General features: G+C 42.9%; 40 protein-coding genes. 32 read left to right on the forward strand and 8 right to left on the reverse strand.

Features of this window, described 5'->3' with window-relative positions:
• Positions 1 to 130: 130 nt before the first annotated feature.
• The gene (locus VQ643_RS12630) at positions 131 to 1,189 is read left to right on the forward strand and encodes a DUF4241 domain-containing protein (RefSeq protein WP_414200161.1); all 1,059 of its coding nucleotides are present in this window, start codon (positions 131 to 133) and stop codon (positions 1,187 to 1,189) included.
• Between the two features lie 108 nt (positions 1,190 to 1,297).
• Here VQ643_RS12630 and hemL read toward each other — a convergent pair whose 3' ends face one another.
• The 7 genes from hemL to VQ643_RS12665 form a co-directional block, all read right to left on the reverse strand.
• Positions 1,298 to 2,584 (reverse strand): glutamate-1-semialdehyde 2,1-aminomutase, encoded by a 1,287-nt coding sequence (gene hemL / locus VQ643_RS12635; protein ID WP_414200162.1) that lies wholly within the window; start codon positions 2,582 to 2,584, stop codon positions 1,298 to 1,300.
• A gap of 26 nt (positions 2,585 to 2,610) precedes the next feature.
• Positions 2,611 to 3,243: a thiamine phosphate synthase gene (gene thiE, locus VQ643_RS12640; protein ID WP_414200163.1), complete on the reverse strand. Its 633-nt coding sequence runs from the start codon at positions 3,241 to 3,243 to the stop codon at positions 2,611 to 2,613.
• Complete coding sequence (locus VQ643_RS12645; protein ID WP_414200164.1) at positions 3,243 to 4,040, reverse strand: hydroxymethylpyrimidine/phosphomethylpyrimidine kinase; 798 nt, start codon at positions 4,038 to 4,040, stop codon at positions 3,243 to 3,245. The genes thiE and VQ643_RS12645 overlap by 1 nt, the downstream gene beginning before the upstream one ends.
• A gap of 21 nt (positions 4,041 to 4,061) precedes the next feature.
• A complete protein-coding gene (gene holA / locus VQ643_RS12650) occupies positions 4,062 to 5,090 on the reverse strand; it encodes a DNA polymerase III subunit delta (protein ID WP_414200166.1) in 1,029 nt (342 codons plus the stop codon).
• 40 nt (positions 5,091 to 5,130) lie between these two features.
• Positions 5,131 to 5,736 carry an LPS assembly lipoprotein LptE gene (gene lptE, locus VQ643_RS12655; RefSeq protein WP_414200167.1) on the reverse strand — a complete coding sequence of 202 codons (606 nt, stop codon included), beginning with the start codon at positions 5,734 to 5,736 and terminating at the stop codon, positions 5,131 to 5,133.
• Positions 5,737 to 5,788: 52 nt separating this feature from the next.
• A complete protein-coding gene (gene leuS, locus VQ643_RS12660; RefSeq protein WP_414200168.1) occupies positions 5,789 to 8,407 on the reverse strand; it encodes a leucine--tRNA ligase in 2,619 nt (872 codons plus the stop codon).
• Positions 8,408 to 8,527: 120 nt separating this feature from the next.
• Positions 8,528 to 9,310, reverse strand: a complete 783-nt coding sequence (locus VQ643_RS12665) for a YdcF family protein (RefSeq protein WP_414200169.1) — start codon at positions 9,308 to 9,310, stop codon at positions 8,528 to 8,530.
• A gap of 196 nt (positions 9,311 to 9,506) precedes the next feature.
• Here VQ643_RS12665 and VQ643_RS12670 point away from each other — a divergent pair, with 196 nt between their 5' ends.
• From VQ643_RS12670 to tsaB, 16 genes are all read left to right on the forward strand, one after another.
• Positions 9,507 to 10,781, forward strand: a complete 1,275-nt coding sequence (locus VQ643_RS12670; RefSeq protein WP_414200170.1) for a bifunctional O-acetylhomoserine aminocarboxypropyltransferase/cysteine synthase — start codon at positions 9,507 to 9,509, stop codon at positions 10,779 to 10,781.
• A gap of 67 nt (positions 10,782 to 10,848) precedes the next feature.
• Positions 10,849 to 11,631 (forward strand): universal stress protein, encoded by a 783-nt coding sequence (locus VQ643_RS12675; RefSeq protein ID WP_414200171.1) that lies wholly within the window; start codon positions 10,849 to 10,851, stop codon positions 11,629 to 11,631.
• A 71-nt stretch (positions 11,632 to 11,702) separates the two neighbouring features.
• On the forward strand, positions 11,703 to 12,545 hold the full coding sequence (locus VQ643_RS12680) for an energy transducer TonB (RefSeq protein WP_414200172.1): 843 nt from the start codon (positions 11,703 to 11,705) through the stop codon (positions 12,543 to 12,545).
• A 1-nt stretch (position 12,546) separates the two neighbouring features.
• Positions 12,547 to 12,999, forward strand: coding sequence for a ribosomal protein S18-alanine N-acetyltransferase (rimI, locus tag VQ643_RS12685; RefSeq protein ID WP_414200173.1), 453 nt, complete (start codon positions 12,547 to 12,549; stop codon positions 12,997 to 12,999).
• Positions 13,000 to 13,082: 83 nt separating this feature from the next.
• The gene (gene can, locus VQ643_RS12690; protein ID WP_414200174.1) at positions 13,083 to 13,730 is read left to right on the forward strand and encodes a carbonate dehydratase; all 648 of its coding nucleotides are present in this window, start codon (positions 13,083 to 13,085) and stop codon (positions 13,728 to 13,730) included.
• A 253-nt stretch (positions 13,731 to 13,983) separates the two neighbouring features.
• The gene (locus VQ643_RS12695) at positions 13,984 to 15,384 is read left to right on the forward strand and encodes an MBOAT family O-acyltransferase (protein ID WP_414200175.1); all 1,401 of its coding nucleotides are present in this window, start codon (positions 13,984 to 13,986) and stop codon (positions 15,382 to 15,384) included.
• Positions 15,385 to 15,394: 10 nt separating this feature from the next.
• On the forward strand, positions 15,395 to 16,543 hold the full coding sequence (locus tag VQ643_RS12700) for a DUF459 domain-containing protein (protein WP_414200176.1): 1,149 nt from the start codon (positions 15,395 to 15,397) through the stop codon (positions 16,541 to 16,543).
• Positions 16,533 to 17,792, forward strand: coding sequence for a GDSL-type esterase/lipase family protein (locus tag VQ643_RS12705; RefSeq protein WP_414200177.1), 1,260 nt, complete (start codon positions 16,533 to 16,535; stop codon positions 17,790 to 17,792). Before VQ643_RS12700 ends, VQ643_RS12705 begins: the two co-directional genes overlap by 11 nt.
• Positions 17,793 to 17,865: 73 nt before the next feature.
• Positions 17,866 to 18,411, forward strand: a complete 546-nt coding sequence (locus VQ643_RS12710) for a YaeQ family protein (RefSeq protein ID WP_414200178.1) — start codon at positions 17,866 to 17,868, stop codon at positions 18,409 to 18,411.
• Positions 18,411 to 20,129: a single-stranded-DNA-specific exonuclease RecJ gene (gene recJ, locus VQ643_RS12715; RefSeq protein WP_414200179.1), complete on the forward strand. Its 1,719-nt coding sequence runs from the start codon at positions 18,411 to 18,413 to the stop codon at positions 20,127 to 20,129. The genes VQ643_RS12710 and recJ overlap by 1 nt, the downstream gene beginning before the upstream one ends.
• 95 nt (positions 20,130 to 20,224) lie before the next feature.
• A protein-coding gene (gene prfB / locus VQ643_RS12720; protein ID WP_414200180.1) for a peptide chain release factor 2 occupies positions 20,225 to 21,320 on the forward strand; the annotation gives its coding sequence in 2 pieces (ribosomal slippage) (positions 20,225 to 20,296 and positions 20,298 to 21,320; 1,095 coding nt in all).
• A gap of 72 nt (positions 21,321 to 21,392) precedes the next feature.
• Positions 21,393 to 22,892, forward strand: a complete 1,500-nt coding sequence (lysS, locus tag VQ643_RS12725; RefSeq protein ID WP_414200181.1) for a lysine--tRNA ligase — start codon at positions 21,393 to 21,395, stop codon at positions 22,890 to 22,892.
• Positions 22,893 to 22,959: 67 nt separating this feature from the next.
• Complete coding sequence (locus tag VQ643_RS12730; protein WP_414200182.1) at positions 22,960 to 23,292, forward strand: hypothetical protein; 333 nt, start codon at positions 22,960 to 22,962, stop codon at positions 23,290 to 23,292.
• 80 nt (positions 23,293 to 23,372) lie between these two features.
• Positions 23,373 to 26,009 carry a phosphoenolpyruvate carboxylase gene (gene ppc, locus VQ643_RS12735; protein ID WP_414200183.1) on the forward strand — a complete coding sequence of 879 codons (2,637 nt, stop codon included), beginning with the start codon at positions 23,373 to 23,375 and terminating at the stop codon, positions 26,007 to 26,009.
• Positions 26,010 to 26,189: 180 nt separating this feature from the next.
• The gene (gene adk, locus VQ643_RS12740; protein ID WP_414200184.1) at positions 26,190 to 26,837 is read left to right on the forward strand and encodes an adenylate kinase; all 648 of its coding nucleotides are present in this window, start codon (positions 26,190 to 26,192) and stop codon (positions 26,835 to 26,837) included.
• A 107-nt stretch (positions 26,838 to 26,944) separates the two neighbouring features.
• The gene (gene tsaB, locus VQ643_RS12745; RefSeq protein WP_414200185.1) at positions 26,945 to 27,616 is read left to right on the forward strand and encodes a tRNA (adenosine(37)-N6)-threonylcarbamoyltransferase complex dimerization subunit type 1 TsaB; all 672 of its coding nucleotides are present in this window, start codon (positions 26,945 to 26,947) and stop codon (positions 27,614 to 27,616) included.
• Positions 27,617 to 27,623: 7 nt separating this feature from the next.
• Here the strand turns inward: tsaB and VQ643_RS12750 are convergent, their stop codons facing one another.
• Positions 27,624 to 27,926: a hypothetical protein gene (locus VQ643_RS12750; protein WP_414200186.1), complete on the reverse strand. Its 303-nt coding sequence runs from the start codon at positions 27,924 to 27,926 to the stop codon at positions 27,624 to 27,626.
• 262 nt (positions 27,927 to 28,188) lie between these two features.
• Here VQ643_RS12750 and VQ643_RS12755 point away from each other — a divergent pair, with 262 nt between their 5' ends.
• From VQ643_RS12755 to VQ643_RS12825, 15 genes are all read left to right on the forward strand, one after another.
• Positions 28,189 to 28,950, forward strand: a complete 762-nt coding sequence (locus tag VQ643_RS12755; protein WP_414200187.1) for a class I SAM-dependent methyltransferase — start codon at positions 28,189 to 28,191, stop codon at positions 28,948 to 28,950.
• Positions 28,951 to 29,244: 294 nt separating this feature from the next.
• Positions 29,245 to 30,354: an efflux RND transporter periplasmic adaptor subunit gene (locus VQ643_RS12760; RefSeq protein ID WP_414200188.1), complete on the forward strand. Its 1,110-nt coding sequence runs from the start codon at positions 29,245 to 29,247 to the stop codon at positions 30,352 to 30,354.
• Positions 30,355 to 30,359: 5 nt separating this feature from the next.
• Positions 30,360 to 33,455: an efflux RND transporter permease subunit gene (locus VQ643_RS12765; protein ID WP_414200189.1), complete on the forward strand. Its 3,096-nt coding sequence runs from the start codon at positions 30,360 to 30,362 to the stop codon at positions 33,453 to 33,455.
• Positions 33,456 to 33,546: 91 nt separating this feature from the next.
• Complete coding sequence (gene waaF / locus VQ643_RS12770; RefSeq protein WP_414200190.1) at positions 33,547 to 34,593, forward strand: lipopolysaccharide heptosyltransferase II; 1,047 nt, start codon at positions 33,547 to 33,549, stop codon at positions 34,591 to 34,593.
• Positions 34,593 to 35,591, forward strand: coding sequence for a lipopolysaccharide heptosyltransferase I (gene waaC, locus VQ643_RS12775; RefSeq protein WP_414200191.1), 999 nt, complete (start codon positions 34,593 to 34,595; stop codon positions 35,589 to 35,591). Before waaF ends, waaC begins: the two co-directional genes overlap by 1 nt.
• A gap of 1 nt (position 35,592) precedes the next feature.
• Complete coding sequence (locus VQ643_RS12780; RefSeq protein ID WP_414200192.1) at positions 35,593 to 36,714, forward strand: glycosyltransferase family 4 protein; 1,122 nt, start codon at positions 35,593 to 35,595, stop codon at positions 36,712 to 36,714.
• A complete protein-coding gene (rfaP, locus tag VQ643_RS12785; protein WP_414200193.1) occupies positions 36,711 to 37,517 on the forward strand; it encodes a lipopolysaccharide core heptose(I) kinase RfaP in 807 nt (268 codons plus the stop codon). Before VQ643_RS12780 ends, rfaP begins: the two co-directional genes overlap by 4 nt.
• A complete protein-coding gene (locus VQ643_RS12790) occupies positions 37,517 to 38,257 on the forward strand; it encodes a lipopolysaccharide kinase InaA family protein (RefSeq protein WP_414200194.1) in 741 nt (246 codons plus the stop codon). The genes rfaP and VQ643_RS12790 overlap by 1 nt, the downstream gene beginning before the upstream one ends.
• A gap of 46 nt (positions 38,258 to 38,303) precedes the next feature.
• Positions 38,304 to 39,755: a lipopolysaccharide kinase InaA family protein gene (locus tag VQ643_RS12795; RefSeq protein WP_414200195.1), complete on the forward strand. Its 1,452-nt coding sequence runs from the start codon at positions 38,304 to 38,306 to the stop codon at positions 39,753 to 39,755.
• A 3-nt stretch (positions 39,756 to 39,758) separates the two neighbouring features.
• Positions 39,759 to 41,531, forward strand: coding sequence for a carbamoyltransferase (locus tag VQ643_RS12800; protein WP_414200196.1), 1,773 nt, complete (start codon positions 39,759 to 39,761; stop codon positions 41,529 to 41,531).
• Positions 41,518 to 42,624: a glycosyltransferase gene (locus tag VQ643_RS12805; protein ID WP_414200197.1), complete on the forward strand. Its 1,107-nt coding sequence runs from the start codon at positions 41,518 to 41,520 to the stop codon at positions 42,622 to 42,624. The genes VQ643_RS12800 and VQ643_RS12805 overlap by 14 nt, the downstream gene beginning before the upstream one ends.
• 53 nt (positions 42,625 to 42,677) lie before the next feature.
• Positions 42,678 to 43,382 (forward strand): DUF421 domain-containing protein, encoded by a 705-nt coding sequence (locus VQ643_RS12810; protein WP_414200199.1) that lies wholly within the window; start codon positions 42,678 to 42,680, stop codon positions 43,380 to 43,382.
• Between the two features lie 29 nt (positions 43,383 to 43,411).
• Positions 43,412 to 44,368: a glycosyltransferase gene (locus tag VQ643_RS12815; RefSeq protein WP_414200200.1), complete on the forward strand. Its 957-nt coding sequence runs from the start codon at positions 43,412 to 43,414 to the stop codon at positions 44,366 to 44,368.
• Positions 44,369 to 44,415: 47 nt separating this feature from the next.
• Positions 44,416 to 45,252: a DUF6625 family protein gene (locus VQ643_RS12820; protein WP_414200201.1), complete on the forward strand. Its 837-nt coding sequence runs from the start codon at positions 44,416 to 44,418 to the stop codon at positions 45,250 to 45,252.
• A partial coding sequence (locus VQ643_RS12825; RefSeq protein ID WP_414200202.1) for a hypothetical protein occupies positions 45,249 to 45,637 on the forward strand: 389 nt, incomplete at its 3' end. The genes VQ643_RS12820 and VQ643_RS12825, both read left to right, overlap by 4 nt.

Raw genomic sequence — 45,637 nt, forward strand, 5'->3', positions numbered from 1 at the left:
ATACTAATTAGGGTGCTGAGTGGTTTAGCTATGTTAAAATATTCAGTCCCTTAGGGCGGTTATCTACATTATTAGATAATTCACTACACTAATAGAATTGAAGCTGACTAAATAATACTAAAGGCATTGCATGAATACACCTGAACAAAGAGTAAATGCTTATATTACGCACTGGTATAAGCAATGGTCAAAAGTTCAAGATGAGATGGGTGATAATGTTGATTTCGACTATTGGGGAGCTTTGATAGCTGAAGTAGATGATCTGCATTTTGTGGAAGGCAGCGACTCAGGAACCTCTAGGTCATTTGGTTTTAAAGCTGATTTTGATCCCCATTTAGCAAAAATAACCGAATGCGAAATTCAGGGAGAATCTGCTCAAGTTTTTACTGAAACATATGATGAGACATTAAAAACAACTGATTATCATGTGTGGGAACTTACATTTAATGCAGAACAAGGTTGGAGGATATCGACCATTCTTGAATTATTACGCCCACCAAAAAGCCTTGCTATTAATCCTAAAGAGCATGTTTCTATTCTAGCAATGAGCCATCCTGACGCGCCATTTTTAGCCAGAGAAGATCATATTGATTTAAATGAAAATACGCTTTTTCAGAATGATCGAAAAATTAATATCCCCAACATGTTATCTGCGCAGAGTAAAGGTTTAACTGTATTAAAAGAGCTTGGAAGATTGCAAGTAGCCACAGGTGTTCTTGGTATTTTAGATTTTGCGTATGATATTTATAATTTTCAGCCGTTACATAGAAAAGTAAAAGCGGGTAATTATCCAGTGCAGGCGGTTATGATTTATAACCGAGTAGCAGGTGTTCGCATCAGATTTAATCCACAAGAACAGCCCGTTAAATGGTATGCGGCCAACACAGCAAAAGGTAATGGCGTGTATGGAGTCGATGCGGGTAATTTAGCGATTTTTGATGTGAATAGCTTACTTAAACTTAGGTGTTTGCAAAAAGAGCAAATATTTACGGATTGGTGTAACTTGGCGCAACCACAGTTAGTTTCTTTGGCAGTTACTAATGACTGTCTTATTACGCCTAGTGGTTTCGGTGACGGCGCGTATCCTGCATTTTGGGGTGTTAACGCCAAGGATGAAATCGTTTCTTTGTATATCGATTTTATGATTTTGGTAGAAGAAAACAAAGATGGCCTATATCAGTCAATATAAAGCGCGAAAAATACAAGAAATAGCGTTAAAGTTGACTGGCTCAAATCTAATCTGACAGAGGCACCAGAAAAATAGGTAACTGTCAGATCAGGTCTGAGCTAGAACAAGTTACTTAAGCTGTTTAAAGGCTTTTTCTGCGGCATCAAGAGTGATTTTTAATTCTTTTTCGCCCATTGCAGCGTTAGTAAAGGCGGCTTCAAAAGCACTTGGGGCTAAGTAAACGCCATTCTCTAACATAAGGTGGAAGAATTTACCAAAGCGTTCGGCATCGCTGTTCATCACATCGGCAAAGCAGGTGATATCTTTTTTCTCATTGAAATATAAACCAAACATGGCCGCGCCTGCTTGGGTGGTGGTGAAGGCAATGCCTGCGGCATCAGCACGTTCTTGTAAGCCTTTGAGTAGTGCAGTGGTGTATTTTTCAATGGCGCTATGAAAGTTCGGCTGGTTGATCAGTTTTAAAGTGGTAATGCCTGCCGCCATGGCAAGTGGGTTGCCTGAAAGTGTACCTGCTTGATAAACAGGACCTAAGGGCGCGATGTATTCCATTACTTCACGTTTACCACCGAAGCAACCTACAGGCATACCGCCGCCAATAATTTTACCAAATGTCGAAATATCAGGTGTGATGCCATAAAGCGCTTGAGCTCCACCTAGAGCAACGCGAAAGCCAGTCATCACTTCGTCAACAATTAAGAGTGATTGGTATTGATCGCAAACCTCACGCAAACCTTGTAAAAAGCCTGGTACTGGCGGTACGCAGTTCATATTACCTGCCACAGGTTCGACAATGATACAGGCAATTTGCTCGCCCACTTGCGCAAAGCATTGTTTTACGGCGTCTAAATCATTGTAGGGCAAAGTGATGGTGTGCTGTGCAAAAGCAGCTGGTACGCCAGGTGAGCTAGGTACACCTAATGTGAGTGCGCCTGAACCTGCTTTCACTAGTAAACTGTCGGAGTGCCCATGGTAGCAGCCTTCAAATTTAACTATGGTGTCGCGTTTGGTATAGCCACGAGCAAGACGAATAGCACTCATGGTAGCCTCAGTACCCGAGCTGACCATGCGTACCATTTCCATTGAAGGAACCAGCGAGCAAACGAGGTCTGCCATTTGTACTTCTAGTTCAGTAGGTGCGCCATAAGATAGACCATGCTCTAACTGTTGGCGTACAGCATCAATTACTTGCGGGTGGCTATGACCTAGAATCATTGGGCCCCATGAGCCAACGTAGTCAACATATTGCTTGTTGTCTTCATCAGTAATATAAGCGCCTTTGGCGTGCTTGATAAAGAGCGGGGTGCCGCCTACGCCTTTAAATGCACGTACAGGTGAGTTAACACCACCAGGAATATGTTGTTGGGCATTTTCAAATAAGCTTTGTGAGCGTGACATAATGACCTCAAATTGGCTTTGTACAATCAAGCAGGAAATAACAAGGAAAACTGTTCAGCACAGTGTTGTACCTGAGCTGCTGTTGGTTGTGCAAAAAGTGCGTGTATTACTGCCAGCGCATTAGCGCCTTGGCTGATTAAACTAGGTGCATTCTGGAGTGTAATGCCGCCAATGGCTACTAAGGGTAGCGCAAATTGGGCTTTAGCTTGCGTTAATAAGTCAATATTAGCGCTGGGGGCATCAGGTTTAGTTTGAGAAGGAAAAAAACGACCAAAGGCAAGGTAAGATGCGCCTTGCGCTTTGGCCGTATATGCGAGGTCCAAACTGGCGTGACAAGTGGCTCCAATAATTGCCTGTTTCCCTAACATGTCACGGGCTTGAATTAGACTGCCATCCTTCTGCCCAAGATGGAGACCAACATTAGCTATTTTACAGGCTAATATTAAGTCATCATTAATAATAAGTTGCGCATTATATTTATTGCATAACAGTGCTAACTCACTGGCTTCACGGTAGCGTTGTTCGTGATCAGTGCCTTTATCACGATATTGCAATAGTTGCACACCACCTTTTAGCGCTGCCTCGCAGTAGCTGAGTAAGCGATCTTGCAGTAATTGGCTGTCTGTAATGGCGTACAGGCCTTGAATGGAGATGCTCATTAATTACAGTAATCCAAGGGTAAGCGGCGAGGAATATATTGTCCACGTCCAGGTGCTTCGGCATCGCGCAAACAGCGCCAAGTATAATCGAGTGCGCTGTTAACTGCGCTGCTCAGCTCTTCACCTAAGGCTAAGCGTGCAGCTAGAGTGCTGGCTAAGGTGCAGCCTGAACCATGATATTCGCCAGGCAATCTTGGGCAGGTAAAATCATGCAAGCTACCATCTTGGCAATATAAGCGATTATGGACTTGTGCTTGATCACCATGCCCGCCTGTAATAAGCACATTAGGACAGTATTTTAAGAGAACTTGGGCGCATTGGTCGGCAGAGCCTTCTGCAAGTTCTGCTAGAATTCGAGCTTCAGGCAGATTAGGTGTAATTAACCTAGCTAGCGGCATGATTTTTTCACGCATGGCATAGCCTACATCGTCAGGTCCCAACGAACCGCCACCACCTGCACGTAATACAGGGTCGCAAATTAATGGGATATTGGGTAACTGCTTGGCGATTTCGACAATGCAGTCAACCATTTCCAGTGAGCCTAACATGCCTAGCTTAATCGCACTAACAGGTAGGTCATTAATAATAGCTTGTGCTTGAGCCATTACCCAGTCGGTATCTACTAATCGAAAACCACTCACATCTACTGTGTCCTGCACAGTTAAAGCAGTGACGGCGACAGCGGCATGACAGCCTTGGGCACTAATAGCTTCGATGTCGGCTTGAGTGCCGGCACCGCCAACTGGATCATGTCCAGAAAGACAAAGAACAATAGGGCGGGAAATAGGTTTTTGCATGGCTAACATCCATCCAATGCATTAATACGTTGAGTGACGAAATAGGGGAAGTGCACAGAGCTCTAACACTAGGCTGTTAAGGCTAATCCAAGGATCCCCTATGGCTTGCCCTTTCCCTTGCTCATCAATAAGTTGCGCTAAGCTTAGCATGCGTTGCCACTGTTCACTGCTATGGCGTGATAAGGCTTTGGCAAATAAAGGTTTGCGTGCTTGCGGCCAAATCTTAGTCAGTAATTTATCAGTTGGAATACCTTGGCTGTAACTATTACTGAGCTGAGCTAGCTGGCGAATATCTCGGCTCAGTGCCCATAAAATAATAGGTGTATCCATGCCTTCAGCACGAAGGCCTGCTAAAATTTTTAAGCTGCGCTGGGCTTCGCCATTAAGTGCAGCATCGACTAAGGTAAATACATCGTAACGTGCGCTATCGGCAATGCAAGCTTGGACAGTATCAATGTCTAAATGGCTTTTATTGCTAAGGAGTTTTAGCTTTTCAATTTCTTGAACAGCAGCCAGTAAGTTACCTTCTACGCGGGTAACAATTAAGTCAATAGCTTGTGCATCTGCTGACAAGCCTTGCTCAGTTAAGCGTTGCATAATCCATTGAGGTAGCTCTTTACTGTCAACAGGATAGATCTGCATAAAGCCACAATCTGGGCTGTCTAACAAGGCTTTTGCCCATTTGCTTTTTAGCGTGCTGCCATCAAGTTTAGGCAGGCTAATAAGTAATAACGTATCAGGCGCAGGCTGCTGAGCATATTCGATTAAGGTTTTTACACCTTGATCGGTGAGTTTGCTTGAGCTTAGGCGTAATTCAATTACTTTTTTCTGGGCAAAAAGCGATAAGCTAGCACTTGCTTGGTAAAATTGCCCCCAGTCAAAATTACGATCAGCATAAAAAATTTCACGCTCATCATGTCCTTGCTGTTTGGCGGTAGCACGAATTAGATCGCAAGCCTCTTGGCAGAGGAAAGGATCATCACCACTGACAACATAGATGGGCAGTAGCTGCTTTAGGCTGCTTTTTAATTTATTTGGATAAAGTTTCATAAGGCAAACTAGGCTGCGTTTGCAGCCTAGTTATAACAGCTTAAGGGAATTGAATAGGTGATTGCTGCGGAGCTACTTGTTGGCGGCGCATTTCTTGCGCGCGCTCATAAGCTTCTTTCTCGGCTTGAGCTTTTTGCTCAGCCTGACGCTCCATGCGATCTAGTTGCTCTGGTGTGATTAACTGTAAGCGCATAGCTAGTTGTGTTACTAAGTCATAGCGCATTTCTTCAGCCAAGACACGACGTTCTTCATCTGAGCCTGAAATGTTATTTGAGTCATAAGCATAAGTACGTTCTAACTCAACCTTGTCTACCAACAATGGTAGCTTGTTAGGGCCATAAATCTCGTAATTTAGTGCAGATACAATAGTGTACTCAGCACTGCGCGAGCCAGCTGTTTTACTTGCAATATACTGTGAGCTTTCTTCACGGCCTAAGTACAAGGTGTAGGTGGCATTAGGTGTTACCTGTACTTTGTTGGCTTCAATGCGCTTAACTACATCTTTAGCGAGTGGGCTTAACATATCGCGACCTTCCACGTTGATTTCGTGTAAGGCAAACTTAATATCGCCTGTGCCGCGCAGTTGGAAGCCGCAAGCGCTAAGTAATAAGGTAAAACTAAGCAGGGCAATGGTGCGTTTTAGCATGTTAGTTCCTCAGAGCAGGCTTAGGTCCTTAAACCTGCAGGTTTAAATGATGTTAGTTAGCAACAATATTAACTAGTTTGCCCGGTACGACAATCACTTTACGTATTGTTACGCCTTCAGTGAAGCGTTGTACGTTTTCATTGGCACGTGCTGCTGCTTCTACTTCCTCGCGTGAAGCTTGAGCTGGCACGTCAATTTGGCCGCGTAGCTTACCGTTTACCTGTACCACAAGTGTTAGAGTATCTTGCACTAATGCTGATTCGTCAGCGCAAGGCCAAGGCGCATCAATAATGTCTGTAGTATGCCCTAACTCATGCCAAATACTGTGGCAAATATGTGGTGTAATAGGCGCTAAGATTAACGCAATAGCTTCTAAGCCTTCTTGAATTAGCGCACGCTCTTGCTCAGTAGCAAAAGGCGCTTTTTCTAAGACATTCATAAGGCTCATGGTTTGTGCAATAGCGGTATTGAATTTGCGGAACTGTCCAATATCTGTGCTGGCTTGTTTGATGGCTGCATGGGTGGCTCGGCGAATTTCTTTTTGCTCAGCAGTTAGATTATTGGTATCTAATGCAGGTGGTAAACCTTGGCTTACATGACGCTGAGCTAGGCGCCAAACACGGCGTAAGAAGCGGTTAGAGCCTTCTACTCCTGAATCTGACCACTCTAAGCTTTGCTCTGGAGGTGCTGCAAACATCATAAATAAACGGCAAGTATCGGCACCAAACTGCTGAATCATTTGCTGAGGATCTACGCCGTTATTTTTCGACTTAGACATCTTTTCCGTACCGCCAACAACAACTGGCAGGCCGTCAGCAATCAATTTAGCCGCCACAATCTTACCTTTGCTATCGGCTTCAATTTCTACTTCAGCTGGGTTATACCAAGTACGTTTTCCACTTTCATCAAGACGATAATAGGTATCTGCTACAACCATGCCTTGTGTTAGTAAGTTGGTAAAGGGTTCATCGCCTTCTACTAAGCCTTCATCACGCATTAGTTTGTGGAAGAAACGTGCATATAACAAGTGCAGAATAGCGTGTTCAATACCACCAATATATTGGTTAACAGGTAACCAATAGTTAGCAGCTTCTTTATCGACAAGACTGGTAGTGCATTGTGCTGAGGCATAACGTGCGTAATACCATGAAGACTCAACAAAGGTATCCATAGTGTCGGTTTCACGACGTGCATCAGCACCACACTCAGGGCATTGGCACTGATAGAATTCAGGCATTTTATTGAGTGGGTTGCCACTGCCATCAGGAATGACATTTTCCGGAAGGACTACAGGTAACTGGTCTTCGGGTACTGGCACATCACCACAGCTTGGACAGTGAATAATAGGGATAGGGCAGCCCCAGTAACGCTGGCGACTGATACCCCAGTCCCGTAGACGGAATTGAGTTTTACGTGAACCGCTGTTTGTATTTTCTAAGTCGCTGACAATACGGTCAAAGGCGTCTTGGAACCTTAATCCGTTGTATTGCTCGCAGTTAACCGTAACAAGACCTTCTTTTTGGCTGTACCAATCCTGCCATGTATGGCTAGAGAAGTTATCTTCGCCGTTTTCAGGGCGATATACTTGAACTATAGGTAGGCTGTATTTATTAGCAAATTCAAAGTCACGTTCATCGTGTGCAGGAACGGCCATGACAGCGCCTTCGCCATAACCCCAAAGCACATAGTTTGCGATAAATACAGGTAGTTTTTTACCATTTAATGGATGAATAACGTACTGCCCAGTGGCAACACCTTTTTTCTCCATAGTGGCCATATCCGCTTCTGCTACAGACCCTGCTTTGCATTCAGTAATGAAGCTGGCTAATTCTGGATTGCTTTCAGCCGCACGTTGCGCCAAAGGATGCTCAGCGGCAACCGCAACATAGGTTGCGCCCATTAAGGTATCTGGGCGAGTAGAGTAAACTTTAAGCTGTCCTTCAATGCCAGTAGACTCAACATCATAGTCAAAAACAATATCGGCACCGTAACTTTTACCAATCCAGTTACGCTGCATGGTTTTAACTTGTTCAGGCCAACCTGAAAGTGTATCTAAACTATTAAGTAGTTCTTCAGCATAGGCGGTAATTTTAAAGTAGTACATTGGGATTTCGCGTTTTTCTACTAACGCATCTGAACGCCAGCCGCGACCATCAATTACCTGCTCATTAGCCAGTACGGTTTGATCAACAGGGTCCCAGTTAACTGTACCTAATTTTTTATAAATAATGCCGCGCTTGAATAAACGAGTGAACAAAAACTGTTCCCAACGATAGTAGTCAGGCTTGCAGGTCGCCACTTCACGCGTCCAATCCAGAGCTAAACCTAAACGGTTAAATTGCTCTTTCATGTATGCCATGTTTTTGTAAGTCCACTCAGCAGGCGCTACTTTATGCTGAATAGCGGCGTTTTCCGCTGGCATCCCAAAGGCATCCCAACCCATAGGTTGTAATACATTTTTACCGAGCATACGTTGATAGCGAGAGAGTACGTCACCAATGGTGTAATTACGGACGTGCCCCATGTGCAGTCGACCGCTTGGGTAAGGGAACATAGAGAGGCAGTAGTAAGGTTCTTTACTGCTGTCTTCTTTAACCTCGAAAGATTTTTTTTCTTTCCAATGCGCCTGTGCGGCGGCTTCGACCTCGGCTGGTTGATACTGTTCTTGCATGACTATTCGGCTAATAAAGTAGGTAAATTGAGGGCAGCATAGATTTGCTACCACCTAAAGTTTTTAAGTTGCCCTAGCATACATGAGCAAACACAAGATAGGGAAACACTAAGCAGTAGTTCAGTTATTTTCTTGCGTTTTGTACGCTAAAGGGTAAGCAATTAAGCCAACCCATTCGTTAATCAGTTGTGTATTTTGCCAAAAAGCATGGGCTTCAGGTAGATAGCCACCTGCTGGGCGCATATTGGCTACGCCGTAAAAACTAGTAGGCGCTGGAATTACTTCAAAACCTTGTGCTTCAAAACTCCAGCGTGCGCGTTGCATATGCCACGCTTGAGTCACCAGTACGATACGCTGGATACCTTGTGAGCGCAAAATGTCAGCACTCATAGTGGCATTTTCCCATGTTGTAGTGCTTTTTTCTTCTAGCCATTTAGCGTCTATATTGAAGTCAGCTTTTAGCATGTCAGCCATTAGTTTAGCTTCGCTGGGTGGCTTAGTGCCGAAATGCAGACCGCCGGTGGTGAGCACAGGTAAGCCTGAAACTTTTGCTAGGTGGGCGGCAAAACGCACGCGCTGACTGGCGTGCAATGACACTTGATCCGTGTAGCCCCATGCAGGATTCTCCACTTCACGACCAGCGCCTAAAATAACGATGGCGTCAGCTTTGTCAGCGAGTCTTGCCCATTCTGATTTGGCGAGGGCGGGCTGGTTCTCAAGATGCTGTCCGAGTTTCTCAGTGAGTATTGGCATGCTCATAACCCATAAACCGATAATAGACAACATAAAAGATGCTGCCGAGAGTCTAGGGAAACGTTTACGAAATACAAAGGCGGCAATCAATAATAAAATAAAGCAACCTGGGGGCAGTAGAAATTGCTTAAGGATGTAACGAAATGGCATTGGAAATTTCCATATAAGCAGGCTAAAACTAAATACTTTGCTGGTATCTTAGTCGCCAGTGTTGTCTTGTGTATGAATATATTTCAAGCTGTTACTGAATGCTATTCATACGGTCATAAAAATAGCCATTAGAATGCTTGACCTATAACAGATGAGCTAGGCATGCTTTATTCTATTTTTTGCTTAAGGATGCACCATGAAGCCAGAAACAATTGCTATTCATGCCGGTTATGAGTCTGATCCTACTACTCGTTCTGCCGCTATTCCTATTTACCAAACTACTTCCTATACCTTTGAAGATACGCAACATGGTGCGGACTTATTTGATCTAAAAGTACCAGGTAATATTTACACTCGGATCATGAATCCGACAACGGATATTCTAGAAAAACGTGTAGCTGCTTTAGAAAGTGGTATTGCTGGGGTCGCATTCGCCTCTGGAATGGCAGCTATTACTGCCGCTATTCAAACCATAGCTGAAGCTGGTGATAATATTGTGTCCGTGGCTAAGTTATATGGTGGCACTTACAACCTGTTTGCGCATACGTTCCCGCGCCAAGGATTGGAAGTGCGCTTTGCATCGCATGATGATATAGCAGGGCTTGAAGCTTTAATTGATAGTAAAACTAAAGCAATTTACTGTGAAAGTATTGGTAATCCCGCAGGCAACTTAGTTGATATTGAAGCTTTAGCGGCAGCAGCACATCGTCATGGCGTTCCGTTAATTGTCGATAACACTGTAGCTACGCCAAATTTGTGCCGACCAATCGAGCATGGTGCAGATATTGTTGTGCACTCGCTGACTAAATACATGGGCGGTCATGGCACTACTATTGCAGGTATGGTAGTAGACTCAGGAAAATTCCCGTGGGCTGAGCATAAAGAGCGTTTCCCATTACTGAACACGCCAGACGTGTCATATCATGGTGTCAACTATACCGAGCACTTTGGCGCGGCAGCCTTTATTGCCCGCTGTCGTGTTGTGCCATTGCGTAACATGGGAGCGGCACTGTCGCCATTTAACGCCTTTATGATTTTACAAGGCTTAGAAACTTTAGCCTTACGTATGGAGCGTCACTGTGAGAACGCGCAGAAAGTCGCGCAGTTTTTAGAGAATCATGCGCAAGTAGCTTGGGTACAATATGCGGGCTTAGAAAATCACCCAGAACATGCCTTGGCAGTTAAGTACTTTGCGGGCAAGCCTTCTGCTATTTTATGTTTTGGTATTAAAGGTGGCCAGCAAGCCGGTGCTAAGTTTATTGATGCGTTAAAAATGATTTATCGCTTGGTCAATATTGGTGATGCCAAATCACTGGCTTGCCATCCAGCCTCAACCACGCATCGCCAATTAAATGAAGAAGAGTTGAAAAAAGCAGGTGTAAGTAGTGACCTTATTCGTTTATCTATAGGTATTGAGCATATTGATGACATTATTGCTGATCTTGAACAAGCATTAGCGGCTGCGAAGTAAGGTATTCAAAAGCTCGGCAGGCTATACTTGCCGAGCTTTTTTGTGCCTGTAAAAAAGGATAGTGGTAATGTTTAAACATATCTTAATTGCTCATGACCTAACCACCGCAGCGGATATTGCCTTGTTGCGCGCAGCGCAATTAGCAAAACAGCATCAGGCACAGCTTACTATTTTGCATGTACAGGATACTGACCTAATAGATGAGCAGTCTTTTCGCCAGCAGCTGCCTAACAATGGGCTAGAACATGCAAAAATCCTTCTCAAACAGGGAAAACCAAGTGATGTAATGGTGGCGATTAGCAAAGCCTATGCAGTTGATTTGCTAGTACTAGGTGATCACCACCAAGATTCGCCTTCAGGCTTTCAGGGCACGACCTTAGAGCGTGTTTTACAGCAATCTAAAGTGCCTACATTGCTAGCTGTTAACAATACTCCTCAGCCTTATATGCGTGGGCTTGCGCCTTTGGATTTCTCCAAATGTGCCTGCAAGGCCTTTATAACGGCAATACAGTTAATGGATGTACAAGGTGAATTACACGCCATTAATGTTGCAGAAGGGGCGGAAGTACATGGTGACGCCAGCACAGAGGATAAAGAATGGGAATTTAGTTTGTTGCAGCAATTGATTGACGATGAGCTGCGTCAAGTTAAATCCTCACACGCCAAGGTGATAGCCCAGGTATTGCATGGCGAATTAGCCAATTGTTTGAATAGGGTATTACAACAGCAGCAACCAGAGTTATTGGCACTGGGGCGGCGAGGGCGTGGTTTAATGGCAGATGTTTTATTAGGTAGTCTAGCAACTTATTTTCTTGCCCATCCTCCTTGCGATGTACTGCTCGCTAGTTAAAAAGCACTCAGCAAAAAACTGAATGATCACGTAAACTAACGCTTTTATTTATTTGCGTAATGGATAAGCCAGTGAGCGAGCAAAGTTTATACGATTACGAAACTAGACGGCGGGCAATGCTTAAAGCCATGCAAGTTGACCTATGGCTACCACGTCAAGCCTTGCCTTTTGCTGGTGCTTCTCAAGCTTTGGTGCTAGATTTTGAGCCTGCACCTGTACCTAGTGTTACGCAAGTAAACAAGGCTTCCTCTGCCCAGGAAGACAAAACGCTTGCTAATCAGCCTGTTAAGCAAAAAATACAGGCACCCAAAGTAGCACTTACCGACTTAAAACAACAGTTAGCAGAGCCAGTTGAAAAAAAACATAGTGCCGTTGAAATAGCAAAAGCTACTGAATCCAGCATTAACGAGCAAACACAGCAGACTAAGCAACCTATTCCGCGATTTGCTTTGCAGCTAATGCGCGCTGGTCGCTGTTTGTTATTAATTGACTTGCGTACATCAGAAGGCTATCAGCATTCTGACCCCGACTATCGATTATTGCTGGATATGCTGCGTGCTGCGCGCCTTGACTCTGCACCTATGTTAGTGCGCAATGAGCCTATTGTTTGGCCAATGCTGACGACAGGTAATTTAGCAGCCACTCAAAATGCGCAAGTAGCCACAGAAGCTGTGCAATATTTGTTAAAGGTTGAGTTGCAAAAGCAGCCAGCAGATTGCATCTGGTTGCTAGGGCGCAATGCGATGCGTTTTGCGGCTGAGCTAGATGAACAGCATTATTATCAGTTACAACAACATGCAGAACTAGGTGCTGTTTGGGCCTTACCAAGTCTGGAATTAATTTTAGATGAGCCGCTTCGTAAAGCCGATATCTGGCGTAGCATGCAGGCAAACTGGCAAGTGTGGAGTGAGTAGTATGCCAAGTGAGCATTCACATATACGTCCTATGTTGGAAAGCGATTTACATCAGGTGTTGGCCATTGAGAAACAAGCGTTTTCACACCCGTGGAGCCTTAAACTCTATCAAGATGCATTAACTTCCTATGAATGCTGGGTGTTAGAAGTGGCAGGCAAGCATGTGGGGCATGGTGTTATTAGCAAGGTAGTAGATGAAGCGCATTTATTAAACATTGCTGTAGATGTCGAGCAGCAGGGTCAAGGCTTTGGTTATCAACTACTAGACTTTTTAATGCAGCGTAGTTATGAGCGTGGTTGTGTGGATTGTTTTCTTGAGTTAAGAGCTTCTAACACAGCAGCTTATAAGCTGTATGAGCATTATGGTTTTAATGAAATAGGGCGCCGTAAAAATTATTACCCTGCGGCCAATGGGCAAGAAGATGCCATTATTATGGTGTGTCCGCTCGGCTAGGCTTGTGAAAAAAAGTGACTTAAATCAAAATATAAAAGTCAAAATAAGGTTCCAACAGTGTTTGGCTTATAGCTGAGGAAAAAATGCCTGAATTAAAACAGTTGTTTGATAACAACGTTGCGTGGTCTGAGTCTGTTAAAAGAGAACAGCCTGATTTTTTCGAAAAACTCGCTAAGCAGCAAACACCAGAATTTCTATGGATCGGATGTTCTGATGCGCGCGTTCCTGCTAACGAAATTGTCGGTATGTTACCTGGTGATATCTTTGTTCACCGTAATGTGGGTAACGTAGTTTTACATACAGACCTGAACTGTCTATCCGTGTTGCAATATGCCGTAGACGTACTCAAAGTTCGCCATATTTTAGTCACTGGTCATTATGGTTGTGGGGGAGTTAAAGCCTCTATGCAAAATGACCAGTTGGGTTTGATTGACGGCTGGTTACGTAATATCCGAGATACCTACTATGCCCATTATGATGAATTGATGAAAATCACTAATGAGGAAGAGCGGGTTGATCGTTTATGTGAACTCAATGTGATAACTCAAGTCCATAGTGTTAGTCGTACCACCATAGTACAAAATGCGTGGTTACGCGGACAGAAACTATCTGTCTATGGTTGTATCTACGGTATTAAAGATGGTTTGTGGAAAAACCTTGATGTCACCGTCAAGGGAATTGAGCAAATACCTGAGCAATATCGCGTAAAACCATTAAAACCAATAGTTTAGTGGCTAATAAAAAGGCTTAAGCAATTGCTTAAGCCTTTTTGCATAATAACTCTTGTTGCTCTGGTAGCTAAGTTGTTCCTAGTGTCAGGTGCCTACTGTGAGCTTGCGACAGAGTTATTTTGTAAGATGTATTCGATAAAAAAATAATTTAATTTGTACGATACTAGGCGCATTTGTACTTAGCTGTCCCCAAATTAGTTAACGCCAATTGAAATAGATGATATCTAAAAGATAGAGTTAGGGAATTATTGCAGTGAGTTTTTTATCGGTCGAATTCGCACTATGTTTTGTGCTGTTTTTTGCACTGTATTGGAGTGTTCGTCCATTCCCGCGGCTGCAAAATGGATTATTACTAATTGCCAGCTATGGCATTTTAGCGAGTTTTAGTTGGTATGCAGCAGCAGCTATTGCAGGCTATACACTTTTTACTTATGTAATGTCTTTGCTTATTTGGCGCCAAGCGAGCAAGCGTTGGCTGATATTTGCCATGCTGGCTGCGGTGATTAATCTAGCCGTCTTTAAATATTTTGATTTTTTCCGCTCCAGCGTACAGTCAGTATTAACTGGTCTGGGGCTAGATGTGTTGCTACCAGGTATGGAGATTTTAATTCCATTAGGTATATCTTTTTATACTTTCCATTCAGTTAGTTATTTGGTTGATTTATACAAGAATAAACTGCAACCCGTTTCGTTACCGACCTATGCCTTATATCTTGCATTTTTCCCGAGCGTAGTGGCTGGGCCTATTAACCGCGCGCAGCATTTGTTACCACAAATTTTGCCAGATCAACCACGTAATTTGGAGCAATCAGCTAGAGCCTATGTATTAATTCTCTTAGGTATTGCTAAAGTGTATTGGCTCAGTGCGTTCTTGGCCGATACTTGGGCAAACCCTGTGTTTGCCAACCCATTAGAATATAATTCATTAGATGTTTTATTGGGTTTATATGCCTATGCTTTACAGTTGTTTTTGAACTTTTCAGGCTATACCGACTTAGTCACTGGCGTTGCTCTACTGCTAGGTTTTAAATTGCCTGTTAACTTTAATGCGCCTTATTTAGCGAACAACTTACGTGATTTTTGGCAGCGTTGGCATATCAGTTTATCCACCTGGATTCGCGATTATATCTACATTCCTTTGGGCGGCAACCGTGATGGTTTTACCCGTACACAAATAAACCTAATGCTGGCGATGTTGATCTCTGGCTTATGGCATGGTGCGAGCTATAACTTTATTTTATGGGGCGCTATTCATGGCTTTGGCGTCGTACTATTAAATGTGGCCGATCAATATTTTGGGCGTAATGCGTTAACCAATAAATTGCCATTATTGGCTGGCTTCATAACAGTGCAGTATGTTTGTTTTGCATGGATTTTCTTTCGCAGTCCAACCTGGGAAGGCAGCTTAGAATTCTTAACCGCATTAGGTAGTAATCTACAAATTCCTTTACAGTTTAATGCACCATGGTATTTGGCTGGCTTCTTTATCTTATGGCGTCTCTATCCTCTCTTAGCCAAATTGCCTAATGGATTAACCTGCTTGTTACAGCGAACTCCATGGGTAGTTCAACCTATTTTAGTTGTGCTGATTGCGTGGGGGCTAATTACCTTAGCACCTGCTGGTATTCCTGGTTTTATTTATGCGAATTTCTAGGAGGCCAGTCATGTACAATATTTTAAAAACACTTTATGTATTGGTTTTATCTAGTGTGCTGGCGCTTTGGCTGATGCATGACTCAGTCAATCTCTATTGGCAACAGGCCTATCATCAAGAATCCCCTATTGAACACTGGGAGCAGCACAAAGCTTGGCAGTTGGGTGGTGACTTAAATACTCAGGCTATCCAGCAAAAACAAGCTACAGCAGATCAGTTGGCACAGTTTGATCGCAACAATATGGATGCCATTAACCATGTTTGGTTTAACAAGCCAATTGTGGGTGAAAATGTTTTGATCTCAGTAATTGAAAAAGAAGTGGAAGCAGGGCCAGCTCCTAACGCTGAGGAAAAATGTCAATGTGTTGTAGATCAGCAAACGCCAAAGCTTGATAATACAACGCCAGAACCTAAAGCACTACAGCCTGAGCTAGCACAAACAGCTGAGAGTAAAGCACGGTTAAATGCAAAAGGTCAGGTGATTTTGCGTAAAGGTGACCGCGTATTCTATGTGGGGGACTCCTTAATGCAAGGCGTAGCGCCTTTTGCTAAGCGCACGCTATATAAAGAATACGGCATAGAAGGTTTGGATTTAAGTAAACAAAGTACGGGGTTGGCTTATCCTAATTATTTTAACTGGCCAAAAGTCGTTGAAGAAACCTTTCAAGCCTATGATGATATTCGTCTGATGGTAGTGTATTTAGGGCCTAACGATCCTTGGGCGTTTTCGCAAGGCAAGGGCCAGCCTTACATGAAATTTAAGTCGCAAGAATGGGAAGAGGTCTATCGCTCACGCATTCGTAGCTTGATAGAGATTGCCCAAAAACATAATGCTCAGGTTATTTGGTTAGGCGCACCTAATATGAAGCGCAAAAAACTCAATGAGGATATGCACTACCTCAATGAATTGTATAAAAGCGAAGCTTTAGCTGCAAAAGTACTTTATCGTGCAACGCGTGATGTTTTAGGCAGTAAAGATGATAAGTTCGTTAACTTTGTACAGATCAATGGACGTAATATGAAGGTGCGAGTGGATGATGGTATTCACTTCACTCCAACAGGCCAGCGATTAGTGTCCGAAACTATTTTGTCGTTAATTGAAGTGGAACCAGAAGTACAAGTTATTGATAACTTGGCTGAGCAAACCCATGAAAAATAAATTCAAACATACCTTTCGGTTATCTTTCTTAGCTGTGTTTTTAGTGCTGACAGGTTGTGCTTGTACTTCTACCAGCTGTGAAGTACAGGCGGCAGAAAACACAGCAAGTAAAACTGAAACGAAAGCTGTTCCAGAAATAGGGCACTTACAGGATTTTGGTGAGCCAAATGTAAAACATTTAGCCCGCCAGCTACGCCGTTTGAAAAATGGTAAATTACCTGAAAATGGACGTATTAATATTATTCAGTTTGGCGACTCACATACAGCATCGGATACCTTTACCGGTCCTTTGCGTGAGCAATTACAGCAAGAGTATGGCAATGCTGGCATTGGCTGGATAACGCCAATGAATGTGCGCGGGCAAGGGCACAAACTGGTTAGCTTTGAAAGTAAAGGCTGGACCTTAACTTCGAGTCGTGCAGAAACCAGCTTAATTTTTCCTATGGGTGGTTATATTGCGACTGCAGATAGAGCGGGCGCTCGAATCACTATTGACTTGCGCGAAGAAAGTACCGACGAATATAAAGTCAGTTTTTGGTTGCGTGGTAGCCCAGCGCCTTTAGGCTTAACCGATGGTACAGGGCGCAAGGTCAAATTACATATCTCTCGCTCTGACAAAGATTGGGCGCTTGCCCATGCTAAGGTAAAGCTTCCATTTACTATTGAAGCATTAACCCGAAATGCGCCATTGTTAGGCGGTATTTGGTTAGAAAAAACTAATAATAAGGGCGTATTAGTCTCACCCATTGGCGCCAATGGCTTACGTCAAAGTGTGTGGTTTAAATGGCAGAAAAACTGGACTGATCAGTTGCGTCACACCAGCCCTGATGTGGTGATTATTGCTTATGGTACAAACGAAGCCTTTAATCCAGATTTAGATATTAAAGATATGAAAAACATGCTGCATGATGGGATCAAACAGGTACGTCAAGCTGCGCCTAAAGCGGTTATTGTACTGTTGGGTGCGCCAGATACTGTAGATAAAAAACGTCCAGCTACAGCCGTTTGTAACAGTACTCAGCCAGAAAAATATAAAGAGATGCGCCAAGCACAAAAAGAAGTGGCACAAGTTGAAAAACTTTTATATTGGGATTGGCAGCAAGCTATGGGCGGTGACTGCCAAATGCTGCCATGGAATGCAAATGGCTTGGTATCTAATGACTTGATTCATTTTACGGGAAAAGGCTATGAAGTCAGCGCCAAAATGTTCTACAAGGATTTTATCAACTACCTTGAAGATTTGCGCTAAGCTATAAACAGTGATTAAAAGGCGCTACGTATCTGCCGTAGCGCCTTTTTTATTGGTTCGTATAGGAAGAGAAATGGCACTACAATCAACGCCTTATAAAGTGGAAGTGAACCTTAGCGATATGGATCGTAATGACTACGATACCTTACGTTTTACCATGGCACGTCACCCTTCAGAGACACATGAACGCTTAGCAGTGCGCCTGTTGTCGCGTATTTTATGGAATGCACCTGATATCGAATTTGGCCGTGGACTGTCTAATGTTGATGAGCCCGCTGTGTGGGTAAAAAGTCTTGATGGGCGGGTATTGCATTGGATTGAAGTTGGCTTGCCTGACCATGATCGTTTGGTATGGTGTTCACGTCGTGCTGAGCAAGTTAGCGTGTTTGCTTACGGTGTTAATAAAGCATGGTTAAGTAAGGTGGTTGAGAATGCACGTGATATTAAAAATCTCAGCATTCTATGCCTTGACTCTGCAGCACTAGCTCCTATAACAGAACAAATGACGCGTTCCATAAATTGGACTGTGATGCTCAGTGAGGGCACTTTTTTTATCACAGATGAACATGCCCAGCACACAGTTGAACTTGAATGGTTAATAGGTGAGCGAGAGAATTAATGCAGATTCAACAACGAGATCTACCCATTGAGTTGCCAGAGCTGGGCTTATCATCCAGCTTGTTAACACGGTTATATGCTGCGCGAGGCGTAAAATATGCTGCTGAGTTAGAAAAAGGCTTAGCTTTTTTGCAGCCGCCACATTTACTAAAAGGGATTGATCAAGCTGTTGTACTGCTAAAAAAAGCCATCTTAGACAATAAGCGTATTTTAATTGTGGGCGATTTTGATGCCGATGGAGCCACAGCTACCAGTGTAGGTATTTTAGGCTTGCAGATGTTAGGTGCTACCCAACTGGACTATCTTGTTCCTAACCGTTTTGAATATGGCTATGGTCTATCACCTGAAATTGTACAAGTGGCTTTGCAACGCCAACCAGTACCGCAGGTATTACTTACAGTAGACAACGGCATTTCAAGTGTTGAAGGTGTTTATCATGCCAAGCAAGCGGGGCTGGAAGTGATTATTACTGATCACCACCTACCAGGTGAACAGTTGCCAGCTGCTGACGCTATCGTTAATCCTAACCAGCCCGGTTGCCCTTTCCCAAGCAAGGCGTTAGCGGGTGTGGGCGTCATGTTTTATCTGCTGTTAGCATTAAGGGCCGAGTTGCGCAACAGTCATTATTTTGTAGAGAAAAACATTAAAGAACCTAATCTGGCAGAACTGCTGGATTTGGTCGCACTGGGCACTGTAGCTGATGTGGTGCCGCTGGATGCGAATAATCGTATTTTGGTACATCAAGGCATTAACCGTATTCGTGCAGGACGTGCTCGTCCTGGGTTGCGGGGCTTATTACAAGTGGCGAATAAACAAGCTGAGCGCGTATCCTCTATGGATTTAGGCTTTATTTTAGGCCCACGCCTAAATGCAGCAGGGCGTTTAGAGGATATGAGCATAGGCATTGAATGCCTGCTGTGTAATGACGAAGCTTTAGCGCTTGACTATGCGCAGGAGCTGCATAGCCTTAATGCTGATCGGCAAGCTATTGAGCAGGGCATGCAGCGCGAAGCCTTGAATGATTTGAAGAATCTAGAATTAGACCATATCCCTTATGGTTTATGTTTATACAATCCAGATTGGCATGAAGGTGTGGTTGGAATTGTTGCGTCCCGCTTAAAAGAACGCTATCACCGGCCTGTTATTGTATTTACTAAAACTGAAAATGGCAGCCTAAAAGGCTCAGCTCGCTCGGTTAATGGTTTTCATATACGTGATGCGCTGGACCAAATTGCAACCGCCAATACAGGCTTGATTACTAAATTTGGCGGCCATGCTATGGCGGCTGGCTTGTCCTTACCAGAAGCACATTACGAAGCATTTTCTCAGGCATTTGATCAAGCGGTAAGGCAACAACTTACAGAAGCAGACTTAGCAGGCAATCTATTAACGGATGGCGAATTATTGCCTGAAGAAATTGATATGCGTATTGCTGAAGCTTTAAAGCAAGCAGGGCCATGGGGGCAGCAATTCCCAGAACCACTGTTTCATGGCACCTTTGACGTGGTTAACCAGCGTATTGTGGGTGAGAAACACCTAAAATTAGTAGTCAAAAAAACCGATGGACAGTTACTTGATGCCATTGCCTTTAATGTGGATCTTAACCAATGGCCGAATCCTAACGTACGACAAGTGCTTTTGGCTTATAGCCTAGATATTAATACCTTTAGAGATAATACGTCTTTGCAGTTATTAGTAAAACATATTGAAGCTGTCTGATTTTATTGAACTTTTTGTACTTGCTGCCAAACTCTGGGGAAATCAGTTATAATTTCTCCTTTTCAGCTTTAAATTATTCGAGAGAATAAACCGTTATGGAAATCAATCCGATTGTTAACACTATCAAAGACCTTACCGAACGCACTCAGGTAATTCGGGGGTATCTTTGACTACGATAGTAAAAGTGAGCGTTTAGTAGAAGTTGAGCGCGAGTTAGAAGACCCAGCTATCTGGAATAATCCAGAATATGCACAAAATCTGGGGCGCGAGCGTTCTACATTGGCTCAAATTGTAGAAACTTTGGATGATTTGCAAAATGGTTTGGTAGATGCCAATGATCTATTGGAATTAGCCAATGAGGAAGAAGACGAGGCCACATTGGCTGAAGTCCAAGCAGATTTGCAGCGTTTAGAAGATGAGTTAGCCAAGCTAGAGTTTCGTCGTATGTTTAGTGGCGAAATGGATGCAAACAATGCTTATCTGGATATTCAAGCAGGCTCTGGTGGTACAGAAGCACAAGACTGGGCCAATATGTTGCTGCGTATGTATTTACGCTGGGCTGACCAAAATGGTTTTGAAGCCACAGTAATGGAAATTTCCGATGGCGAGGTTGCTGGCATTAAAGGCGCTACCTTACATATCAAAGGTGAGTATGCTTATGGTTGGTTACGTACAGAAACAGGTGTACACCGCCTCGTACGAAAAAGCCCATTTGATTCGGGTAACCGCCGTCATACGTCTTTTACAGCAGTGTTTATCTCACCTGAAATTGATGACAATATCGAAATTGATATTAACCCAGCTGATTTACGTGTCGACACCTATCGTTCATCAGGTGCGGGTGGCCAGCACGTTAACACCACAGATTCAGCGGTGCGTATTACGCATATTCCAACCAATACCGTGGTGTCTTGCCAGAATGAGCGCTCACAACACGCTAACCGTGATACCGCAATGAAAATGTTGCGGGCAAAACTTTACGAGTTAGAGATACAAAAACGCAGTGAGGCTTCGCAGGCGCTAGAGGATTCTAAGTCTGATATTGGCTGGGGGCATCAAATTCGTTCTTATGTGCTGGACTCAGCACGTATTAAAGATTTACGTACCAGTGTAGAAACTAGTAACTGCGATGCAGTACTAGATGGCGACCTCAATGACTTTCTTGAGGCAAGCTTAAAGCAAGGGCTCTAATGTTAGCTGTTGCTTTAGCTGTACTTTCGCTGCTTTGCAGCATGAACTTTTAACTGTGGAAACACTAAGACCATGAGCGAACAACCGCTAAATCCGAGTGAATTACAAGAGGAAGAAAATAACCTGATTGCACAACGTAAAGAGAAGCTTGACGAAGTGCGAAAACAGGGCAATGCCTTCCCTAATGATTTCCGTCGTGATCACTATTGTGGTGATCTACAAAAGCAATTTGCTGACGACACTAAGGAAGCATTAGCAGAAAAGAAATTCCCGGTGAAGGTGGCTGGACGCATCATGTTAAACCGTGGTGCTTTTATGGTTATTCAAGACATGACTGGTCGTTTGCAAGTTTATGTTGACCGTAAAGCACTTCCTGCTGAAACCTTAGAAGCTATTAAAACATGGGACTTAGGCGATATTATTGGTGCTGAAGGTTACATGGCGCGTTCTGGTAAAGGTGATTTATATGTGCATCTGGAAAAGGTGCAGTTACTCACCAAATCATTACGTCCATTACCTGACAAGCACCATGGACTAACAGATACAGAGCAGCGTTATCGTCAGCGTTATGTTGATTTAATTGTCAATGATCAAGCCCGTGATACTTTTCGCGTTCGTTCACAGGTTATTGCGCATATTCGTCGTTTCTTGGCTGAGCGTCGCTTCTTAGAAGTAGAAACACCTATGCTGCAAACCTTGGCGGGTGGTGCGGCAGCAAAACCTTTTGAAACTCATCATAATGCGTTGGATCTGCCTATGTTCTTACGTATTGCGCCTGAGTTATTCCTTAAGCGTTTGGTGGTAGGTGGTTTTGAGCGAGTGTTTGAAATTAACCGCAACTTCCGTAATGAAGGCGTTTCTACGCGTCATAACCCAGAATTTACCATGCTTGAATTCTACCAAGCCTATGCTGACTATGAAGACAACATGGACTTAACAGAAGAGCTATTCCGTGAGTTAGCGCAAGCAGTACTAGGGACAACTGATGTACCTTACCAGGGTAAAGTGTTCCATTTTGGTCAAGCATTCCAGCGTTTGTCAGTGTATGACTCTATTTTAAAATACACCGATGTTACTGCTGAGCAATTGGCTGATATTGAACAGGCGCGTGCGATTGCGAAAAAGGCTGGCGCTAAAGTTCTAGGCTATGAAGGCCTAGGGAAATTACAGGTAATGATTTTCGAAGAGTTGGTGGAACATCAGCTAGAACAGCCAACCTTTATTACTCGTTATCCGTTTGAGGTGTCGCCATTAGCGCGTCGTAATGATCAAGACCCAAGTGTGACTGATCGTTTTGAGTTGTTCATTGGTGGGCGTGAAATCGCGAATGCTTATTCTGAGCTAAACGATGCACAAGACCAAGCTGAACGCTTTATGGCGCAAGTGGCAGAGAAGGACGCAGGTGACGATGAAGCCATGCATTATGATGCAGACTTTATTCGAGCGTTAGAGTACGGTATGCCACCTACAGCTGGCGAAGGTATTGGAATTGATCGTTTAGTTATGTTGTTAACAGACTCACCATCAATTCGTGATGTCATCTTATTCCCACATATGCGCCCAGAGCACTAATATGTAGGAGCAAATGAACAATGCCTCGCTTTTAGCGGGGCATTTTTAAATCTGATAGGAATGAGCAATGAAGAAAGAAATTGAGCCATTACCACTAATTGCTACTGCGATTGGTACTGTTATTGCAACAGTAGCAGTACTGGGGTACTACGGTTATTTACACTTTGCAAAACCTGAAGATGCGCTTGAATTGCGTAATTTCACAATGATTAAAATAATCAATGCTGAAAACCCGCGCGCTGCTGCACCTTTAGCAGGGCGTGAGGTGTATGCAACCTGTCGTGATAACATTGTTTTATTAAAAGATGAACAGCAAGAAGGCATGCTGGTTGATGGTAAAGGTCGAACAGTTTTATGTAGTTTTGACAACCAAGCAGCCCCTGTAAAAATGCTTAAGTAATTTATCAGTGCGAATTAAGTAGTACTTGTAAACTATCCATAATCTCGGCACTCTGATGTGAGTTCAAAAGGAGAGCCGAGATGCCACAAATAGATCCACGCTTGCGTGATCATGTGCGTTTGCTAGGTGAATTACTGGGCGACACACTGCGCGAAGAAGTAGGCACTGATTTTTTCAATAAAATTGAGCGTATTCGTTTAGGTGCTAAAACAGCACGCCAAGGTAGTGATACAGAGGCAAGGGCACAGCTTAAGCAAACTTTGAATCAGCTATCTGAACAAGAACTTGTTTCTGTGGCGAGAGCCTTTAGTCAGTTTCTCAATTTGGCAAATATTGCTGACCAATATCATCTTACGCGCCGCCGCCAAAAAGATGAGCCTGCGCCTTTTGAGCAGGAAATGCTGGCTAATTTACTAGCCCGTTTACTAGCCCAAGGGCATGATCCTAAAGTGCTGTCAGAGCAGGTTGAAAATCTGCATATTGAGCTGGTATTAACAGCACATCCTACCGAAGTTACCCGTCGTACTATGATTTTGAAATACGATTCCATGGCTGAGCAATTGGCTATTTTAGATCATAGTGATTTAACCGAAGAAGAACATGAACAAGCCATTGCACGCTTACGTTTATTAGTAAATGAAGCTTGGCAAACCAATGAAATTCGAAAACAACAACCAACCCCTGTTGATGAAGCTCGCTGGGGGTTCGCTGTTATTGAGCGCTCACTTTGGCATGCCTTGCCCAATACATTACGACATATTGATAAGGTGCTATTAGCTGCTGGTGGAAATCGATTAACAGCCAGTGCTGCACCTATTCGTTTTGCTACATGGATGGGCGGTGACCGTGACGGCAACCCCAATGTAACCGCTAACGTAACTCGAGAAGTTTTACTGCGCGCGCGCTGGCTGGCAGCCGATTTATTTTTAAAAAATATTTCGCGCCTAGTAGGCGTGTTATCTATGAGTAAGGCCAGTGAAGAGCTGTTAACGGTTACAGATTATAGTGACGAGCCCTATCGCGTCATTCTTAAAAAACTGCGCCAACGGCTAAGAGAAACCAGAGCAGGACTAATACTGCATTTAAATAATGGCGTAGCTTTGCCAGATAATTTACTAGCGGATAACGCCGAGCTATTAGAGCCTTTGATGCTTTGTTATCGCTCATTAAAATCCGTTGGTTTAGATTTAATTGCAGAGAGTGATTTGCTGGATTGTATTCGTCGTGTGCAAGCATTTGGGGTGTTTTTAGCCCGCTTAGATATTCGCCAAGACTCAGCAAGACATACCAGTGCACTAGATGAAATTACCCAATATTTGGGCTTAGGTTCTTATGCGCAGTGGAGTGAGGCTCAGCGCCAAGCGTTTTTACTGAGTGAGCTAGAAAATAAACGCCCATTATTACCTGTAGATTTTAAAGGTTCAGCAGAAACACAAGAGGTTTTAGATACCTGTGTGGTGATCGCACAAACACCCGCTGATGCGCTCGGCTCTTATATTATTTCAATGGCTACAGCACCTTCTGATGTATTAGCGGTGCAGTTACTGCTCAAAGAGTGCGGCTTAAAACGTAACATGCCTGTGATGCCGTTGTTTGAAACAGAAGATGACTTAGATTCTGCGGCGGATTCCATTCAACAGTTATTAAAACTATCGGATTATCGGCAGCGTTTAGAAGGGCCACAGCAAGTTATGATTGGCTATTCTGATTCTGCTAAAGATGCGGGCACCACAGCGGCTGCTTGGGCACAGTACCGTGCACAAGAACAGCTAGTTGCTGTTTGTGCTGAACAGGCTGTTGAGCTGCAACTGTTTCACGGTCGAGGTGGTACCGTAGGACGTGGTGGTGGCCCAGCCTATGAAGCCATTTTATCGCAGCCGCCAGGCTCAGTTGCAGGGCGTTTTCGAACTACTGAGCAGGGTGAAGTGATTCGCTATAAGTACGGCATGCCAAAGGTTGCTGAGCATAATTTAAATCTTTATGTGGCCGCTGTACTTGAAGCCACCTTGCTACCACCTCCTGCACCTAAAGATAGTTGGCGTCATGTAATGGAGAACATGGCTCAGGATGGTATGCAGGCCTATCGTGGCATTGTCCGAGACAACCCCGAATTTGTTACTTACTTTAGGCAAGCGACGCCTGAGCAGGAGTTAGGGCGATTGCCATTAGGCAGTCGTCCTGCCAAGCGCCGTAGCGGAGGTATAGAAAGCTTACGGGCTATTCCTTGGATTTTTGCTTGGACGCAAACTCGTTTAATGCTGCCTGCATGGCTTGGCTGGGAAACAGCATTGGCAAAAGCGGTAGCACGTGGAGAGCAGGATACCCTGAACGATATGCGTGATAACTGGCCATTCTTCCGTGCTCGTATTGATATGCTGGAAATGGTGCTGTTAAAGGCTGATGAAGGCATTGCACGCTTGTATGAAAATCGTTTAGTGGATGAGCAGCTAAAGCCCTTTGGTGAGCAGCTCTATGCAGCACTCAAACAAGCAACACAGTTGGTTTTAGCGCTAACTGGTGAAGCTCATCTGTTAGAACGTCATCCTATAGTGCGAGCTTCTATTAGCATTAGGGATACTTATTTAGACCCGCTGCACTTGTTGCAAGTCGAGCTTTTAGATAGATCACGCCATTGTGAACAGGCGTCTAGTGCCATTGAACTGGCCTTGTTAGTCACTATTGCAGGAGTAGCAGCAGGGCTACGAAATACGGGGTAAATAGCACACAAAAGATGCGTTTTTACCGATGTATAACGCATCTTTTGCTTGTTTGTCATTAAATCAATGTGTATTGTGATGAGTTCGACTGTCCAGCACAGTCAACTTTAAACCGTGTTACGCAGCGTTATTTTCAATAGCTACGTCACTTTTTTAGATTGAGCTAACTAGGAGTCAAGAATGCGCGTCATATTGCTGGGTGCACCCGGTGCTGGTAAAGGCACACAGGCTGCTTTCATTACTAAAAAGTTTTCAATCCCACAAATTTCGACTGGTGATATGCTGCGTGCAGCAGTTAAAGCAGGCACTGAATTGGGTCTGAAAGTAAAACATATTATGGAAACAGGTGGTCTTGTTTCTGACGAGATTATCATTGCGTTAGTTAAAGAGCGCATCAAGCAAGCCGACTGTGCAAACGGCTTCTTGTTTGATGGGTTCCCACGCACTATTCCGCAAGCGCAAGCCATGGTTGAAGCTGGTGTGGATATCGATAACGTAGTTGAAATCCACGTAGATGATGAAGAAATTGTGAAACGCATGGCTGGGCGTCGTGTTCATCAAGCTTCAGGTCGTACCTATCACATTATTTACAATCCACCTAAAGTGGAAGGTAAAGATGATGAAACAGGTGAAGCGCTTATTCAGCGTGACGACGATAAAGAAGAAACTGTGCGCCATCGTTTAGATATTTATCATACCCAAACTAAACCATTGGTTGATTTCTACCAAAAACTAGGTGCAGCCAAAGGTACACCTAAATATAACAAAGTAGAAGGTGTTGGCTCAGTCGACAGTATTACAGAGAAAGTACTGGCAGCGCTGTCCTAAGTTAATGATCCAGAAAAAAGGAAAACTTAGGTTTTCCTTTTTTTGTGCTTGCGATTTTGCTTAAAGTGTTAGAATAGTCTTTTTCAAAGTAATAGAGTTTAGCCCTCATGACCTGCATTTTAGCCTTAGATACAGCAACAGAAGCGTGCTCTGTGGCGTTGATTTATAAACAACAAGTATTTAGCGCTTATGAAGTGATCCCGCGTGGCCATGCTCAGCGTTTATTGCCAATGATTGATGAGGTGTTGGCGCAAGCTAGTTGCTCATTAAGTGATATTGAAGCTATTGCTTTTGGCCGAGGCCCAGGCGCTTTTACAGGTGTGCGTATTGCCATTGGCGTAGTTCAAGGCTTAGCTTTTGCCTTAGATATTCCAGTTATTCCAGTGTCGGACTTGGCAGTATTGGCACAACGCGCTTATCGTGAAACCAATGCACAATATATAGCAGCTGCCATTGATGCACGTATGGATGAAGTGTATTGGGGGTGTTACGGCATCAAAGATGGCATTGCCCAGTTACTGGGCGAAGAGTCTGTATGCGCTCCTGAACAAGCTAGCATTCCTATGGACGCTTCATGGTATGGTGCAGGTACAGGGTGGTCTAGCTTTGCTGAGCGCTTAAAAGTACAGCCTACACAGCAATTGGCAGATTTGTTGCCAGCGGCTGAGGATTTACTGCAAATAGCTATTGCAATGTATCAACAAGGACAGGCTGTTCCTGTAGAACAAGCGCAGCCTGTTTATTTACGTGATAACGTGGCAACGCCTAAGCGCGCCTAGCTTTTAGCTAGCGAAAGCCCATGCTTGAGAAGGCGATAACTACAATTATAATATAGAGTAAGGTAAATGCACCCCAGAAAATAAGCGTTGCTATAGCAAAGTTTTTCTTACTAGGGTTAGTACTTGAACTGGCAGCCCAAACAATAAGCATGATAATCCCTACGAAAGGAATGATCATTAAAAGCATTGTGATGATCCAGTCTTTAATACTTACTGGCTCAGGATTATTCTGTGCAGCAACATAAGAATTGGCTGTATTAGGTGTTTGATAAAAACTTTGTGCTGACGCGTTATTTGGATCTTGTGACATGGAATCTTCCCTATAATGTTTGATAGATAGGCTTGGCAAATACTTTAGTATGGCGCCAGCTTTAGTACTAATTTTAAGTTATGAAAGCGTACAATACGCATTTCGGGAGGCAGTATAGTTTTTACTAAATAAGCTTATGCTGATGGCTGTCACATTAAGTGCTAGACATGTTTATTGAGCAAGATATTAAGCATTTTGCTATTTTAGTGAGTTTGTATCGCCTATCCGTTTAGGCTGTATTATTACTAAGTTTGAGGCCATAGTGACGCTTTTATCTATTCATCCGTTATCTTCTAATTATCACCAGCAAGCAAGCGAATTAGCTCAATTGTTAGGTTTGCCTTTAAACAAAGAAGCAGCGTTTGCATTGCAGTTAGGCGATATGGGGTTGCAGTTGCAGGAGCTAGCAGATAAAGCGCCAGGCCCTGTACGTGTTGACTTTGTTGAAGGCGCTTTAGCGCATAGACGCCAGTTCGGTGGTGGTACAGGACAAATGATAGCCAAAGCCGTAGGCGTTCAAGCAGGTGTTCGTCCCTCTATTTTAGATGCCACTGCAGGATTGGGCCGAGACGCATTTGTTTTGGCTTGTTTAGAGTGCAATGTAGTTATGATCGAGCGTCAGCCTGTTATTGCAAAACTATTAGAAGATGGGCTGGCGCGCGCATTGGCTAATCTAGATACTCAGATAATCGCTCAGCGCATGCGATTATTGCAGGGTGATGCCATTAACCTGATGCAAAGCTGGCAGCTAGAAACACCGCAAGTTGTGCATTTAGACCCTATGTTTCCGCATCGAGAAAAAAGCGCTTTGGTAAAAAAAGAGATGCGACTATTTCGTCCATTAGTAGGGGATGACTTGGATGCGCCTAAACTATTATCTACTGCTTTAGCCTTGGCTTCCCACCGTGTAGTTGTTAAACGACCTCGTAAAGCGCCTTGTATAGAAGGGCCAAAGCCATCTTATAGCTTAGAAGGTAAGTCCAGTCGCTATGATGTCTACACGCTAAAAACGCTAAAATCGTAATAGTTTTAGATTGTGAATTGCACATAAGCTGCTTTACTTGAGTAAAAATAAGCCAAAGCGACCTTGAAAAATGAGCACTACATAAAAATGATAGGTTAAATTTGTCTTTATTTTTAGCATAAATCTTGACACTATTAGAATTGTCAGACAATTTTACGCATTCATCTAAATTAACCGATGTGCTTATAGTTTGTTGATTATAAAAATGACGACTAATCACCAGTAGCTTAGTTTTGCGGCTGTTTAGAAATAAGCTAATTAGTCAATTATTCTGGCTCTATCAGGAACTCAGTTATGTATCGCCTTGTATCGACCTTAATTATGCTGTGCTCTGGAGTTGTGGTACTCAGTGGCTGCTCTAAGCCAGAAGAAAAAACAGAAGTTATTCGCCCAGCGCTAGCGGCACAGCCCTTGCTGATCAACTCAAATAACCAAACCTTTCCAGGAGAAGTACGTGCAAGGTATGAGCCTGAGCTGGCTTTTCGTATTGCAGGTAAGGTTTCTAAGCGCTTAGTAGATGTTGGTGCACGTGTCAAAAAGGATCAAGTACTTGCTGTACTAGACCCTCAAGATGTTAATTTGCATTTAGAGTCAGCCAATGCACAGCTGGCCGCAGCTCAAGCAAATGTCAAACTCCTTAAAACAGAGCGTGATCGCTATCAAGCCTTAGTTAAGCGCGAAATGGCTAGCCAATCAGCCTTTGATACAGCCAATACGCAGTATCAAAACGCATTGGCACAGTTAAAGCAAGCGCAAGCACAACATAATGTGGCCAAAAATCAGATTAGCTATACCCAGCTAACGGCCCCCTCAGATGGCGTTATTACGGTTGCTCGCGTTGAATCAGGGCAGGTTGTAGGGGCTGGGCAAACAGTCTTTGTGTTAGCCCAAGATGGTGAGCGTGAAATTGCTATTGGTTTGCCAGAGCAATTGATTGAAAAATTTAAAGTAGGCAATGCATTTAACGTACAGCTTTGGTCACAGCCAGATCAAACTTTTTCTGGTGTGATTCGTGAGGTTTCTCCAGCAGCAGATCCGCGCTCCCGCACCTATGCAGCACGTATTGCATTAGTACACAGCGATACCAATATTCATCCAGAACTGGGACAAAGTGCTAAAGTGTTTGCTTATAGCACAGCACGACCTTTATTAAGCGTACCTTTGAGTGCTTTAACTGCAGAAGATGGTAAACCTTTTGTTTGGGTGCTAGATCCTACAACAAAGCAAGCAAAACAGGTGTTTGTCACAGTTGATGTTTTTGGTAGTGAAACAGTCCCTATATTGTCTGGCTTAGACGCGCAAGACTGGGTTGTGATTGCAGGTGTACATCTTCTGCAAAAAGGCCAGCAAGTCCAGCCCATTGATCGGCATAATAAAATAATAGATATTTCTGATAAGGAGTAACCGCTATGCGTTTTAACTTATCAGAGTGGGCATTAAATAATCGTCCATTAGTACTGTTTGCCATTGTTTTATTAAGTCTTATAGGCATCTTTTCTTACTCCAAATTAGGTCAAAGCGAAGACCCGCCATTTACCTTTAAAGCCATGGTTGTCAAAACCATGTGGCCAGGTGCTACGGCCGATGAAGTCTCTCGTCAAATTACCGAGCGTATTGAGAAAAAACTGATGGAAACCGGAGAATATGAAAAAGTCACTTCATATTCTCGTCCAGGTGAGTCGACGGTCATATTTATGGCAGCTGATCATATGCGGTCAAAGGAAATTCCTGACTTGTGGTATCAGTTACGTAAAAAAATTGGCGATATTCGAGTGGAATTTCCACAAGGCACCATAGGCCCATTTTTTAATGATGAGTTTGGTACAACCTTTGGCAACATTTACGCGCTAACAGGTGATGGGTTTGACTATGCGATTCTTAAAGACTACGCCGATCGTATTCAATTACGCTTGCAGCGCGTGCAAGACGTCGGAAAAATTGAAATTTTAGGTGAGCAGGCTGAGAAAATTTGGATTGATGTGTCGAATACTCGCTTAGCTAATTTAGGTCTGCCCTTATCCGCTGTGCAAAAAGCGCTGACAGAGCAAAACAGTGTTACAGCTACAGGTTTTTTTGAAACAGCCACCGATCGCGTGCAGTTGCGTGTGAGTGGTAACTTTGAAAGCGTTGAAGACGTACGTAATTTTCCTATCCGAGTAGGTGATCGCACCTTTAAATTAGGTGATGTAGCAGAGGTGTATCGCGGCTTCACTGATCCGGCAGCACCTCGTATGCGCTTTATGGGTGAAGATGCATTGGGTATTGCCGTTGCTATGAAAGAGGGTGGCGATATTCTTGTGCTGGGTAAAGCGTTAGAGGCAGAGTTTCATCAAATCCAACAAAGCTTACCAGTGGGCATGCAGTTAAAAAAAGTATCAGATCAACCAGCAGCGGTAAAAACCAGCGTAGGTGAGTTTGTACAAGTACTTATTGAAGCCTTGGTAATAGTGCTTTTGGTAAGCTTTTTCTCTTTAGGTGTGCGTACAGGTTTGGTTGTTGCTGTTTCAATCCCCATTGTATTGGCAATGACGTTTGCCTTAATGCACTATTTTAATATTGGCTTGCACAAAATTTCGCTAGGCTCTTTAGTGCTTGCTTTAGGTCTCATGGTAGATGATGCCATTATTGCAGTTGAAATGATGGCGATTAAAATGGAGCAAGGTTATAACCGATTAAAGGCGGCAAGCTTTGCATGGACTAGCACCGCCTTTCCAATGCTAACAGGAACATTGATTACTGCGGCAGGTTTCTTGCCAATAGCCACAGCAGCCTCCTCTGTGGGGGAATACACGCGCTCAATTTTCCAAGTAGTGGGCATCTCTTTGATTGTATCTTGGATTGCGGCTGTTGTTTTTGTGCCTTACCTTGGTTACTACCTATTGCCTGATCTTGCGAAAAAACAGGCCCAAAAAAATACAGAGTCAGCAGCACAACACGACCCTTACAACACTCGTTTTTATCATACTTTTCGTGCCATAGTGAATTGGTGTGTTCTGCACCGGTATAAGGTAATTGTGATTACAGTAGCACTCTTTGTAGGCGCTGTAGCTGCATTTCGTTTTGTGCCTAAACAGTTTTTTCCAGAATCAAACCGTTTAGAGATTTTGATTGATGTGAAAATGGCAGAAGGTGTATCCCTTAAGGCCACCCAGCGTCAAGCAGAAGGCATAGAAACAATGCTTAAAGAGCACCAAGGTATAGAGAACTACGTGGCCTATATTGGTACAGGTTCTCCTCGTTTTTATTTACCACTAGATCAGCAGTTGCCAGCGACTAGCTTTGCTCAGTTTGTACTCATAGCTAAGAGTTTAGAAGAACGAGACCAAGTACGTGACTGGCTAAATAAAGAGTTGCCAATACGCTTTCCTGAGTCACGTAACCGTGTTATCTACTTAGAAAATGGTCCACCTGTGGGCTATCCCGTTCAATTTAGGGTTTCAGGTGAACATACTGATGAAGTTCGCACTTATGCAAAGCAAATTGAAGCGGTGGTGCGCAAAAATCCAGATGTGCGTAATGTACACCTAGACTGGGACGAGCCAAGTAAAGTGATTCGCCTTGAAATTGATCAGGATCGAGCACGTGCATTAGGGGTTAGTACTTCTGGAGTGGCAACTTTCTTACAAAGTGCATTAAGTGGTATGGCGGTAGGTCAGTACCGAGAAAACAATGAGCTAATTGAGATTCGCCAACGAGGTGTTTTGGAAGATAGGGTTGAGATAGCTCAAGTAGGTAACTTAGCTATACCTACAGAAAATGGCACCAGCATAGCTTTGTCGCAAGTGGCCAGTATTCACTATGGTTTTGAAGATGGTGTGATTTGGCGACGCAATCGGCTACCTACTGTTACAGTACGTGCTGATGTCGCAACGGCTGGCAAACAGCCTGCAGATATAGTGCAAGCAGTATTGCCGCAGTTACAGTCAATACGCGATAGCTTACCTAGTGGTTACTTGTTTGCCGTAGGGGGCACTATTGAAGACTCTAGCAAAGGTCAGGCCTCGGTTAATGCAGGAATGCCACTGTTTTTAGTGGTGGTAATGACCTTGCTTATGTTGCAGTTGCGTAGTTTTTCTCGTTCAGTATTGGTATTTTTAACCGCACCTTTAGGTATTATTGGGGTTACTGTATTCTTACTGCTATTTAACAAGCCCTTTGGCTTTGTTGCCATGCTAGGAACCATCGCATTGTCTGGTATGATTATGCGTAACTCAGTCATTTTGATTGACCAAATTGAGCATGATATTGGAATAGGTCATAAGCGCTGGGACGCTATTGTTGACGCTACAGTGCGCCGTTTTAGACCCATAGTCTTGACGGCCTTAGCCGCAGTACTGGCTATGATTCCTTTGTCGCGAAGTGTCTTTTTTGGTCCAATGGCTGTTGCTATTATGGGCGGATTAGTCTTTGCCACAGCATTAACTCTGTTATGCTTACCAGCGCTCTATGCTGCTTGGTTTAAAGTAAAACAAGATGAGGATCTTGTGGCAAATCAAAAGCAATAAATTCACCTTGTGTCATAAACAACAAAAGGTGCTTTTAATTTGAGCTATACCTACTTGTATGTATAGCCACAACAGCAATAGTATTTATGGCATGAAAATATTAGTTATTGGTCCTAGCTGGGTAGGTGATATGGTGATGGCGCAAACACTTTTTATGTGTTTGCGCAGCCAATATCCAGAATGTGAAATTGATGTTCTTGCACCAGAGTGGAGTCGCCCCATTCTTGAGCGCATGCCAGAAGTTCGCCAAACCCTTAGTTTTCCTTTAGGGCATGGCGTCTTAGATATTGCCTCTCGCCGTCGTATTGGCTTGCAGCTTAAAAATCAGTACGACCGAGCATTCTTGCTACCTAATTCCTTTAAATCTGCATTGACACCTTTCTTTGCCGCTATCCCTGTGCGTACTGGTTGGAAAGGCGAAATGCGCTATGGTTTATTAAATGACTTGCGCAAGCTAGACAAAGACCGCTACCCGCTGATGATTGAGCGCTTTATGGCGCTGGCTTATGAGCCTAATGCAACACTGCCAACACCTTACCCTAAACCCCATCTAGAAATTGATGGGCAGGCACGCGAACAAGCCTTAGCTGAGTTTGAGCTTGTATTAGATCGGCCAGTGCTAGCCTTGTGCCCAGGGGCTGAGTTTGGACAAGCAAAAAAATGGCCAGCCAATTATTATGCCAAGGTAGCTGATCAGCTGATTCGCCAAGGTTGGCAAGTATGGATTTTTGGCTCAAAAGCCGACCATGCTACAGGCGAACAAATTAAGGATGAACTCATTCCTGGCATTCGTGAAGAAGTATATAACTTGGCTGGGCAAACACAGCTGGCCCAAGCAATTGATTTATTATCCTGTGCGGATGCTGTCGTTAGTAATGATTCTGGCTTAATGCACGTAGCCGCTGCATTAAATCGTCCATTAGTGGCTGTGTATGGCTCTACATCGCCTAAATTTACTCCACCTTTGTCAGATCAAGTGGAAATAGTACGACTTGGGTTAGAATGTAGTCCGTGTTTTGAGCGTACATGTCGATTTGGTCATTATGACTGTCTTCGTAAGCTGCGCCCTAATCGTGTAATTACCGCGTTAAGTCGCTTAGTAGTTATCTCAGTTGATTTACAAGAGTCTTCTAACTAGTGCGTGTTTTATTGATCAAAACGTCGTCCTTAGGCGATGTTGTCCATACATTACCAGCCTTAACTGATGCCATGCGCGCCATAGATGGCATAGCCTTTGATTGGATTGTAGAGGAAGGTTTTGCCGAAATTCCAGCACTGCATCCTGCTGTGGATCAAGTCATACCTGTAGCCATTCGACGCTGGCGTAAAAATTTATTAAAAACTTGGTTTTCTGGTGAATGGAAAGCCTTTAAAAAGCGCGTTAAAACAGCAGATTATGATTTGGTGATTGATGCTCAAGGCTTATTGAAAAGCGCCTGGTTAACGCGCTATAACTCAGCACCTATTGCTGGTTTTGATGATAAATGTGCTCGCGAACCTTTAGCGAGCAGCTTTTATGACCGTAAATACTTCGTAGATAAAAATCAGCATGCTGTTGAACGTGTGCGTCAACTATTTGCCCAAGCCTTGGGTTATCCACTGGCGCAAACCTTAGGCGACTATGCGCTGAGCCGTGACAGCTTCATTGAAAAAGAAGCCGAGCCTTATCTAGTTTTCCTGCATGGAACCACATGGAAAAGCAAGCATTGGCCTGAAGCTTTTTGGCGTGAGCTAGCAGAAAAAGTACACGCACAAGGCTATGCTATTCATTTGCCCTGGGGAAATGAGGTTGAGCGCACACGTGCCGAGCGTATAGCTAAAGACTTACCTAAAGCCCACGTATTACCACGTTTAAGTTTATCTGGCATGGCCGCACAAATTGCCAGCGCCACTGCCTGTGTGGCCGTAGATACAGGATTGGGGCATTTAGCTGCTGCATTAGATGTACCTTGTATTTCACTGTATGGGCCTACCTTGCCAGGTAAGGTAGGTGCTTATGGCAAAGGGCAGGTCCATCTATGTGCAACAGGTGACTATGCTGGTAAAGGAAACCGTCAGATCCCCTGTTTTGATAGCTTGACTCCAGCCGTTGTGTTGCCTGTGCTAGATCAAATCTTAACGTCAAAGGAAAGCTAAGATGCAGTTAGCTTTTATTTTATATAAGTATTTTCCCTTTGGTGGCCTACAGCGCGATTTTATGCGTATCGCTTTAGAATGCCAAAAACGAGGGCATCAAATCCGCGTTTATACATTGATTTGGCAAGGCGATATTCCAGCTGGCTTTGATGTGCGCATTCCACAACTAAAAGCTTGGGCAAACCACAGACGCAATGAAAAATTTCATACGTGGTTAATGCAAGATATGAATAAAGAGCCTGTGGATAAAGTAATAGGCTTTAACAAAATGCCAAGCTTAGATTGGTATTACGCTGCCGATGGTTGCTACGAAGATAAAGCGCAAACTTTGCGCAATCCGCTGTATCGGTTTAGTGGGCGCTATAAACACTTCTCAGCCTATGAAAAGGCTGTTTTTGCTCAGCAAGAAAACACCCAGATTTTAATGATATCCACAGTGCAAGAACCACTGTTTATCAAGCACTATGGCACACAGAAAGAGCGTTTTCATTTATTGCCGCCAGGTATTGATAGGGACCGTAAAGCGCCTACAAATGCGGCAGAAATTAGAGCTTCGTTTCGACAAGAATTTGCTATAGCAGAAGATGATCTACTGTTACTACAGGTTGGCTCGGGCTTTAAAACAAAAGGCCTTGATCGTAGCTTAAAAGCCTTGGCTAGTTTACCCAGTCAAGTAAAAGCTAAAACCCAATTGATAGTGATAGGGCAAGATGACCCTAAACCATTTTTACTGCAAATTAAGGCATTAGGCTTATCCAACCATGTGCGGATTTTAAAAGGACGCAGTGATATACCACGTTTTTTATTAGGTGCTGATCTTTTAATACATCCGGCTTATAATGAAAATACAGGCACTGTATTGCTAGAAGCAGTAGTGGCTGGTCTACCCGTATTGGTAACCGATGTTTGTGGCTATGCCCACTATATTGAACAAGCCAATGCAGGCCTTGTGGTATCTAGCCCCTTTCAGCAAGAGAACTTGAATACTGCATTACTTAGCATCTTAAGTGATCAGCAAAAGCGCCAACTTTGGCAGCAGAATGCACTCTGTTTTGCACAAACAGCAGATATCTACTCAATGCCTATTCGTGCAGCCGATATTATTTTAGCGGAGCCCGCATGACCTTAGTTTTACAAAAGCCGTTTAAGCAATTATGGGCTGAAAAAGACGCCTTTGTCGAAGTTGAAAAACTACAAGGTGAGGTGTTTCGTGAACTAGAAGCAAGGCGTACTTTGCGTACTGAAATTAATGGTGCAGGTTACTTTGTAAAAATACACCGCGGCATTGGTTGGGCTGAAATTGTTAAAAATTGGCTCACACTAAAAGCGCCAGTTTTGGGGGCAGGGCAGGAGTGGCGAGCGGTAAAACGACTACAGCAGCTAGGTGTCAATAGCATGACAGCGGTTGCTTATGGTGAAAAAGGCAGTAATCCTGCTACTCAGCATTCCTTTATTATCACAGAAGAATTAGCACCCACCATCAGCCTTGAAGATTACAGCTTAAATTGGCAGGTGCAGCCACCTCAAGCAGCTGACAAACATGCATTGATTGCTTGTATTGCTGACATGGTAGGCAGTATGCACCGTGCAGGTGTTAACCACCGTGATTGCTATATTTGCCATTTTTTATTGCATACAGATAAGCCTTTCGATCGCCATGATTTTAAAGTTTCAGTGATTGATCTGCACCGTGCCCAAACACGTAGTCAAACACCTAAACGCTGGCGCAATAAAGACCTTGCAGCACTGTATTTCTCTGTCTTAGATATTGGTTTGACGCAACGCGATTTATTACGATTTATTCGCTTGTATTTTCAACAACCATTACGCCAAGTGCTGCGCGAAGAGCAGGCTTTGTTCAAGCAGCTTCAGAAAAAAGCACAAAAACTGTATGAGCGTAAACAACGCTATGGAGATGCGCTTTAATGTCTCACTGGCGTTTAGATGAAAAGTATCAGTTTTTGGCAGATGACTTAGCGAGCTTAGATAAAGTCTTTGCGTTAGAAGGCGTGCAAATTACTCAAGATAAAATATCAGATGTCATTCGCATTACGCGTAACAGTACAGATTACTATGTTAAGCGTTACAGAAATCATAACGCCCATTTAGGCTGGCGCGCACTTTTACCTAAACCTCGTATTAAAAATGAATGGCAAAACTTACGTCGTTTTAGTAAATGGGGCATTCCAACGGCTGAGGTTGTAGCCTTTGGTTTAGAGCGCAGGGGTATGTCTTTTGTACGCGGTGCTGTAGTCACCAAAGGTATTGCCAATACCCAAGACTTAGCTGATTTAGCCAATAGTAAAGATGCTAGATTGAATAGTCCGCAGTGGGTTGAGCTGATTAGTCAGCAAGTTGCAGATATCACAAGACGTCTACATAGCCATAATTTTTCACATAACGACTTAAAATGGCGCAATATTTTAGTGGATAAAGACAATAAGGTTTATCTTATTGACTGCCCAACAGGTATGTTTTGGTATGGTCCCTTTCTTCAACATCGCATCATAAAAGATTTGGCGTGTTTAGATAAAGTGGCAAAAATGGTGTTATCTAATACACAAAGACTACGTTTTTACTTGGCTTACGTACAGCGTAAAAGCTTGATAGCGCAAGATAAAAAAATAATTTATAAAGTGCTTAATTATTTTTTGGGGCGAGAATGAGCACTATGTATATACAATTAGCAATGCCATTTCAGGAGCAGCTTTAATGGGGACTCGCCATCTTGTCGGTCGCTCTCCTCAGTTGCCGATTCAAATACTACTTGCCGATGGTAGTAACTTAGAACTTGTGCAATGGCTACGCGTTTTACCTAATCAGCGCTATGTCGCCAAAGCCAATTGGCAAGGCTCAACTGTCCTTGCTAAGCTTTTTATAGGCCCTAAAGCAGAACGTAACTATCAGCGTGACGTTAGTGGTGTGGAGTTACTCCAAGGGCAGGCCATCACTACGCCTATGATTATTCATCAAGAGCAGAGTCTGCGCTTTTGCTGCTTATTGTTTGAGTTTTTAGACCCCGTCGAAAATCTAGCTGATGCTTGGAAGCGCCATGAAAATGAAGCCTACTTAAGCTCACACCAACAAGATATTTTAGCCAGAGCCTTACAATGCATAGCGCATATGCATGCTCAAGGTATATGGCAAGAAGACTTACATTTAGATAATTTGCTTTATCACCACCAAAAAGTTTATGTAATTGATGGTGATGGCATCCAAGCGGAGCAGGCGGGCACTGCACTTTCTACAGCAAAGGCAACGGATAATCTCGGTGTTTTTTTTGCTCAGCTCCCTATCGAAGTTATGCCTTACCTGCGTCCTTTAATGCTGTACTATTATCTGGTTAACCCTGCTAGTGCAGTAGATATAGACGAGTTAATTAAGGTCGTTGAGCGTGTTCGTGCCTGGCGATTACGGGATTATTTAAAAAAGACTAAACGAGATTGCACCTTATTTTTTGCACAAATTAGCCTTTTTGGTTTAACCATTGCAAAACGTGCAGAATATGAACAACAAGATCTAGCTCAGTTACTAGAAAATGCAGATCACTTTATTAACCAAGGGCATATCTACAAAACAGGTGGCGCAGCAACAGTAGCAAAGGTGATCTGGAACGATAAGCCGTTCATCATAAAGCGCTACAATATTAAAAATTGGCGGCATTGGTTGAAGCGATTTTGGCGGCCTAGCCGAGCTTGGCATAGCTGGTATGAAGGTAATAGATTAAATTTTTTAGGTATTTACACACCAGCCTTATTAGCGGTGAAAGAATACCGTTGGCTAGGGTTACGTGGACCCGCTTGGCTAATTACTGATTATTGTGCAGGACAGGATATAATTGCACATTGGGCTCAATATAAAGATATAAGCCCACCAGAGACTGAGTTGCTCGCTTTAGATCAGTTATTTAATGCGCTGATACGTGAACAGATTAGTCATGGTGATTTAAAAGGACACAATATTTTTTGGCAACAAGGTCGATGGCTATTAATAGATCTTGATGCCGTACAACAGCACCAAAAAACAGCCTCTTTTGTCAAAGCTTATGCCAAAGATCGGCAGCGCTTTTTACGCAATTGGGCGCCAGACAGTGCGTTGTACACACTACTTGATCAGCGTTTACCGCAGGTGCATAGCGTCTGCCACGATAAAACAAAGGGGTAACCCATGGGTTTAACAGTTCTCGGACTTTCAGGTTCATTAAGTCATGATCCATCTGCTGCGTTATATATAGATGGCAAATTAATTGCAGCCGCAGAAGAAGAGCGCTTTGTACGAGACAAGCATGCAAAAAACCGCATGCCTTATGAGTCAGCAAAATTCTGTCTAGAATTTGCAGGTATTAAGCCGAGCGATGTTGATGTTGTTGCTATTCCATTTGCACCTATTAGTTTGGCAGAGAAGGCGCGCTGGCACTATGCTAAACGCTATTGGTATGCACCTGATCGCGCCTTAGATGCTATTTTTACAGGTAACCGCCGTTTTAAGCGTTTTTATAAAAAAACACAATGGTGTTTAGAGCAGCTAGGTTTTGACCTGAAAAAAGTCAAAATTGAACCCGTTGAACATCATCTAGCACATGCGGCTAGCGCCTACTTATGCTCAGGATTTAAAGAAAAAACTGCCATTTTAGGCATTGATGGTAAAGGCGAATATGCCACTACCTTCTTTGGTTATGGTGAGAATGGCAAAATTCATAAAATTAAAGAATTTTATGATCCTGACTCGTTGGGCGGCTTATACGGTGCTATGACTGAGTTCCTTGGCTTTGAAATGCTAGATGGCGAATTCAAAGTGATGGGCATGGCACCTTATGGTAATCCTGATTTGTATGACTTATCTCGCCTAGCCAAATTTGAAAATGGCGAGCTTGTTATCAACACAGAATACGCCAACGTTATTGGCTTGCGCCGCTATAAAGAAAATGGCAAAGGCTTTTACTTCTCACCTAAACTGATTGAATGGTTAGGGCCAAAGCGTGAAGGCGACGTGGCAGATGATCCATACATTCATTATGCCGCTAGCGTGCAAGCCCTATTTGAAAAGCTAGCGTTAGAAATGATGGATTACTACCTTGGCGATATTATTAAACAAACAGGAAAAATCGCTTTTGCTGGCGGTAGCGCGTTAAACGTTAAGCTTAATCAAAAAATTATTGCACGTGATGAAGTTAAAGAACTATGGGTTCAGCCAGCGGCTGGTGATGCGGGCACTTCCTTAGGTGCCGCCGCTTATGTGTCGCAGCAACGTGGCGTGCCTGTAGAAAAAATGGAGCATGTTTATTTAGGCCCAGCCTATAGCAATGAAGAAGTCATTGCCGCGTGCGCAAAACATCCCATGCAACCTAAATGGACAAAGATTGACAATGTGCCAGAGCATATTGCCAAGGTTATGGTCGATGGTAATCCGGTAGCTTGGTTCCAAGGCCGTATGGAGTTTGGTCCGCGCGCACTAGGTGGGCGTTCTATTATTGGTTGCCCAAGTGTGCCAGGCGTAGCCGATCGTATTAATGAACAAATTAAATTCCGTGAACGCTGGCGTCCATTTTGCCCTTCAATGCTAGATAGCGTTGCACCAAAAATGCTAAAAGTTGATCATCCGTCACCTTTTATGACTTTTACCTTTGAGGTCAATGAAGAGTGGAAAGAGCGTGTTGGTGAGGTAGTACATGAAGATGGCACCTCTCGTGCGCAAGTACTAGAACGTCAATACAACCCGCGCTGGTACGATTTAATGCTGGAGTTGGAAAAGCTAACAGGCAATGGAGTTTCCCTGAACACATCATTGAATCGCCGCGGCGAGCCGATGATTTGCTCACCAACAGATGCGCTCAATATGTTCTATGGCTCGGACTTACAGTACCTCATCATGGAAGATATTTTAGTTGTTAAAGAACCAGAAACCTCATCTAGTGAAGACGCATTGAATGAGTCAGCCTAACACTTCAAGCACTGCAGGGCCTAAATGGGTCCTGCAGTTTTGTCACGGCCATGATGGCCCCTTTCTTGACTGTGCACGGCAATATGCAGCACTGTTTATTGGCACCGAATATAAGGTATGCACTGTTTACTTAACCGGCAAGCCTGATGATAGCGTACGCAGTGAAAGCGCTTCAGATGAAGTTATTTTTCTCAACTACACTAGCAAGCAAATTCGTGGTTTAAAGCTTTCTGCTATTTCAGCGTTTAAAAAACTAGCAGCACAGCGTGACTATGCATTTTGTATTGCGCATCGCTTTAAACCTATTTACATAGCTTTACTAGGCTCTAAGCTGCCTGTAATTGGTGTTCACCATGCTTTTGGTGATTATCAACGCCGTTCACGCCAAATCTTCGCCAATTTTTTTGCCAAGCGTTTACGTTTGTTAGGTGTTTCCAATGCTGTGCGTGATGATATCCGCCAGTGCTTCCCCAAATGGAGCGCTGAACGAATTGAAACACTTTACAACCGCATTGACCCTCAAGCCTTACAAAATAAACAAATTGATCGCACACAAGCTCGTAGCCAGCTCAACTTGCCCTTGGATGCTTATGTGGTGGCTAATGTTGGGCGCCTGCATCCAGATAAAGACCAAACCACCCTTATTAAAGCCTTTGCTAAAGCACTTCCTCAACTACCAGAGGGAAGTTTGCTGGTTATCATGGGAAAAGGGCGCTTAGAAACAGAGCTAAAATTATTAACACAGCGCTTAGGCATTGAAAAACAGGTGCGTTTTTTAGGACAGGTTGCCAATGGAAAGTGCTACTTTAAGGCCTTTGATCTCTTTGTTTTAAGCTCAGATCATGAACCCTTTGGTATGGTATTGCTTGAAGCGATGGCTGCTGGAGTGCCTGTATTGTCCAGTGACTGCGGTGGTGCTGTAGAAGTGATTAAAAACCGCCAGCAGCGATTTCCATTAGCAGATGACAGCGCATGTGCACAATTGATTGAACAAGCACAGCAAGGGAAAATTGACTGGCAGGAGAGTAATTTTCAAGGCTTTACTGATATTGAAGTCAAACAACAGTTTTGGGCTTGGATAAAAAAAGCATAAACTATAATGCCGCATAGGTGTGCTCAATTAAGCATTAGAGGCTAACTCACAATATGGATATTTTATTGGCTATTGGAAACTATTTGCTCCCATACCTTTTGCTTTTTGTGAAGCTGCTTATTGGTTTTTTAATTATCATTGCTAATATGAATTGGCAAGGAAAAACACAAATTTCGCAAATGAACGCTATTGATTTTGTAGGCAATTTTGTCTTGGGCGGCATCATAGGCGGAATCATCTACAATACAGATTTGGCATTTTGGCAATATATTAGTTCGTTAATTGTAGGAATTGCGCTAATCAACAGCCTTAACTGGTTGGTGCACAAGACTAACTTCTTTAGAGCATTTGCTGGAGCTAGCCCAATAGTGCTTATTCGTGATGGCCAATTCCATGTTGAAAGTATTAATGACAAGCGCAACAAAATAGATATCGCTTGCATTGCAAGCAGTTTGCGTATTGCAGGGCATATGTCATTTGCAGAAATTAACTTTCTACAAATTGAACCAAATGGGCAACTAACCATTCTGACTAAGGATCAGGGATTTCACCTGCCAGGTAAACTCATTTTTATGAATGGTTGTGTTTGCTATTCAGAGTTAAAAGACTTAGGAAAAGATGAAGATTGGTTCGTGCAAAAAATGAAACACTTTGGACTAGAAGACTATAGTAAAGTTTTCCTAGTGGAGTATTGGAATGGGCAGTTCATCATTGTGCATAAAGATGGCAGTGTAATTAACAATAGTAAAACAGCATAAGACAAAGGTTTGACGTAGAGGAGAAACCTGTGAAGGTTTTATTATTAGTACAAGATGAGCAGCGCATTATTTTAGATGAGCTTTACGCTGCTATTGCCCGTTATTGTGAATGCACAATATTGCGCTTAACCGATGAAGAACAAGCTAATTTACGTCGCTACTTTAAAAAAAATATAGATGTAACCCAATATGATCGTATCATCACTTTTTTACGTTTTAAAAAAGAGCTTAAACAAACCCGTTTTATTCGCACTATTCCTAATCTAGTTGCCTTAGAACACGACGCCTACCAGAATTACATTGATTGCAAATACACAGGTAAATTTTCCTACTATTACAGTAAAATGCCTTGGATTAGAGTGTTAAGTTCAGGCGCAAGTGTAGCCAGAAAATTACGTGAAGAAGGCTTTGATGCCGTCTTTGTAGCAAAAGGCTACGACCAAAATATGATGCAAGACAAGCATCTAGAGCGGGATATTGAACTGGGTTTTGTGGGTAGCACCAAAAGCGTTGCTTATTCAGGACGCAAAGCCTTATTGGATGAGTTAAGTAGCAAAGAAAACCTGATAGTGACCAAGACAAACTCAGGTGACGACTACGTAAATATGCTCAATCGTATCCGCTTCTTTGTCAGCGCGGATATGGGGATGGGCGAATATATGATAAAAAACTTTGAGGCCATGGCCTGCGGTTGCGTGGTATTTGCCTATAAACACTCAGATGAAGAAGCAGATGCTGTTGGCTTTAAAGATATGGAAACTGTAGTTTTATATCAAAGTGTTAGCGAGCTAATTGAAAAACTTACCTATTTAAGAGCAAATCCGATCCAAGCACAGACAATAGCTGAAAATGGTAAAAAGCTGGCCAATTCAGGATTTACTTTTGACTTAATTGGACAGAAGATTGTTGCTAGTATTCAGCCTGAATTAAGACAGGCTAAGAAGCTTAGTTTTTTTGATAGGTTGTTCAATAGAAGTATAGTTTAAAATTTATATCGTGCAGAAACCGGTAGGATGTTTAGGAATAGTTTGAAATGAAAAAATTAGTTGTATTGATTCCTTACTTTGGTAAGTTACCTGCTTGGTTTCCAATTTTTTTAAAAAGTTGCGAGCTTAACCCTCATGTGGACTGGTATTTTTTTACGGATGTCGATTGCTCTAAATATAAAGTAAGTAATGTTTTCTTTGTGAATTTAACCTTTAATGAGTATTGTAAAGATATATCTGAAAAGTTGAGTATTAACTTTTATCCTAGTAGCCCTTATAAGTTATGCGATTTAAAACCTGTGCTGGGTTATTTAAATAAAGATATTATAAGTAAATATGAGTTTTGGGCGTTTAGTGATATTGATCTAGTGTATGGGGATCTGCTTAATTATTATGGCGACTTAATGAGCAAGTATGATCTGATTTCTAATCATCAGAATAGAATATCAGGGCATTTAACGCTAATTAGATCATCTTCAGGGTTAGAAAATCTTTTTTTAAAAATACTCAATTGGAAAGAAAAATTTGAAAGCCAAGAACATTATGCATTAGACGAAGGAGCATTTTCTAAGTTCTTCATTAAGCACAAAAATTGGCCAGAAGGATTAAGAAAAATAGCAGACGCTTTTAATGGGTTAAGACAAAAAAGTTATTTTCATGAAGCTTATACTACTCCTAATGCGGGTATAAACTGGGTGGACGGTACGAAAAATTTTCCTCAAAAATGGTATTGGAAAAATGGTGTTATTACCAACAGTTTAATTGATATTCGAGTCCCGTATTTTCATTTTATGGATTGGAAGAAAAACTACTCAGATAAAAATGTCAATATTGGAAATATTAATTTGTTAGATGTGTGTTTTTCTATGGAAGGAATTGTATGAATACACTTTATATTTTATGGTCATCAGAAAAAGAATATAAGTCCATTCACAAGGTTACTGATTTAATTATAAATAGTGGTAATGGAAATAGGTATATCCTTTTTTTACAAGGTGAGTATGTTGACTATTCATTTTGTAATGCTGAAGTGTTTTTCTTAAAAGGAAATAGGAGGTCTATAAAAGGAAAACGCTTTTATTATTTTAACAAAATGAAATTGCTTGGTGAGTTAAGTAAGCTTATAGAAAAACTGTCAATAGATACTATATGGTTAGATGGTGTAGGTTGCCTTAAATTTTTCTCAGGTATTAAAAAAATACAGGGCTATAGTATAAACGTCATAATTCATAATGAAATTAGAGATGTGGGTGTTAGTAGAGATTTTTT

The sequence above is a fragment of the Pseudomonas sp. F1_0610 genome (genome assembly GCF_047470865.1).
In the GTDB taxonomy this organism is placed as follows: Bacteria; Pseudomonadota; Gammaproteobacteria; order Pseudomonadales; family Pseudomonadaceae; genus JAZDRH01.

Coding starts and splice junctions, on each gene's coding strand:
- VQ643_RS12630 (WP_414200161.1), top strand. CDS start 131: ATGAATACACCTGAACAAAGAGTAAATGCTTATATTACGCACTGGTAT.
- hemL (WP_414200162.1), bottom strand. CDS start 2,584: ATGTCACGCTCACAAAGCTTATTTGAAAATGCCCAACAACATATTCCT.
- thiE (WP_414200163.1), bottom strand. CDS start 3,243: ATGAGCATCTCCATTCAAGGCCTGTACGCCATTACAGACAGCCAATTA.
- VQ643_RS12645 (WP_414200164.1), bottom strand. CDS start 4,040: ATGCAAAAACCTATTTCCCGCCCTATTGTTCTTTGTCTTTCTGGACAT.
- holA (WP_414200166.1), bottom strand. CDS start 5,090: ATGAAACTTTATCCAAATAAATTAAAAAGCAGCCTAAAGCAGCTACTG.
- lptE (WP_414200167.1), bottom strand. CDS start 5,736: ATGCTAAAACGCACCATTGCCCTGCTTAGTTTTACCTTATTACTTAGC.
- leuS (WP_414200168.1), bottom strand. CDS start 8,407: ATGCAAGAACAGTATCAACCAGCCGAGGTCGAAGCCGCCGCACAGGCG.
- VQ643_RS12665 (WP_414200169.1), bottom strand. CDS start 9,310: ATGCCATTTCGTTACATCCTTAAGCAATTTCTACTGCCCCCAGGTTGC.
- VQ643_RS12670 (WP_414200170.1), top strand. CDS start 9,507: ATGAAGCCAGAAACAATTGCTATTCATGCCGGTTATGAGTCTGATCCT.
- VQ643_RS12675 (WP_414200171.1), top strand. CDS start 10,849: ATGTTTAAACATATCTTAATTGCTCATGACCTAACCACCGCAGCGGAT.
- rimI (WP_414200173.1), top strand. CDS start 12,547: ATGCCAAGTGAGCATTCACATATACGTCCTATGTTGGAAAGCGATTTA.
- can (WP_414200174.1), top strand. CDS start 13,083: ATGCCTGAATTAAAACAGTTGTTTGATAACAACGTTGCGTGGTCTGAG.
- VQ643_RS12700 (WP_414200176.1), top strand. CDS start 15,395: ATGTACAATATTTTAAAAACACTTTATGTATTGGTTTTATCTAGTGTG.
- VQ643_RS12705 (WP_414200177.1), top strand. CDS start 16,533: ATGAAAAATAAATTCAAACATACCTTTCGGTTATCTTTCTTAGCTGTG.
- VQ643_RS12710 (WP_414200178.1), top strand. CDS start 17,866: ATGGCACTACAATCAACGCCTTATAAAGTGGAAGTGAACCTTAGCGAT.
- recJ (WP_414200179.1), top strand. CDS start 18,411: ATGCAGATTCAACAACGAGATCTACCCATTGAGTTGCCAGAGCTGGGC.
- lysS (WP_414200181.1), top strand. CDS start 21,393: ATGAGCGAACAACCGCTAAATCCGAGTGAATTACAAGAGGAAGAAAAT.
- VQ643_RS12730 (WP_414200182.1), top strand. CDS start 22,960: ATGAAGAAAGAAATTGAGCCATTACCACTAATTGCTACTGCGATTGGT.
- ppc (WP_414200183.1), top strand. CDS start 23,373: ATGCCACAAATAGATCCACGCTTGCGTGATCATGTGCGTTTGCTAGGT.
- adk (WP_414200184.1), top strand. CDS start 26,190: ATGCGCGTCATATTGCTGGGTGCACCCGGTGCTGGTAAAGGCACACAG.
- tsaB (WP_414200185.1), top strand. CDS start 26,945: ATGACCTGCATTTTAGCCTTAGATACAGCAACAGAAGCGTGCTCTGTG.
- VQ643_RS12750 (WP_414200186.1), bottom strand. CDS start 27,926: ATGTCACAAGATCCAAATAACGCGTCAGCACAAAGTTTTTATCAAACA.
- VQ643_RS12760 (WP_414200188.1), top strand. CDS start 29,245: ATGTATCGCCTTGTATCGACCTTAATTATGCTGTGCTCTGGAGTTGTG.
- VQ643_RS12765 (WP_414200189.1), top strand. CDS start 30,360: ATGCGTTTTAACTTATCAGAGTGGGCATTAAATAATCGTCCATTAGTA.
- waaF (WP_414200190.1), top strand. CDS start 33,547: ATGAAAATATTAGTTATTGGTCCTAGCTGGGTAGGTGATATGGTGATG.
- VQ643_RS12780 (WP_414200192.1), top strand. CDS start 35,593: ATGCAGTTAGCTTTTATTTTATATAAGTATTTTCCCTTTGGTGGCCTA.
- rfaP (WP_414200193.1), top strand. CDS start 36,711: ATGACCTTAGTTTTACAAAAGCCGTTTAAGCAATTATGGGCTGAAAAA.
- VQ643_RS12790 (WP_414200194.1), top strand. CDS start 37,517: ATGTCTCACTGGCGTTTAGATGAAAAGTATCAGTTTTTGGCAGATGAC.
- VQ643_RS12795 (WP_414200195.1), top strand. CDS start 38,304: ATGGGGACTCGCCATCTTGTCGGTCGCTCTCCTCAGTTGCCGATTCAA.
- VQ643_RS12800 (WP_414200196.1), top strand. CDS start 39,759: ATGGGTTTAACAGTTCTCGGACTTTCAGGTTCATTAAGTCATGATCCA.
- VQ643_RS12805 (WP_414200197.1), top strand. CDS start 41,518: ATGAGTCAGCCTAACACTTCAAGCACTGCAGGGCCTAAATGGGTCCTG.
- VQ643_RS12810 (WP_414200199.1), top strand. CDS start 42,678: ATGGATATTTTATTGGCTATTGGAAACTATTTGCTCCCATACCTTTTG.
- VQ643_RS12820 (WP_414200201.1), top strand. CDS start 44,416: ATGAAAAAATTAGTTGTATTGATTCCTTACTTTGGTAAGTTACCTGCT.